General features: G+C 74.0%; 46 protein-coding genes and 2 tRNA genes. 22 read left to right on the top strand and 26 right to left on the bottom strand.

The annotated features are described in order from the left end of the window. The 7 genes from pknB to D476_RS0123745 all read right to left on the bottom strand — a co-directional run. The coding region (gene pknB, locus D476_RS0123775; protein ID WP_017626421.1) for a Stk1 family PASTA domain-containing Ser/Thr kinase at positions 1-1,189 on the bottom strand (1,189 nt) is incomplete at its 3' end. 71 nt (positions 1,190-1,260) lie between these two features. Further along, positions 1,261-2,733, bottom strand: coding sequence for a serine/threonine-protein kinase (locus D476_RS0123770; RefSeq protein WP_017626420.1), 1,473 nt, complete (start codon positions 2,731-2,733; stop codon positions 1,261-1,263). Next, on the bottom strand, positions 2,730-4,169 hold the full coding sequence (locus D476_RS0123765; protein ID WP_017626419.1) for a peptidoglycan D,D-transpeptidase FtsI family protein: 1,440 nt from the start codon (positions 4,167-4,169) through the stop codon (positions 2,730-2,732). Before D476_RS0123765 ends, D476_RS0123770 begins: the two co-directional genes overlap by 4 nt. Further along, positions 4,166-5,593 carry an FtsW/RodA/SpoVE family cell cycle protein gene (locus D476_RS0123760; protein ID WP_017626418.1) on the bottom strand — a complete coding sequence of 476 codons (1,428 nt, stop codon included), beginning with the start codon at positions 5,591-5,593 and terminating at the stop codon, positions 4,166-4,168. The genes D476_RS0123765 and D476_RS0123760 overlap by 4 nt, the downstream gene beginning before the upstream one ends. Next, entirely contained in the window at positions 5,590-6,981 is a 1,392-nt protein-coding gene (locus D476_RS34295) for a Stp1/IreP family PP2C-type Ser/Thr phosphatase (protein ID WP_051061827.1), read from the bottom strand. Before D476_RS34295 ends, D476_RS0123760 begins: the two co-directional genes overlap by 4 nt. Then, positions 6,978-7,475, bottom strand: coding sequence for an FHA domain-containing protein FhaB/FipA (locus tag D476_RS0123750; RefSeq protein WP_017626416.1), 498 nt, complete (start codon positions 7,473-7,475; stop codon positions 6,978-6,980). Before D476_RS0123750 ends, D476_RS34295 begins: the two co-directional genes overlap by 4 nt. Positions 7,476-7,754: 279 nt before the next feature. Next, positions 7,755-8,516: an FhaA domain-containing protein gene (locus D476_RS0123745; protein WP_192826419.1), complete on the bottom strand. Its 762-nt coding sequence runs from the start codon at positions 8,514-8,516 to the stop codon at positions 7,755-7,757. 257 nt (positions 8,517-8,773) lie between these two features. Here D476_RS0123745 and D476_RS0123740 point away from each other — a divergent pair. Continuing rightward, positions 8,774-8,856, top strand: a tRNA-Leu gene (locus tag D476_RS0123740). 138 nt (positions 8,857-8,994) lie between these two features. On the opposite strand, the gene D476_RS0123735 is transcribed toward D476_RS0123740, so the two are convergent. Further along, positions 8,995-9,468, bottom strand: coding sequence for an SSI family serine proteinase inhibitor (locus tag D476_RS0123735; protein ID WP_017626414.1), 474 nt, complete (start codon positions 9,466-9,468; stop codon positions 8,995-8,997). Between the two features lie 96 nt (positions 9,469-9,564). Between D476_RS0123735 and D476_RS0123730 the strand changes: the two genes are divergently transcribed. The 7 genes from D476_RS0123730 (at position 9,565) to pheA (ending at position 15,314) form a co-directional block, all read left to right on the top strand. After that, complete coding sequence (locus D476_RS0123730; RefSeq protein ID WP_017626413.1) at positions 9,565-9,897, top strand: rhodanese-like domain-containing protein; 333 nt, start codon at positions 9,565-9,567, stop codon at positions 9,895-9,897. 40 nt (positions 9,898-9,937) lie between these two features. Next, a complete protein-coding gene (locus D476_RS0123725) occupies positions 9,938-11,878 on the top strand; it encodes a PAS domain S-box protein (protein WP_017626412.1) in 1,941 nt (646 codons plus the stop codon). A gap of 164 nt (positions 11,879-12,042) precedes the next feature. Beyond that, positions 12,043-12,516, top strand: a complete 474-nt coding sequence (locus tag D476_RS0123720) for an ATP-binding protein (RefSeq protein WP_239648810.1) — start codon at positions 12,043-12,045, stop codon at positions 12,514-12,516. Between the two features lie 60 nt (positions 12,517-12,576). Next, positions 12,577-12,927, top strand: coding sequence for an STAS domain-containing protein (locus D476_RS0123715; RefSeq protein ID WP_192826418.1), 351 nt, complete (start codon positions 12,577-12,579; stop codon positions 12,925-12,927). Positions 12,928-13,021: 94 nt separating this feature from the next. Next, positions 13,022-13,834 carry a glycosyltransferase family 2 protein gene (locus tag D476_RS0123710; protein ID WP_017626409.1) on the top strand — a complete coding sequence of 271 codons (813 nt, stop codon included), beginning with the start codon at positions 13,022-13,024 and terminating at the stop codon, positions 13,832-13,834. 39 nt (positions 13,835-13,873) lie between these two features. Next, positions 13,874-14,362 (top strand): DUF4446 family protein, encoded by a 489-nt coding sequence (locus D476_RS0123705; RefSeq protein WP_239648809.1) that lies wholly within the window; start codon positions 13,874-13,876, stop codon positions 14,360-14,362. 10 nt (positions 14,363-14,372) lie between these two features. After that, complete coding sequence (gene pheA / locus D476_RS0123700) at positions 14,373-15,314, top strand: prephenate dehydratase (RefSeq protein WP_017626407.1); 942 nt, start codon at positions 14,373-14,375, stop codon at positions 15,312-15,314. A 127-nt stretch (positions 15,315-15,441) separates the two neighbouring features. On the opposite strand, the gene D476_RS0123695 is transcribed toward pheA, so the two are convergent. Further along, positions 15,442-15,633: a hypothetical protein gene (locus tag D476_RS0123695; protein WP_017626406.1), complete on the bottom strand. Its 192-nt coding sequence runs from the start codon at positions 15,631-15,633 to the stop codon at positions 15,442-15,444. 72 nt (positions 15,634-15,705) lie between these two features. Then, positions 15,706-16,371, bottom strand: a complete 666-nt coding sequence (locus tag D476_RS0123690; protein ID WP_017626405.1) for a GNAT family N-acetyltransferase — start codon at positions 16,369-16,371, stop codon at positions 15,706-15,708. A gap of 58 nt (positions 16,372-16,429) precedes the next feature. Between D476_RS0123690 and serS the strand changes: the two genes are divergently transcribed. Further along, positions 16,430-17,695, top strand: a complete 1,266-nt coding sequence (gene serS / locus D476_RS0123685) for a serine--tRNA ligase (RefSeq protein WP_017626404.1) — start codon at positions 16,430-16,432, stop codon at positions 17,693-17,695. 188 nt (positions 17,696-17,883) lie between these two features. Here serS and D476_RS0123680 read toward each other — a convergent pair whose 3' ends face one another. Both D476_RS0123680 and D476_RS0123675 read right to left on the bottom strand, forming a co-directional pair. Beyond that, positions 17,884-18,411 carry a bacterial proteasome activator family protein gene (locus D476_RS0123680; protein WP_026123801.1) on the bottom strand — a complete coding sequence of 176 codons (528 nt, stop codon included), beginning with the start codon at positions 18,409-18,411 and terminating at the stop codon, positions 17,884-17,886. 55 nt (positions 18,412-18,466) lie between these two features. Next, positions 18,467-19,468 carry an NAD(P)H-quinone oxidoreductase gene (locus D476_RS0123675; RefSeq protein WP_017626402.1) on the bottom strand — a complete coding sequence of 334 codons (1,002 nt, stop codon included), beginning with the start codon at positions 19,466-19,468 and terminating at the stop codon, positions 18,467-18,469. A gap of 2,292 nt (positions 19,469-21,760) precedes the next feature. On the opposite strand from D476_RS0123675, the gene D476_RS36620 reads away from it, so the two are divergent. Further along, a complete protein-coding gene (locus D476_RS36620; RefSeq protein WP_449289415.1) occupies positions 21,761-23,836 on the top strand; it encodes an AAA family ATPase in 2,076 nt (691 codons plus the stop codon). 320 nt (positions 23,837-24,156) lie between these two features. Here D476_RS36620 and D476_RS39820 read toward each other — a convergent pair whose 3' ends face one another. After that, positions 24,157-24,279 (bottom strand): hypothetical protein, encoded by a 123-nt coding sequence (locus tag D476_RS39820; protein ID WP_275041567.1) that lies wholly within the window; start codon positions 24,277-24,279, stop codon positions 24,157-24,159. Between the two features lie 281 nt (positions 24,280-24,560). Between D476_RS39820 and D476_RS0123665 the strand changes: the two genes are divergently transcribed. The 5 genes from D476_RS0123665 (at position 24,561) to D476_RS0123645 (ending at position 28,564) form a co-directional block, all read left to right on the top strand. Next, entirely contained in the window at positions 24,561-26,438 is a 1,878-nt protein-coding gene (locus tag D476_RS0123665; protein WP_026123799.1) for a sensor histidine kinase, read from the top strand. A gap of 93 nt (positions 26,439-26,531) precedes the next feature. Further along, the gene (locus D476_RS0123660; protein ID WP_017626400.1) at positions 26,532-26,966 is read left to right on the top strand and encodes a roadblock/LC7 domain-containing protein; all 435 of its coding nucleotides are present in this window, start codon (positions 26,532-26,534) and stop codon (positions 26,964-26,966) included. After that, a complete protein-coding gene (locus D476_RS0123655) occupies positions 26,956-27,324 on the top strand; it encodes a DUF742 domain-containing protein (RefSeq protein ID WP_017626399.1) in 369 nt (122 codons plus the stop codon). Before D476_RS0123660 ends, D476_RS0123655 begins: the two co-directional genes overlap by 11 nt. Next, the gene (locus D476_RS0123650) at positions 27,302-27,877 is read left to right on the top strand and encodes a GTP-binding protein (protein ID WP_017626398.1); all 576 of its coding nucleotides are present in this window, start codon (positions 27,302-27,304) and stop codon (positions 27,875-27,877) included. Before D476_RS0123655 ends, D476_RS0123650 begins: the two co-directional genes overlap by 23 nt. Positions 27,878-27,982: 105 nt before the next feature. Further along, positions 27,983-28,564: a GAF domain-containing protein gene (locus D476_RS0123645; protein WP_017626397.1), complete on the top strand. Its 582-nt coding sequence runs from the start codon at positions 27,983-27,985 to the stop codon at positions 28,562-28,564. 144 nt (positions 28,565-28,708) lie between these two features. On the opposite strand, the gene D476_RS0123640 is transcribed toward D476_RS0123645, so the two are convergent. The 4 genes from D476_RS0123640 to D476_RS0123625 form a co-directional block, all read right to left on the bottom strand. Next, a complete protein-coding gene (locus D476_RS0123640; RefSeq protein ID WP_083939613.1) occupies positions 28,709-29,908 on the bottom strand; it encodes an acyl-CoA dehydrogenase family protein in 1,200 nt (399 codons plus the stop codon). A 404-nt stretch (positions 29,909-30,312) separates the two neighbouring features. Then, positions 30,313-30,401 (bottom strand) — tRNA-Ser (locus D476_RS0123635). A 59-nt stretch (positions 30,402-30,460) separates the two neighbouring features. Further along, positions 30,461-31,762 carry a GTP-binding protein gene (locus D476_RS0123630; protein WP_017626394.1) on the bottom strand — a complete coding sequence of 434 codons (1,302 nt, stop codon included), beginning with the start codon at positions 31,760-31,762 and terminating at the stop codon, positions 30,461-30,463. 91 nt (positions 31,763-31,853) lie between these two features. After that, positions 31,854-33,809 carry a cation:proton antiporter domain-containing protein gene (locus tag D476_RS0123625; protein WP_449289414.1) on the bottom strand — a complete coding sequence of 652 codons (1,956 nt, stop codon included), beginning with the start codon at positions 33,807-33,809 and terminating at the stop codon, positions 31,854-31,856. A 523-nt stretch (positions 33,810-34,332) separates the two neighbouring features. Here D476_RS0123625 and D476_RS0123620 point away from each other — a divergent pair. Further along, a complete protein-coding gene (locus D476_RS0123620) occupies positions 34,333-34,803 on the top strand; it encodes a DUF4442 domain-containing protein (RefSeq protein ID WP_017626392.1) in 471 nt (156 codons plus the stop codon). A gap of 318 nt (positions 34,804-35,121) precedes the next feature. Beyond that, positions 35,122-36,282, top strand: a complete 1,161-nt coding sequence (dnaN, locus tag D476_RS0123615; protein WP_026123797.1) for a DNA polymerase III subunit beta — start codon at positions 35,122-35,124, stop codon at positions 36,280-36,282. A 70-nt stretch (positions 36,283-36,352) separates the two neighbouring features. Here dnaN and D476_RS0123610 read toward each other — a convergent pair whose 3' ends face one another. From D476_RS0123610 to D476_RS0123595, 4 genes are all read right to left on the bottom strand, one after another. Then, positions 36,353-36,778 (bottom strand): PPOX class F420-dependent oxidoreductase, encoded by a 426-nt coding sequence (locus D476_RS0123610; protein WP_017626390.1) that lies wholly within the window; start codon positions 36,776-36,778, stop codon positions 36,353-36,355. 663 nt (positions 36,779-37,441) lie between these two features. Next, positions 37,442-37,570, bottom strand: a complete 129-nt coding sequence (locus tag D476_RS39815) for a hypothetical protein (protein ID WP_275041566.1) — start codon at positions 37,568-37,570, stop codon at positions 37,442-37,444. A gap of 270 nt (positions 37,571-37,840) precedes the next feature. Further along, positions 37,841-38,644 (bottom strand): DUF2786 domain-containing protein, encoded by an 804-nt coding sequence (locus D476_RS0123600; protein WP_040726893.1) that lies wholly within the window; start codon positions 38,642-38,644, stop codon positions 37,841-37,843. 172 nt (positions 38,645-38,816) lie between these two features. After that, entirely contained in the window at positions 38,817-39,224 is a 408-nt protein-coding gene (locus D476_RS0123595; protein ID WP_017626387.1) for a hypothetical protein, read from the bottom strand. A gap of 463 nt (positions 39,225-39,687) precedes the next feature. On the opposite strand from D476_RS0123595, the gene D476_RS0123590 reads away from it, so the two are divergent. Then, the gene (locus D476_RS0123590; protein WP_026123796.1) at positions 39,688-40,494 is read left to right on the top strand and encodes a PhzF family phenazine biosynthesis protein; all 807 of its coding nucleotides are present in this window, start codon (positions 39,688-39,690) and stop codon (positions 40,492-40,494) included. Here the strand turns inward: D476_RS0123590 and D476_RS0123585 are convergent. Further along, positions 40,471-41,325, bottom strand: a complete 855-nt coding sequence (locus D476_RS0123585; protein ID WP_017626385.1) for an NUDIX domain-containing protein — start codon at positions 41,323-41,325, stop codon at positions 40,471-40,473. The two genes, D476_RS0123590 and D476_RS0123585, sit on opposite strands and share 24 nt — an antisense overlap. Positions 41,326-41,457: 132 nt before the next feature. Here D476_RS0123585 and D476_RS0123580 point away from each other — a divergent pair, with 132 nt between their 5' ends. Next, positions 41,458-42,792 (top strand): hypothetical protein, encoded by a 1,335-nt coding sequence (locus tag D476_RS0123580; protein WP_051061826.1) that lies wholly within the window; start codon positions 41,458-41,460, stop codon positions 42,790-42,792. Between the two features lie 83 nt (positions 42,793-42,875). Here the strand turns inward: D476_RS0123580 and D476_RS0123575 are convergent, their stop codons facing one another. The 4 genes from D476_RS0123575 to D476_RS0123560 all read right to left on the bottom strand — a co-directional run bounded on the left by D476_RS0123575 (position 42,876) and on the right by D476_RS0123560 (position 45,889). Further along, positions 42,876-43,538 (bottom strand): GntR family transcriptional regulator, encoded by a 663-nt coding sequence (locus tag D476_RS0123575; RefSeq protein ID WP_026123795.1) that lies wholly within the window; start codon positions 43,536-43,538, stop codon positions 42,876-42,878. Between the two features lie 78 nt (positions 43,539-43,616). Then, the gene (locus D476_RS0123570) at positions 43,617-44,360 is read right to left on the bottom strand and encodes a maleate cis-trans isomerase family protein (RefSeq protein WP_017626382.1); all 744 of its coding nucleotides are present in this window, start codon (positions 44,358-44,360) and stop codon (positions 43,617-43,619) included. Further along, positions 44,357-45,325: a maleate cis-trans isomerase family protein gene (locus D476_RS0123565; RefSeq protein WP_017626381.1), complete on the bottom strand. Its 969-nt coding sequence runs from the start codon at positions 45,323-45,325 to the stop codon at positions 44,357-44,359. The genes D476_RS0123570 and D476_RS0123565 overlap by 4 nt, the downstream gene beginning before the upstream one ends. Positions 45,326-45,406: 81 nt before the next feature. Next, positions 45,407-45,889 carry a DUF3830 family protein gene (locus D476_RS0123560; protein ID WP_026123794.1) on the bottom strand — a complete coding sequence of 161 codons (483 nt, stop codon included), beginning with the start codon at positions 45,887-45,889 and terminating at the stop codon, positions 45,407-45,409. A gap of 373 nt (positions 45,890-46,262) precedes the next feature. On the opposite strand from D476_RS0123560, the gene D476_RS0123555 reads away from it, so the two are divergent. From D476_RS0123555 to D476_RS0123545, 3 genes are all read left to right on the top strand, one after another. After that, positions 46,263-47,264 (top strand): D-2-hydroxyacid dehydrogenase, encoded by a 1,002-nt coding sequence (locus D476_RS0123555; RefSeq protein WP_017626379.1) that lies wholly within the window; start codon positions 46,263-46,265, stop codon positions 47,262-47,264. Positions 47,265-47,334: 70 nt separating this feature from the next. After that, complete coding sequence (locus tag D476_RS0123550; RefSeq protein ID WP_017626378.1) at positions 47,335-48,762, top strand: amidase; 1,428 nt, start codon at positions 47,335-47,337, stop codon at positions 48,760-48,762. 247 nt (positions 48,763-49,009) lie between these two features. Continuing rightward, positions 49,010-49,687, top strand: coding sequence for a response regulator (locus tag D476_RS0123545; protein ID WP_017626377.1), 678 nt, complete (start codon positions 49,010-49,012; stop codon positions 49,685-49,687). Positions 49,688-49,930: the final 243 nt, after the last annotated feature.

Raw genomic sequence — 49,930 nt, 5'->3', positions numbered from 1 at the left:
TGGGCTCGGCCTCCTGCGCGATGTCGCCGGTGACCCCCTCGTCGCGGAGCGCCTGTTCGGCGTCGTCGAACGACTGGCCCGCCACGTCGGGCACGCTGATCGGCTCGGGCGCATCGCCGCCGCCCCCGCCGTCGTCGCCCTGGCTCATGAAGACCAGGAAGCCGACCAGCGCCCCCGCCGCCAGCAGCGCGAGCACCAGCAGCACCCACAGGGCCGCCTTGCCGCCCTTGCCGTCGCGGTCGTCGTAGTCGTCGTCGTAGCGGTCGTAGCCGCCGCGGTCCTCCTCCACCGGCGGCAGCGCCGTGGTGGACCCGGCCGCGCCCATGGCCATGGTGCTGGGCGCGGGCTGCATGCCCTGCAGACCCCGCTCCAGGTCCTGGCGCATCTCCTCGGCGCTCTGGTAGCGCTCGTCCCGGTCCTTGGCCATGGAGCGCAGCACCACGGCGTCCAGCCACTCCGGGATCTCCGGGTCGACGTCGGCCGGCGGCACCGGGTCCTCGCGCACGTGCTGGTAGGCGATGGAGACCGGGGAGTCGCCGGTGAACGGCGGGCCGCCGGTGAGCAGCTCGTAGAGCACGCACCCGGTGGAGTAGATGTCGCTGCGGGCGTCCACCCGCTCGCCGCGGGCCTGCTCCGGCGACAGGTACTGGGCCGTGCCGATGACCTGGGAGGCCTGGGTCATGGTGGCCTGGTTGTCGTTCATCGCCCGGGCGATGCCGAAGTCCATCACCTTGACCTCGGCCTGCTTGGTGAGCATCACGTTGGCGGGCTTGATGTCCCGGTGCACGATGCCGTTGCGGTGGCTGTACTCCAGCGCCCGCAGGATGCCCCCGGTGATCTCGGCGCACCGCTCCGGAAGCAGTTTGCGGCCGTCGTCGAGGATCTCCTTCAGGGTGCGCCCGTCGACGTACTCCATCACGATGAACGGCAGCGGGACGCCGTCCACCATGTCCTCACCGGTGTCGTAGACCGCGATGATCGACGGGTGGTTCAGCGACGCGGCCGACTGCGCCTCGCGGCGGAACCGCTCCTGGAACGTGTGGTCGCGCGCCAAGTCGGCGCGGAGCGTCTTCACCGCCACCAGCCGGTCCAGGCGCAGGTCGCGTGCGCGATGGACCTCCGCCATGCCGCCGCGCCCGATCAGGGCGTCGAGCTCGTAGCGTCCGCCGAAGAGCCGTGGCTGTGACATGTGCTGAACAGTTCCTTATGTCGTCGCGGTGGCCGGGCGCCCCGTCGGTACATTCTCGGCTGGTCGTCGGGTCAGGGGGTCTCGCCGGTGTCCCCGCCGTCGCCGGTATCGCCGCCCCCGCCGGGCTCCTCGTCCCCGCCGCCGGTATCGGCGCCGTCGTCGGGCGGGGGAGTGTCACCCCCGTCGCCGGGCTCGGAGCCGTCTCCGGGGTCGTCGGTGGCCGGAGGCGGCGTGGTCCCCGCGTCGTCGGTGGGCTGCGGCCCCTGGGAGGGCTGAGTCTGGCCGCCGGTCTCGGGCGGAGGGTAGGCGCCGGTGCCGTCCCCGTCGGTACCGGTCGCGTCGCCGGGTGTGTCCTGTTGTTCCTGCTGTGTCTGCTCCTGCGAGGCGCTGGGCGTCGCCGACGGCGAGGCGTCGCGGGTGTTGCCGACGTTGCGCCCCTCCTGGCCGTCCCCGTTCCACAGGGCGCCGGCGAAGGCCACCCCGACCACCACCGCCACCGCGGCGACCACGGCCGCGATCACCAGCGGGAGCCTGCTGCGCGGTCCGCCGGATCCGCGGGCCACCCTATCCGAGGCGGTGCCCCGGTCCGCGGACCAGGACCCCGAGGTGGTGCGCCGGGCGGCCGGGTCGGCCACCACGGTGCGGGTGGGGTCGGTCAGGTCCATCGCGGTGGTGGCCCCCAGGTCCGGCGCCCCGTGGCGGAGCGCCTGGGCGGCGCGGGCCACCTCGCCCGCCGACTCCGGCCGCTCGGCCGGGTCCTTGGCCAGCAGCGCCTCCACCAGGTCGGTCAGCGGGCCGGGCAGGTGCTCGGGCAGCGGCGGCGGCGGTTCGCGGGTGTGCGCCAGCGCCAGCGCCAGCGGGCTGTCCGCGGTGAACGGCGGCTGCCCGGCCAGGCACTCGTAGGCGACCACGCCGAGCGCGTAGATGTCCGAGGCGTGCGTGGCCGGGCGGCCGGAGGCCTGCTCGGGGGAGATGTACTGGGCGGTGCCCATGACCATGCCGGTCTGGGTGAGCGTCACCGACTGGTCGCCGCGGGCGATGCCGAAGTCGGTGAGCTTGACCGTGCCGTCGTCGGTGACCAGAAGGTTGCCGGGCTTGATGTCGCGGTGCACCACGCCGCGGGCGTGCGCGGCGGCCAGCGCGGCCGCCGACTGGGACAGGATGTCCAGGGTGACCCCGGGCTCCAGCCCCTCGTTGCGCTTGAGGATGGAGGAGAGCGGCTCCCCGGGCACCAGTTCCATGATCAGGTACGCCCGGTCGTCCTGCTCGCCGTAGTCGTAGACCTGGGCGATGCCCGGGTGCGACAGGCCGGCGGTGATCCGCCCCTCGGTGCGGAAGCGCTCCCGGGAGGTGGGCTCGGCCATCTGCGCCGGGTGCAGGAGCTTGACCGCGACGGGGCGGTTCAGCAGCGTGTCGGTGGCACGCCAGACCGTGCCCATGCCGCCGGAGCCGATCTGCTCATCGAGCTGGTAGCGGCCGCTGAGGACGGCCCCCGACAGGCCCGTGGGGTCGTCGGAGGCGCCGCCGGGGTCGTTGTCGCTCACTCGTCGATCACAGCTTCCATGATGCCCTTGGCGATGGGGGCCGCGGCTTCTCCACCGCTGGAGCCGCCGTGCTCGACGACGACGGCGACCGCCACCTGGGGGTCGTCTGCGGGCGCGAAGGAGATGAACCAGTTGTGCGTGGGGCCGCTGCCGGTCTCGGCGGTACCGGTCTTGCCGGCCACCTGCATTCCGGCGATGGCGCCCTTGGGACCGGAGGCGTCCGGCCCTTCGGTCACCAGGATCATCATGTCCTTGAGCTGGTCGGCGGTCTGTCCGCTGACCGCGGTGGAGAACTTCTCGGGGGTGTGGCCCTCGATGGTGGACAGGTCGGAGTCCTTGACCGATTCCACCAGGTAGGGCTGCATGATGTCGCCGTCATTGGCGATCCCGGAGGCGACCATCGCCATCTGCAGGGGGGTCGCCTCGACGTTGCCCTGACCGATCCCGGAGCGGCCGAGGAGGTTCCGGTCGCCGGAGGGGTTGGGGTACAGGCTCTCCAGGGCCGGGACCGGGGTGGTCAGCTCGCCCTGGTTGAACCCGAACCTCTCGGCCTGCTCGGTCATCTTGTCGTCGCCGAGCTCGAGGGCCCAGTTGGCCATCGAGGTGTTGCAGGACTGCTCGATGGAGTGGGCCAGGGGGTCGGGCTCACCGCCATTGCACGGCCCGCCCCAGGCGTTGGGCAGCGGCGCGCCGAGGTTGATACTGGCCGGTGCGTCCATGGTCGAGTCGGGCTCGGCCCCGTTCTCCAGCGCGGCGGCCGCGGTGACCACCTTGAAGGTCGAGCCCGGCGGGTAGCGCTCCTGCAGGGCGCGGTTGAGCAGCGGCTTCTGCTCGTCCTCGGTGAGTTCGGTCCACGCGTCCTGGGCGTCCTGCGGGTCGGTGACGCTGCTGACGGGGTTGGGGTCGAACGTCGGGTTGGAGTACAGCGCCAGGATCGCGCCGGTCGAGGGGTCGAGCGCGACCGCCGCCCCGTTCTTGCCCAGCGCCTCCAGGCCGTCCATGGCGGCCTGCTGCGCGGCGGGGTCGATGGTCATCTCGACGCTGGCGCCCTGGTGCTCGGCGCCGGTGATGGTGTCCATGAAGTTCCGCACGGCCAGCCGCTCGTCGGAGCCGTCCAGCAGGGAGTTCTCCGTCTTCTCGACCCCTTCGCCGCGGATGGGGAAGGTGCCCACGGCGTGCGCGTAGAGCCCGCCCGAGGGGTACTCGCGCTGGTAGCTCTCGCTGTCGCCGCCGACCGGTTCGGAGAAGGCGACCTCCTCGCCGCCGATGACGATCGGGCCGCGCGGCAGGGTCAGGACCTCGGCGTACTGCCGGGCGTTGTAGGGGTGCTCGCGCAGCGACTCGGCCTGGAACGCCTGGATCCAGGTGACGTTGAGCAGCAGGACGCCGAACAGCGCCATGCTGAAGAACGCGAGCCTGCGGATGGGCGTGTTCATCGTTGGATCACCTGGGTGGCGCCCTCGTCCTGGATGGCCTGGGGGGCGGGCTTGCGGGCGTTGTTGCTCATGCGCATCAGCAGGGCCAGCATGATCCAACTGGACAGCAGCGCTGATCCGCCCTTGGCGACGAAGGGGATGGTCGCACCGGTCATCGGGATGACCCGGGTGACGCCGCCGATGACGACGAAGGTCTGGAAGCCGATCAGGAAGGAGATGCCCGAGGCGAACATCTTGATGAACAGCTCCTTGGAGGCCAGCGCGATGCGCATCCCCCGCTCCACCATCAGCACGAGGGCCAGCAGCATGACCATGATGCCGGTCAGCCCCAGCTCCTCGGCGAACGCGGCGAAGATGAAGTCGTTCTGCACCTCGATGATGTAGCCGACGTCGCCGCCGCCGAAGCCGGAGCCGGTGACGCCGCCTTCGGCAAGGGCGAAGATGCCGCGGACGAGCTGCTGGCTGTCGCCGTTGAGGCGGCACCAGGCGTCGTCCGGGACGCCGTCCACGCAGTACACATCGGGGGCGAACGCGTCCAGCCAGGTCACCATGCGGACCTTGAAGTGGGACACGAACGGGTAGAGCGCGACGCAGGCGCCGAAGAAGGCGGTCAGCCCGATGACGATCCAGGAGGACCGGTGCGTGGCCACGTAGATCATCGCCAGGAAGGTGCCGAACAGCAGCAGCGAGGTGCCCAGGTCGTTCATCAGGATGACCAGGACGATGATGCAGAAGCCCCACATGGCGGCCATCGGCGCCATGTCGCGCATGCGCGGCAGGTCCAGGATCTTGAACCGGCCGACCTTGATCTGCTTGCTGGCCAGCGAGAGCACGTCGCGCTTGCTGACCATGTAGCCGGACAGGAAGATCACCAGGGCGATCTTGGCGAACTCCGAGGGCTGGATGGTCGTGAAACCCAGGTTGAGCCACTGCCGGGCGCCGTTGACCGTCATGCCGATGCCGGGCAGGAGCGGGAGCAGGAGCAGGACCACGGCGCCGAGCCCGATGATGTAGGGGTAGCGCTGGAGGGTCCGGGGCTCTTTCAGGAAGAAGACGATGGCGGCGAAGACCGCCATGCTGGCCGCGGTCAGGATGAGCTGGCTCATCGGACCGGCCCGGTCGATGCCCCCCTGGTCCAGGCGCCACAGCATCCCGATGCCGAGGCCGTTGAGCAGGGTGGCCAGCGGCAGCAGCAGCGGGTCGGACCACGGCGCGAAGAACCGGATGAACACGTGCGCCAGAACGGCCAGCCCGCCGAACACCCCGCCGTAGAGGAAGAGCTGGGGCGGCATCTCGCCGTTGCGGGTCAGACCGATCTCGATCAGGGCGAACATGGTCAGGCCGATGGCCGCCAGCGTCATCGCCAGCTCGGCGTTGCGCCGTTTGACCGGCGGCAGCGCCTGGCTGTTGGTCGCGGTGCTCATCGTGACTCCCCGGAGGGGCCCTGCTCCGCGCCGCCGGTACCGGCGCCCTGGCCGGCGCCGGAGCCCGTGTCGGCCTCCGCGCCGGGGTCCGTTCCGGTACCGGCGTCGGACCCGGCCTCGGCGCCCTGGTCGGAGTCGGCCTCCTCGTCGGCGGCGGTGCGCAGGTCGGCCAGGCGGTCGTCGGCCTCGGCGCGGTCGGTGAACTCGATGGTGCGCTCGACGGCGCCCCGCTCGGTGTCGGGCAGGGTGTCCAGCGCGATGCCGGTGTCCTCGACCTCCTCGGCCAGGCTGTATCCGGCGATGTCGGTGTTGATGCCCTGGTACAGCGCGACGGTGCCGCCCGCTTGGGACTCGCCGATGAAGTAGCGGCCGTTGACGTAGGAGGAACCGAAGTACCACCCGGCGCCCGCGACCAGGGCGGCCACGACCACGAACACGGTGATCATGGGCCACCAGCGCTTGGTGCGCGGGGCGGCCTCGTCCTCGTCGCCGGGGTCCGCGGGGGCGATCCCCGGGGGGCGCGACATCTCGGCTGTGTCGCCCGCCGCCCGGTTGAGCCCCTGGGCGCGGCCCGCGGGGGTGTCCGGGGTCATGGCGGGCTCGCGGCGCTGGTCGGCGGCGCCGACCACGGACGGGGCCTGGGTGGGCCCGTGCGGGTCGGTGGCGCTGTCGATGACGTCGGCGACCACGGCGGTGATGTTGTCCGGTCCGCCGCCCCGGTTGGCCAGGTCGATCAGGCGACGGGCGGCCGCGTCCGGGCTCCGCTCGGCCTGCAGCGTCTCCTTTATCGTGGCGGCGCTGACCACGCCGGACAGCCCGTCGGAGCACAGCAGGTAGCGGTCGCCGGGGCGGGCCTCGCTGATCGCGATGTCCGGGTCGACCTGGGAGCGGCCGTCCAGGGCGCGCAGCAGCAGCGAGCGCTGCGGGTGGGTGGCGACCTCCTCCTCGGTGATCTTGCCCTCGTCGACGAGGGTCTGCACCAGGGTGTGGTCGTGGGTGATCTGCCCGAACTCGCCGTCGCGCAGCAGGTAGGCCCGCGAGTCACCGATGTGGATCATGGCCACCCGGGCGCCCGACCACAGCATCGCGGTCAGCGTGGTGCCCATGTTCTCCAGCCGCGGCTCCTCCCGCACCCGCTGGGCCAGCGTGGTGTTGGCGGCCTCGACGGCGTGCTGCAGCGCGTCCGTCATGTTCTCGGTGGAGGGGACGTCGTCGTCGAGCGGCATCAGAGCCGAGATCGCGATGGCGCTGGCGATCTCGCCTCCGGCGTGCCCGCCCATCCCGTCGGCGACCGCGAGGAGGTAGGGACCGGCGTAGGCGGAGTCCTCGTTGCCTTCACGCAGGCATCCCACGTCGGAGTACGCCGCGTATCGGAGAGCGATTGTCATTTGCGCAGTTCCAGGACCGTTTTGCCGATGCGGATGGGTTGCCCCACCGAGACGGGCTGGGGGCGGGTCAGCCTCTGCTGGCCGAGGTAGGTTCCGTTCGTCGAGCCCAGGTCCTCGACGAACCAGCGGCCGTTCTCGGAGTAGATCCGCGCGTGCCGGCCGGAGGCGTAGTCGTCGTTGATGACGAGCGTGGCGTCGTTGGCGCGGCCGATGAGGATCGGGTGGGGGCCGAGGGGGAGGGAGTTCCCGGCCAGTGGGCCCTTGGTGACCACGAGGGTGCGCGGCTCGTTGCGCCGCCCGCGCGGGGCCTTGGGGGCGGCGGGCCGCCGGGGGGCGCCGCCGTCCTGACCGGAGGGGGAGGGACGGGGGCGCCGTTTGGACTTGGAGGGGGATCCGATGAGGTCGGTGCGGATGACGCCGACGGCGAAGATGACGAACAGCCAAAGCACCGCCAGGTAGGCGACCTTGATCAGCATGAGGGTCAAGTCGGACATCGAACTGCTCTTCAGCCCCTGTCGTGCTCTGGCGGGCGGCGCAGGCGCCGCCGCGTTCTCTCGGCCCGAACCCTAGGAGATCGTGTCGGAAAAACCCAACGGACCCGGAAGCTCCTGGTCGGTTCCCTCTCTTCTGCTCTCCGCGGTGGCGGCCGTCCGGACCGTCCCCGGCGGGCTCCGCCCCCTTACAGACGCAGCGGGGGCGCGTTCGGTTCGCCCTTTTTCCGGGCCGGATCGCGCGGCGCCTCCGGGGCGCCGCGTCCGGCCGCGGCGCCGGGGTCAGTCGCGGCGGAAGGTCATGGTGGTGCGGCCGAGGCTGATGCGGGTCCCGTCGACCAGCCCGACCCGGCGCACCTGCTGTCCGTTGACGAAGGTGCCGTTGGTGGAGCCGAGGTCGACCAGCACGGCCTCGTCGTCCTCCAGGCGGATCTCCGCGTGGTGCCGGGAGACGCCGTTGTCCACCAGCCGCAGGTCGCAGTCGGTCCCCCGGCCCAGGAGGGTAACCGGAGTGGTGAGCTCGAAGGACTGCTGCATCCCCTGCCCGGCGGTGGTGCCCTCGGTGGCGGCGCCGCCGGGGGAGATGAGCAGCCGGGGCTTGCCCGGGGCGGACTCGGCGCCGCGCGGCGGGTCGCCCACGGGGCGGCGGATCTCGCCGCTCTCCACTGTGGAGCCGCGCACCACGCCCGAGCGGATGCGGAAGCGGCCCGTCTGCAGCTCGGCGTCGGAGGTGAAGTGCACGCGCACCGGTCCGACGAAGGAGTAGCCCTGCTCGGTGGCATAGTCCCGGGCCAGCTTGGCGAGCTCCTGGCCGATGCTGTCGGCCATGGCGTCCATCTGCTCGCTGTCGCCCGCGGACAGCTCGACGATGAAGTCGTTGGGGACCAGGGTGCGCCCCTGGGCGACGATGGCCGCCCGCTCGTCCATCTCCCGCTGCACGGCGCTGGCGATCTCGACGGGTTCGAGCTTGGACTTGAAGGCCCGCGCGAAGGTGCCTTCGATCATGCCCTCAAGGCGCCGCTCGAAGCGTTGGAGCACTCCCACGAGGTACCTCCCTTACTCCACTCCGGTCTAGAACGATCGTAACCGGGTAACCGCGTCCACTGTTTCACGTGCGTCGGCCGCACCGCCTTCCGAGGGGTGTGCGTACTCGGGGCGGCGTGTGGGCCCCGCGGAAAACGTGTGCGGAGCGGTCCTTGGGCCGTGCTAGTCTTTTTCCTGTCGCCAAGCGGACGGCGCCGGGAAGGACCGCGGAGGTCCGGGTCGCCGCAGCAAGGGGACACCCCATGTATATGTCACTCGGGCGGGTGGCGGAACGGTAGACGCGCACGGTTCAGGTCCGTGTGTCCGAAAGGACGTGAGGGTTCAAATCCCTCCTCGCCCACAGAAGAGGGCCCCGCTGCCGGAGAGATCCGGCGAGCGGGGCCCTCGTTCGTGTGTCCGGAGCCGGGCCGGTGCGCAGGGCGCCCGCCGCGATGGGGGTGCGGCCGGAAGCGGCCCCGGTACGGGGCGGCCGGACCGGTCAGGGGGTCAGCACGGCCCCCATCTCCTCGTAGCGGGCGATCTCGCAGCCGCCGGACTTGTTGAACTCGGTGGACACGTCGGTCCCGCCCACGTGGCCCTCCACCTCGGCGATCTCGGGGCCGCCCATCTCGTAGGTGCAGGCCTGGTCCTCGGGGACCTCCTCGAAGCCTTCGGCGCCGGCCTCGTCCAGGTCGGCGCAGGCCGCCTCGGGGTCGGGGTGGTCGCCGCCGGCGGGGCCGCAGGTGAGGGTCCAGTCCTTGGGCTCGGTGCCGCCCTCGGCGGGCGGGTCGTCGGCGTAGGTGATCTCGATGGTCAGTTCGGTCGTCGGGGCGGCCGCGGAGTCCTGTCCTCCGGAGCCGGATTCGTCTTCCGGTGTGGTGACCGTGGTCCCTCCGCACGCGGCGGCCGTGGCGATCACGGCCGCGAGCGCGCCTGAGCGGACCAGCGCGGTCGCGAGGGAATGCGTGCGCATACCCTTTGGACGCGGGGCGCCCGCGGGCGGTTCCCACCGCCGTGCGATCCCCCGGCGGCCCCGGCCAACCGACGTCGTGATGAGGGGTAGTCCCTGGTGTTCGAGCAGAGCGTTCCCGTGGTCGAGGTCGGCACGGTTCCCGAGGACGGGTACCTGCTGGACGTGCGGGAGCAGGACGAGTGGCGGGCGGGCCGTGCGCCGCAGGCGGTGCACATTCCGCTGAGCGAGCTCGCCGCGCGCGCGGGGGAGGTGCCCCGGGACCGCCAGGTGTACGTGGTCTGCCGGGTCGGGGGCCGCTCGGCCCAGGCGGTGCAGGCGCTCAACGAGGCCGGGTGGCAGGCGGCCAACGTCGCCGGGGGCATGCAGGCCTGGGCGCTGGCGGGCCGCCCGATGGAGGCCGACGGCGGCGCCGACCCCCAGGTGGTCTGACCCGCGTGATCCGCGGGCCGCGCGGTGGCACTATGGCCGGGTGATCCCCGATGGCCCGGACGTGAGCGCCGACGCGGTCCTGGCGTCCTGTCCGGACGCGATCGTCGCCGTCGACGCGCGGATGCACGTGGCGGCGTGGAACGCGGCGGCCGAGCGGCTGTTCGGCTGGTCGGCCGCCGAGACCCTGGGCCGCCCCGCCCCGATCGTCCCCGGCGAGCTGCTCGCCGAGGAGCGCGCGGTGCTGGAGCGGGCCCGCGCCGGGGAGCCGGTCTCCGTGCTCACCCGGCGGCTGCGCCGCGACGGAACCGCGGTGGACGTGCGGGTGGACACCGGCCCGCTGCACGCCGCCGACGGGAGCCCCGCCGGGTGGCTGCAGGTGTTCCGCCGGGACGCCGACCACGGGGAGCTGCGCTCGCACGCGGCCGAGCGGGCCCGGCTGGTGCGGCGGCTGACCGACGTGGCCGCCGACATCAACGCCGACCTGGACCTGGGGGCGGTGCTGGACCGGATCGCCCGCAGCCTCGCCGAGCTGACCGGCGCCGACGCCGGGGGCTTCGCGCTGATCGAGGGCGACCGGCTGCGCCTGGTCAGCCTGAGCGGGCTGTCGGAGCGCCTGTTGGGGTACACCGCGCCGCTGGAGACGAGCCTGTTCGGGGAGCTGCTGCGCAGCGGCCGCTCGGTGCTGCTCGCCACCGACGACACCCGCAGCCTCGACGACCTCATCTGGGCCGACCTGGACGGCCTGCACACCATCGCGCTGGGGGTCTCCTCCGTGCAGGGGCGGCCCTACGGCGCCCTGTACGCCCTGTACAGCGGGCGCAGGGTGGGCCACGTGGAGCTGGAACTGCTGGAGCTGCTCGCCGCGCACGCCGGGGTGGCCCTGGGCAACGCCATGGCCTACCAGGAGATGGCGCGCCGCCGCGCCAAGGAGCACGCGGTGGTCGAGTCCAGCGCCGACGGCATCGCGGTGCTCGACGGCCAGGGCCGGGTGCGCAAGTGGAACCGGGCCGCCGCCGAGCTCACCGGGGTCCCCGCGGCGCAGGCGGCCGGGTGCCGCCCGCCCTTCCCGCTGCCCGAGGGGGAGGGCGCCTCGGTGCGGCACCGGCTTCCGGGGGGTCGCTGGGTGGAGATCCTGGTGACCGGAATCTCCGGCACCGAGGAGCGCGTGGTCGACTTTCGGGACGTCACCCAGGCCAAGGAGCTGGAGGAGGAGAAGGACCTCTTCATGGCCACCGCCGGGCACGAACTGCGCACCCCGGTCACCGTGGTGCAGGGGTTCGCCGGGACGCTGGTGCGGCGCTGGGAGCAGCTCGACGACGCGGCCCGCAAGGACGCGGTGCGCACCATCGCCGAGCGCTCCTCGGTGCTGGCCAAGCTGGTGGAGAACCTGCTGCTGGGCTCGGCCGCCGGGGGTGACCTGCGGGTCGGGGCCGAGGCGTTCGACCTGCGGCGGCTGCTGGAGGAGGCGGCCGGGGCCTTCTCCTCCTTCTCCCCGCGGCACACCCTGTGCCTGGAGGCGCCCGAGCCGCTGCCCGCCGCGCTGGGCGACCCGGTGGCCACCGACGTCATCCTGGGCCAGCTGCTGGAGAACGCCTTCAAGTACTCGCCCGACGGCGGCCGGGTGCGGCTGCGCGCCGGGGTCGACGGCGGCCGCCTGGTGGTGGACGTCGAGGACGAGGGGGTGGGCATCGCCCCCGGGGACGAGGAGCGGATCTTCGGCCGGTTCGTCCAGGGCGAGGCGGGGGACCGGCGCCGGTTCGGCGGGATCGGGCTGGGGCTGTACATCGTGCGCCGCCTGGCCCGCGCGCAGGGCGGGGACGTGACCGCGTCCGCACGCACCGTTGGGACGCGGATGAGACTGACATTACATTCGGCGCCCCGTCGGGGCGGTGCGGAGGCCGGGGGCGCCGGGGAGGGCGGGGTTTCGGTCCCGGAGGGTGCGCGGCCAGACCCGGACGAAGGCCCGGACCAGGGGCGCTGAGGTGTTTCCCCGCCCCGTGAACGGGGCATTTCGGCCCTGGCGGGCGTCAAAGCCGATGCTTTGCCGATAACCGGCGAAAGACGGACCGAGTTTTTCGGGAGACGGGGCGCGAAATGGACGGCTGCTGTGCCGCCGGTGTGCGGGGCGAGATACGGGAGGACGACATGGCGAGGGCGGTACTCGTGCCGTACGCGCCGTCGAGTGTCACCAGCGCGCGGCAGCGGCTCTGCACCGAGCTCGAAGAGGGCGGCCTGGACGCCCCCCGCGTCAACGACGCCGCGCTGGTGCTGAGCGAGCTGCTGAGCAACGCCCTGCGGCACGCCTCCCCGCTGCCCCCGCCCTTTCCGCCCGAGTCGGTCCAGGTCGGCTGGGACGTGGAGACCGCCGCCTCGGGACGGGTCCGCCTGGAGATCCGCGTCCGCGACGGCGGCGCGCCCACGCTGCCGCGGATCGCGCGCCCCTCGCCCTCCGCGCTCGGCGGCCGGGGGCTGGGCATCGTCGAGCACCTCGCCCGCCGCTGGGGCACCGAGGTGGACGGCTCGGTCACCACCGTGTGGGCGGTCCTGGAGCTGGGCGAGGGGGAGGACGGCGCGGTCCCGGCGTTCGTATCCTCCCGAACGCGCGTGATGTCCGGGTGATGAGGCGAAACACCGGTCACCAGGTGGCCAGCTCCGCGCCGTGCCGCTACAGTCACGACTGTGGAGTTGAAGATATCGAGTCAGTCTCACGCGGATCACGCGGTGGTAACCGTTCGCGGTGAGGTCGACCTGTACACGGCACCGCAATTGCACAGCGCCCTCGTCGACGCGCTCGACGACGGGGCACGACGCCTGGTGGTGGAGATGTCCGGGGTGGAGTTCTGCGACTCCACGGGCATGAACGTGCTGCTGTCGGCCATGAAGCGCTCCCGCGAGCAGGGCGGTGACCTGGTGCTCGCCGCGCCCCGCCCGGCGGTCACCAAGATCCTGGAGGTCACCGGCCTCGACGGGGTCTTCACCGTCGCCGACTCCACCGGCGTGCCGGACCAGGCCCCCACGACCACGCCCTAGCGCACCGCCGCTCCCGGCCGGACCGGCGCGCCGAGCGCCGGTGCGGATCCGGGCGCCGAGAGTCCCGCCAGGCCCGCACCTTCCGGAGGCGCCGATGGGCAGTGCCGAGCACCGGCCGGGTGTCGCGGCCGTGATCCCCGCCAAGGACGAGGCCGAGCGCATCGGTGCCACCGTGCACGCGGTGCGCGGGCTGCCCGGCGTGGACCTGGTCGTCGTCGTGGACGACGGATCCGCCGACGGCACCGCCGAGGCCGCCCTGGCGGCCGGGGCGCGGGTGCTGCGCCACGCCCGCAACCGGGGCAAGGGCGCCGCCATGGAGAGCGGCGCCGAGGGGGTGCGGNCGGGGGGCGCCCCGCCCCGCCACCGCCACCTGCTCTTCCTCGACGCCGACCTGGGCGCCAGCGCGGTCGGCGCCGCCCCGCTGATCGCCCCCGTCGAACGCGGCGACGCCGACATGGCCGTGGCCCTGTTCCCCGCCACCCGCATGCGCCTGGGCGGCCACGGCTTCGTGGTGCGCCTGGCCCGCGACGGCATCCGCCGCGCCACCGGGTGGGAGCCCGAACAGCCGCTGAACGGCCAGCGCTGCCTGACCCGTGCCGCGTTCGAGTCCGCGCTGCCGCTGGCACACGGCTTCGGGGTGGAGACCGGCCTGACCATCGACGTGCTGCACGCCGGCCTGCGCGTGGTGGAGGTGGAGGTGCCGCTGGAGCACCGCGCCACCGGCACCGACCTGCGCGCCCAGGTGCACCGGGCGCGCCAGTTCACCGACGTGGGGCGGGCCCTGGCCGCGCGGGAGCTGGGCCCGGCGCTGGCCCGGAGGGCGCGCCGGGCCGGACGCGACGCCACGCGGGCCATAAGGTCCGTTTCGCGAAAAATCCAGCAAAGTCGCCGTAGAGATTACCGGTAGTCACCTTCCGAGATCCGCGTGTAGCGGTACGCTCGCACCGTGTTGACTTCGATCCTCGCCGCGGTCGGCGTTCTGGCGGGCCTGGGCGGCCTGGCGGTCGGCGGGTACGCGCTCTGGCGCACCCGCAGGGCCGCCGACGACTGCCGCGCCCTGGTGCACCGCCTGCTCCCCGAAGGCAGCGGTGTCGACGTCCGGGCCGTCCGGGACGTCGGCGTGGTCCGCTACGACGCGCTGGAGGAGATGTCCGGCGCCCGCTCGTTCTCCCTGGCCCTGCTCAACGCCGCCGGCGACGGCATCGTCGTCACCTCCATCAACGGGCGCACCGAGTCGCGCACCTACGCCAAGGCGGTGCAGGGCGGCCGCGCCGCCGAAGAGCTCTCCCCCGAGGAGTACCGGGCCATCCGCGCCGCCCGCATGGGGCAGCAGACCGAGTCCGCCGGGTCCTTCCCCGCCCCCGGGGAGGGCGGCGCCGTCCGCCCGCTGGTGCCCGGCGCGCGCGCCGCGGGCGCACCCCCGCCCCCGGGGTAACCTGCGACATATGCCGAACCGCTACGCCTACCTCGGCCCCGAGGGCACCTTCACCGAAGCCGCCCTGCGCACCCTGCGGCCCGAGGCCGCCGACGCCCAGCTGATGCCCTGCGCCGGGGTGGACGCCGTGTTCGGCGCCGTGCGCCGCGGCGAGGCCGACGCCGGGGTGGTGCCGCTGGAGAACTCGGTGGAGGGCGGGGTGCCCACCACCATGGCCGAGCTGATCAACGGCGACCCGCTGCTCATCACCGCCGAGGCCGCGGTCCCGGTGGAGTTCACCCTGTTCGCCCGGGACGGCGCGGCGGTCGGCGACGTCAAGCGGGTCGCCACCCACCCGCACGCGCTGGCCCAGTGCCGCCGCTGGCTCTCCCGCCACCTGCCCGACGCCGAGTTGCACACCGTCTCCTCCACCGCCGCCGCGGCCCAGTCCGTGGCCGAGCCCGGATCGCCCTACGACGCGGCGATCTGCGCCCGCATCGCCGGGGAGCGCTACGGACTGGCCGCGCTGGCCTCGGGCATCGGCGACCGCGCGGAGGCGGCCACCCGGTTCGTCCAGCTCTCCCGGCCCGGCCCGCCGCCCGCCCCCACCGGCGCCGACCGCACCTCGCTGGTGGCGTTCCTGTCCGACGACCGCCCCGGCGCGCTCGCCGAGCTGCTCGACCAGTTCGCGGTGCGCGGGGTCAACCTCACCCGCCTGGAGTCCCGCCCCACCGGCGACGGGCTCGGCCGGTACTGCTTCTGCGTCGACGCCGACGGGCACGTCGCCGACGCCGCGGTCGGCGAGGCCCTGATGGGGCTGCGCCGCATCTGCACCGACGTGCGCTTCCTCGGCAGCTACCCGCGCGCCGACGAGACCGCCGACCTGACCCCGTTCCTGCCCGCGCGCACCACCGAGGCCGACTTCCAGGAGGCCGCCCGGTGGCTGGAGGACATCCGCGCGGGCCGGGTCTGAGAGACGGCGCCCCGGCCCGCGCGGGCATGGGTGCGCGGCCACCGGGGTCCCCGTCCCCCTCCGGCGGCCGGCTGCGCCTTCCCCTGCGCACAGCCGCCCCGGGGACCCCCGGCGCCCGCGCCCGCGATCAGGCCTGAAGCCCGACCGCGCGTTCAATGCGCTCAGTGCGCCCGGTGTTCATCGCGCGCATCAGCTCTGCGCGCACGGCGGCCTCCAGGGCCTCGTCATCGGGGGCCACCGCGTCGAGCTGCTCCAGCGCCGCCAGAAGCTCGGCCGCCGTCATGGCGCCGAGGGGCTTCATCGGCCAGGTCAGGGTCATCGGGTCCCTCCTCCTTGACTGGCGCGGCGGTCCGGGCCCGCCGTCACCTGTAGAGACCCCGCGACCCCGGACCTATGACGCGGTTCCGCGCAATTTTTCCGCGCCGAACATCGCGGCGCACCTTTCGACCCCCTCGGTGCGCACCTCCACCGGGCGGTTGCGCTCCCAGTCGGCCCGGTCCAGCACGAAGCGGTGGTCGGTGCGGGGCTCTCCGCGCACGGCCACGCGCACCGAACCGTCGGGCCGGTAGCCGAGCCTCTCGGTGACCTTCCGGGACGCGGTGTTGCCGTCCAGCACGGAGGTGCGCGCCGAATCCGCCCCCAGCCCGGCGAAGGCGAGGTGCAGTACGGCCGCGCGCATCTCGGTGCCCAGGCCACGGCCCTGGTAGGGCAGGCCCAGCCAGGAGCCGGTGGACACCTCGCGCGTCACCGCGAAATCCGTGGCGGACACTTCCTGGATGCCCACCGGCGCCCCGTCGAGGAAGGCGGTGAGCTGCAGCGCCCAGGCGCCGGGGCGCCACTCGGACTGCGTCTTCCAGAAATGGGTGAGCACGCTGCGGGCGCGCTCATCGGGCGGCGCGTCGGTCCACGGGATGAGGAACGGCATCCGGTCGGGGGCGTGCACCCCGGCCGCCGCCACGGAGCCGAGCGCGTCCAACTCCTTCAGGTCCGGCAGCCGCAGCTCCAGCCGGGGCGTGGCGAGCCGCAGCCCGTAGAGGGGCCAGTGGTCGAGGTTCATCCGGTGATTCTCCCGCCGCGCGCGGGCGGCGCTCCCGCAGGGGCGGTACCCTGCACACGTGATCGACCTCCGCGCTCTTCGAGACGACCCTGACCGCCTCCGCGCCTCGCAGCGGGCCCGCGGGGAAGACGACGCCGTCGTCGACCGCGTGCTGGAGCTGGACTCCGCCCACCGCTCGGCGCTGTCCCGCTTCGAGACCCTGCGGGCCGAGCAGAAGAGTGTCGGCAAGTCCGTCTCCAAGGCCTCCCCCGAGGAGCGCGAGGAGCTGCTGGCCAAGGCCAAGGGGCTGGCCGCGGACGTCAAGGAGGCCGAGGCCGAGGCCGGGCGGCTCTCCGGCGAGTTGGAGCAGGCACTGGCCGGGGTCCCCAACATCGTGGAGGAGGGCGCGCCCGCGGGCGGCGTCGACGACTTCGTGGTGATGGAGGAGGTCGGAACGCCGCGCGCGTTCGACTTCGCCCCGCGCGACCACCTGGAGCTGGGCGAGATGCTCGGCGCCATCGACACCGAGCGGGGCGCCAAGGTCTCCGGCGCCCGCTTCTACTTCCTCACCGGCCCCGGCGCCCGCCTGGAGCTGGGGCTGCTCAACATGGCCCTGCAGCAGGCGATCGCAGCCGGGTTCACCCCCATGGTGCCGCCGGTGCTGGTCAAGCCCGAGACCATGGAGGGCACCGGCTTCCTGGGGGCGCACTCCGACGAGGTGTACCACCTGGCCGAGGACGGCCAGTACCTGGTGGGCACCTCGGAGGTGCCGCTGGCCGGGTACCACGCCGGGGAGATCCTGGAGGCCGACACCTTCCCGCTGCGCTACGCCGGGTGGTCGTCCTGCTTCCGCCGCGAGGCCGGGTCCTACGGCAAGGACACCCGCGGCATCATCCGGGTGCACCAGTTCAACAAGGTCGAGATGTTCGTCTACGCCCGGCCCGAGGACGCCCACGAGGAGCACCTGCGGCTGCTCGCCTGGGAGCGGGAGATGCTCGACAAGCTGGAGCTGCCCTACCGGGTGGTGGACATCGCCGGGGCCGACCTGGGCACGAGCGCGGCCCGCAAGTACGACTGCGAGGCGTGGATCCCCACCCAGGGGCGGTACCGGGAGCTGACCTCCACCTCCAACTGCACCGAGTTCCAGGCGCGGCGGCTCGACATCCGCTACCGGGACGCCGACGGCAAGCCGCGGTTCGCCGCGACGCTCAACGGGACGCTGGCGACCACCCGGTGGATCGTCGCGATCCTGGAGAACCACCAGCGCGCCGACGGGTCGGTCGTGGTGCCCGAGGCGCTGCGCCCCTACGTCGGCCTGGACGTGCTGGAGCCCGTCAAGGGCTGAGGCGGCGGCCGCGGGCGGGCGTCCCGCGCACACGAAGCACGCGAAAGGGGGCCGGTCCCGGGACCGGCCCCCTTCACCGTTCTCAGCGGCGGCGCCTCTCGGCGGTGCCCCTTCGCCCCGCGGCGGTACGCGGGCGCACTCGGCCGCACGCGGACGGCGCCCGCCGGTGCCGCTCCAGCCGGGTACCGCTACAGGTACGGGCCCGATCCCGGGCCGGGGCGGCCCTGCTGCGGCTCCTGGCCCTGCGGCAGCGCCTTGCGCATGTTCTCCAGCTGGGCGCGGGCCGCCATCTGCTGGGCGAACAGCGTGGTCTGGATCCCGTGGAACAGGCCCTCCAGCCAGCCCACGAGCTGGGCCTGGGCGATGCGCAGCTCCGGCTCGCTCGGCGTGTTGCCGTCGGTGAAGGGCAGCGTCAGCCGCTCCAGCTCCTCCACCAGCTCCGGCGCGAGTCCGTCCTCCAGCTCCTTTATCGAGTTGGTGTGGATCTCCCGCAGGCGCGCGCGGCTGGCCTCGTCCAGCGGGGCGGCCTTCACCTCTTCGAGGAGCTGGCGGATCATGCTGCCGATCCGCATGACCTTCGCCGGCTGCTCCACCATCTCGCTGAGCGGCCGCTGCCCCTCGCCCTCCTCGGACTCCCCGCCGTCGGCGCCGTCGTGGCCGCCGGGGCCGACGATGAGCACTTGCGGCTGCTCTTCTTCGCTGAATCCGTTGTTCATGGCAACCCTTACTCGCGGATGGTCGTACGTGGGGCCCCGCCCTCCGGGGCGGTCCTCAGGAGCCGTCCCGCCGGTCGGCGGTGAGCACGATCTTGCCGACGTGGGCGCCGGACTCCATGGCCCGGTGCGCCTCGGCCGCCTGGGTGAGCGGCAGCGTCCGGTCCACGACCGGGCGGACCTCGCCCCGTTCCACCAGCGGCCACACGTGTTCGGCCACGCCCGCGACGATACCCGCCTTCTCCTCCACGGGGCGGGAGCGCAGCGTGGTCGCGTGCACCGACTGGCGCTTCACCAGCATCCGGCCCAGGTCGAGCTCGGCCTTGCGGCCGCCCATCAGGCCGATGACCACCAGCCGCCCGCCCACGTTGAGCGAGCGCAGGTTCGGGTCGAGGTAGGAGGCGCCCATGATGTCCAGCACGACGTCGGCCCCGGCGCCGCCGGTCTCCTCCTTGACGCGGGACGGGAAGTCCTCGGAGCGGTAGTCGATGGCGGCGTCGGCGCCCAGCTCCCGGCAGCGCTTCGCCTTCTCCCCGCCCCCGGCGGTGACGAGCACGCGGGCGCCGCGGGCGCGGGCGAGCTGGATCGCGAAGGTGCCGATGCCGCTGGCGCCGCCGTGGACCAGCAGGGTCTGCCCGGCCGCGAGGCCGCCCACCATGAAGACGTTGGACCAGACGGTGGCCGCGGCCTCGGGGAGCGCGGCGGCCTCGACCAGGCCGAGCCCGGCCGGGACGGGCAGGAGCTGGCCGACGGGGACCGCGACGCGCTCGGCGTAGCCGCCCCCGGCGAGCAGCGCGCACACCGGGTCGCCGACGGACCACCCGGACCCCTCGGTGCCGGGGCCCAGGGCGGCGATGTGCCCGGAGCACTCCAGGCCCGGGTAGACGGGGGCGCCGGGGGGCGGCGGGTAGCTGCCCTGGCGCTGGTTGACGTCGGCCCGGTTGACCGCGGTCGCCGCGACGTCGACGAGGACCTCCCCGGGACCCGGGACGGGGTCGGGGACCTCGTTCCAGGCGAGGACGTCCGGTGAGCCCGGCTCAAGGATCTCGATCGCGTGCATGCCATGAAAGCTACCCAGAGCGGGGGCGCGGACGACACCGGGGGAGTGCGTGATCTTCCGACCACTTCGGGTGCGCGCCGCGCCGGGAGCCGGAGGGGGCGGGGACGCGTCCGAAGGAGAGGAGGAGAGGAGGCGCCCGGGGGCGTCGCCCCCGGGGGCGGCGTCGCGACAGGGGTGCCGAAGCGACGGGAGAGGAGGGCGAGGCGGGCCTTCACGGAGGGTCCGCGAGGGGTGCACGGGGCGAGGGGTGAACGGTGTGCGTGCCGGTGGGCGAGGTGCGCGACGGCAGGGGGCGGAAGACGGACGGGGAGGTGAGGCAAGGTCCACCACGGGGCCGTACACGGCCGGGAGGAAGATGACCGACGGAGCGAACCGTGATGGCCGGAACCCCTGTCGTACAGGGGAAGATGAGTGCGGCTCGGCCCGCGCGTCACGCCTTCGGCGCTGGGTTTTATCTTTGTTGACTGAGGTGAGAAAACCGACGACGCTGGGTGCCCGGACCCCCCGCCTCCCCTGACCCCTCCGGGTCTCGGCCCCGGCTTGCACGTTCACGCCCTGATTCGCTTCTTGAGGAGAACCTCCGTGGCACAGAGAGATCACGACGGTCCGGAGCCCCACACTCCGCGTCCGCCGGAGGACGGGCGTGACCATGGGGCGGCCGCCGTGCCGGGGGACGATGTCGACGCCGGCGGCGGGAGCGCCCCGCCCCCGCCTTACGCCCTGGACGGCAGAGTGCCTCCGCCTCCGCCTTACGCCGTCCCCACCGGCCCGGAGAACCAGGAGGCGTCGCAGGGCTACCCCCTGTACCACGAGCCCGACCCCGAGCCGGAGCCGACCGACGCCGGGGGAGCGGACGCAGGGGACGCCCACGCCGAGGAGGGGGCGCGGCGCGGACCGGCGCTGCCGTGGGAGGCCCTGCCCGAGTACCAGGCCAGGCGGGGCGAGGCCGCCGAGGGCGGGGGCGAGGCTGCGCAGCAGCCTTCCGAGACGCAGGTCGTCCACCCCCCGGGCGGACAGGCGCCGGGGCAGTATCCCGCCCCTCACCAGGGCGCCGCCCAGGGTGGGGCTCCCGGGGCTCCGTACAACGGTGGTGCTCCGGGGCCGCAGCAGGCGTTTCCGGCGCCCTATACCCAGCCCGTACCGCAGAACGCGCCCTATCAGGCACCCGCCGACCAGCAGCCTGGGTCCCAGTGGCAGTACGTCCAGAACGACCAGCCTCAGGGGCCGGTCGCTCCCGGCCCCAACGGGGCGCAGCCGCCCCAGCCGCCGTACGGGGCGCCGCCTTCCGTCGTCGTCCTCCCCACCATCCAGGGGCCTCAGGGCCCGCCCGGCCCGCAGGGGCCCCAGGGGCCGCCGGGTCCCCCTACGGGTGAGGCCCCGCAGAGCCCGCAGGAGCCGCAGCCTCCCCAAGCCCCGCAGGCTCCCCAGGCTCCGCACCCTCCGCAGGAGCCGCCTGCTCCGTACGCGAGCCCCGCGCCGCCCGCGGACGGAGCCCCGTACAACGGTCCGTACCAGGGCCCCCCGAACCCGGGGCCTCCCGTGGTCCTGCCCACGTTGCAGGGGCCCCAGGGGCCGCCCGGTCCGCAGGGGCCCCAGGGCCCGCCCGGCCCGCCCACCGGCGGGGCACCGCGTGGCGGTGCACAGCAGGGCGCACCGGAACAGCAGGGCCGTCCGCCCAGGCCTGCTCCCCCCGGCCCGAACGGCCCGCAGGGGCCGAACGGTCCGCAAGGGCCACACGGGCAGCAAGGGGCGCAGCAGCGCCCTGCGCAGCCGGGCCCGCAGCCCGGCCCCGGCGGTCCACAGCCCGGTCCTGGCGGTCCGCAGCGACACCCGGGTCCGTACGGTCCGCCGGGTCCGCAGGGGGCTCGGCCCCCGCAGGGCGGGCCGGTGCAGCCGGGTCCGCCGAGGCGGCCGCCGATGCCCCCTGGCCCTCAGCCCGGTCCGGGTGGGCCGCAGGCCCAGCAGCCCCCGGCGCCGCACCAGGCGCAGGCCGTCCCGGCGGCTCCGCCTGCGGAGACGGCGCCGCCTGCCGACGACGTCCACCCCGCGCCCGCGCCTGACCCCGATGGCACCGCTGCACCTGCGCCCGCGCCCGATGGCGCCGCGGGCGCCGAAGGCGTGCCCGCGGTCGAGCGGCGCGCCGGGGACGACGTCCCCGAGCCGGAGCAGCTTCCTCCGCTGGCCGCGGCCGCCCCTCCCGTGGCCGTGGGCCAGGAGGGCCCTGCCCCGGAGGCCGTGGACTCCGAGGGCGTGGAGCAGTGGGACGCACCGGAGGCAGGCGCCGAAGCCCCCGTGCAGCAGGACGGTGTCGCCGATTTCGCCGATCCCGCAGGGGCGGACGCGACGGACGGCGCGGAGGCCGAGGGCGGGGAGGCGCCGCTGCCCGATGCCGCGCCGCTGCCGGAGGACGACTGGAGCGAGTTCCCGTCGGCCGCCCAGCCTGAGTCGGGGGCCTTCGTGCCCCAGGACCCGGCTTCGGCGGAGGGGGGTTCCGGGGTCGAGCCGGTCGTGCCGGTGTCCGAGACCGGTGCACAGCCCGTCTACCAGGTGCCGGGACCGCAGGCCCCGCCGGAGGAGTCGGAAGGGCCCGTTCAGGGGCAGGCGGCGGAGGAGTTCTCCGACGTTCCTGCCGCCGGTCCGGTGTTCGCCGACGACGGAGAGCAGGGGGCGTCGGCTGCCGGTCCTGACCAGGGGTATTTCGGTGAGGCGCCGCAACCTTCTCACGAGTGGGAAGGGGACGGGCCGACGGTCTTCGCGCCCGATGGCGGCGAGGAGTACGCCGTCCAGGCCGAGCCGCAGACGGTGGCTTTCGGCACCGGCCCCCAGGCACCGATCCAGGAGGTCGGCCCGGAGAGAGCGGATCAGCCCGGCCAGTGGGACGGCCAGCCGCCTGCGGGGGCCTTCGGCACGGGTCCGCAGCCTGTGATGCAGGAGGGGGCGGCTCTTGCCTCTTCTGATGAGGGTTATGCGGTGGCCGATGCCTATGAGGGGCGGTCTTCGCAGTGGGATGGGCAGCAGGCTGACCCGTACGCCGCTGGTGATCAGGGGCAGCCGCCTGTGGGCGCCTTTGGCACGGGTCCGCAGGGTGCTCTGCAGGGCGGTGGGGCGTATGCCCCTGGTGCCGAGGGGACGCTCGACCAGGGCCACCCGCAGCAGCGCGCGAGCGGCCAGGGGCAGCCTCCCCAGTGGGGTGGGCAGCAGGCCGCCCCCTACGCCCCTGCCGACCAGGGCCAGCCTCCGGTGGGCGCCTACGGCACAGGGCCCCAGCCCGCGCAGGACCCCGCGCAGCAAGGGCAGTGGGGCGCCCCCTCCCAAGGGCAGTGGGGCGCGCCGGTGCAGCCGCCGCCGCAACCGCAGCAGCCGTACGGCCCCGCGACCGGTGCCCAGCAGCCCTACCAGCAGCCGCGGCAGGGCTACTCCGCCTACCCCGAGGTCGTCGGGCAGCAGCAGGCCACGAGTGCCGAGGAGCTCGACGCCGAGTCGCTGGTGCGCGGTGGGCCCCGCAAGCGCAAGCCCGGCGGCGGGTGGCGCCGCGCCGTGCACGCCGCCTCGTTCGGTCTGGTCAACCCCGGCGAGTCGGCGGACGAGAAGCGCCGCAACGAGCTGGTGGCGCGTTCACGTACGCACGTGGCCGGGGGACACCACCGGGTGGCCGTTCTCAGCCTCAAGGGCGGCGTCGGCAAGACCACCACGACGGTGGCCCTGGGGTCGATGCTGGCCTCCCTGCGCGGGGACCGCATCCTCGCGGTCGACGCCAACCCGGACCGGGGCACGCTGTCGGACAAGGTGCGCCTGGAGACGGCGGCGACCATCCGGGACCTGCTCAACGAACGGCACACCATCACCCGGTACGCCGACATCCGCGGGTTCACCTCGCAGGCGCTGAGCCGGCTGGAGATCCTGGCGTCCGACCGGGACCCGGCCGTCTCCGAGGCGTTCAGCGAGAACGACTACCGCGAGGTCTCGCGGCTGCTGGAGCACTACTACTCCATCTGCATCACCGACTGCGGCACCGGCCTGCTGCACTCGGCGATGCGGGGCGTGCTGGGCCTGGCCGACCAGGTGGTCCTGGTCAGCTCCCCGTCGGTGGACGGGGCGCGGAGCGCCAGCGCCACCCTGGACTGGCTGGAGGCGCACGAGTACGGGTACCTGGTGCGCGGCGCGGTGGTCGTGCTGTCGATGGTGCGTACGAGCGGTAAGAGCAGCGTCGACCTCGACCGCCTGGAACAGCACTTCGCCAGCCGGTGCCGTTCCGTGGTCCGGGTCCCGTGGGACCCCCACCTGGAGGAGGGCGCCGAGGTCGACCTGGACCGCCTGGCCCCGGGGANCCCCGCCACTGTCGGCGAGGCCTTCGCCTGGCCGCGCTGACCCCGTCGCCGAGTACCGCCTGGGCCACCCGAGAGGAGGCCCGGGCGGTGCGCTGTCGGGTGGCGGGCGTGCGGATGGTCGCCGTGTTTCGGAACGACGGGGTCGGCAGGTGCCCCGCTCACCGCCCCCGGCCCGCCGCCCGGCCGGGGACCGCGAGTGGCGCACCAACTCTTCCCGTCGCCGCCGATCGCGGCGACCACGCACACGCCCGAGGGCCGACAACGCCGCTGGGGGGCTCGTGGCCGCGAAGGGTCCCATCGCTCCAGCGGACGCCATCCCAGCGCACGCGGCCCGCGTCCACCTGTCGTCTCGGGTGTCCGCTACTCGGCGGCGTTGTCGTGGGCCTCCCGTCCCTGGTCTGGGGGTGTCGCTTCGGTGGCCGTGGGCTCGGGGCCCGGCGGGGTCTCCTTCGGTCGCCGGGCGGAGTGGTATGGGTCACTCATGAGTGGATTCTTTTGCCTGGTATGTCGCTTGGTGTCTGGTTTCGGACTGACGGGTGGAATGGTCGCGGGGGTGCTCTGAAAAGGGGGCCCAGAACCCGTGTCGCCGTGTCCTTCCGGTATCGGTCCCGGTCACGGGAGGCGCGCAGCCGCAGGGGTTTTCGCATCTCGGCCAACGGCGTGTGAATTGCGCTTGGACGCAATGAATATTGTCCACAGCACGACCGGAGAGGTCGTATCGTGATCTCTGTTGCCGATTCGCCCCCATGCGACCGAGGACTGCGATGTCTGAAACTCCCCCGACCGTCGCGGGCGTCCCCGGGGAACCACCGGTGCTGGGCGACGACCCCGACGCCGGCCTGAGCGGGGTCCGCTCGGTCCACGTGTGGATCTCCCTGCTCCCCGCCCTGCTGGTCGCCGCCGTCGCGGCCGTCGCCGTCGCGGCCCTGCTCACCGCGTCCCCCACGGACATGACCTCGGCCGTGGTGCTCATCGCCGCCGGTGCCTGCGCCGCCCTCGTCATGGCCGGGGCGGTCCTGCTGGCCGAGCGCGCCACCACCAGGGTGGAGCGCGCCGCGGACGCCCTCCGCCGCCGCAGCGAGCGCACCCGCGGCGCCCTGCTGCACCTGTCCGCGCGCATCGAGCGCGGCGAGGACGTGCGGCCGGTCGCCGAGCCCAGCCTGCCCGCCGGGGGCGACGCCTTCACCCTCCTGGCCCACGAGCAGCGCGCGGCCCTGACCGCCGCCTGGAACGCCGCCGTCCGCGCCCACCGGGCCCACCTCGCCCGGCAGGGCGGCGCGGAGGCGGCCGGGCAGGCGGGTCCGGAGCGGCCCGCGGCCCCGTCCCCCGCCGTCCGCACCGAGGCGGCGCCGGACGCGCAGGGCCACCGCGCCCCGTCCCCCTACAGCGTGCCCACCCCGAACCTGGGCACCGGGCAGCAGGTCGAGGTCTTCGTCAACGTCGCCCGCCGGATGCAGTCCCTGGTGCACCGCCAGATCGGCCTCCTCGACGAGCTGGAGGCCCAGGTCGAGGACCCGGACCTGCTCAAGGGCCTGTTCACCATCGACCACCTCGCCACCCGCATGCGCCGCCAGTCCGAGAGCCTGGCCGTGCTCGGCGGCACCTCCTCCCGGCGGCGCTGGAGCCGCCCGGTCAACCTCTACGAGGTGCTGCGCTCGGCGGTGGCCGAGGTCGAGGACTATTCCCGGGTCAAGGTGGTCCCGCCCTCCGGCGGCACCCTGGCCGGCGGCGCCGTCGTCGACGTCATCCACCTCATCGCCGAACTGGTGGAGAACGCCACCAAGTTCTCCCCGCCGCGCACCCGGGTGCTGCTGCGCACCGAGGAGGTCGGCGCGGGCATCGCGGTCGAGGTGGAGGACCGCGGTCTGGGCGTTCCCCCCGAGGAGCGGCGGCGGATGAACGAGCTGCTCGCCGAGCCCGACCGGGTCGACATCGGCGAGCTGCTGCGGGACGGCCGCATCGGGCTGTTCGTCGTGGCCACCCTGGCCCGCAAGCACGGCGCCCGGGTGCAGCTCCAGTCCAGCGTCTACGGCGGGACCCTGGCCGTGGTCGTGCTCCCGTCCGCCCTGCTGGGAGCGGCCGAGGAGCGGCCGCGGCGCAGGCCCGTCCAGGAGGCGGCGGCGACCGGCGGGCAGCGCGTCCCCGGGGCGTCGGCCGACCGGTCCACACCTCACGGGGAGGTCCCCTCCGTGCCGAACCCTGCCGACTCCGTGCCGCCGGGCCCGTCCCCGAACCCGTCCCCGGGGCCGGACCCCGCGCCGGTCCCCGCCGCCCCGGGGCCGATGCCCTCGGCGCAGCCGTCGGCGATCTCGTCGGCCTTCGAGCGCGCGGGTGTCGCCCGGCCCACTCCGCCCCCGTCCGGGAACCCCGGGGAGCACGCCCCCCAGGCGCCCGCGGCCCCGGCGCCCGCGCCGGGCGGCCAACCCCCCGTCGGCCCCGCGGTTCCGCAGGACAACGCCGCGCGGCCCCCGCTCCCCGAACGCCAGGTCCAGGAGAACCTCGCCCCCGAACTGCGCCGCTCCTCCGACGCCGCCCCGAGCGCCCCCGGCGAGGACGCCCCGACGCTCGGACTCATGGCCGCCTACCAGGGGGGGATCCGCCGCGCAGAGCAGGAGGGCGGTGACGGCACCCCCGCCCCCTGAGGCGTGTTCCCGGTCCGCGGCCGTCCTGCGGGCCCCCGCACGCCCGTCCGATCTTTCGAGTGCCCCGTCCCTCTTGAAAGTGAGTCCCACACGATGGTGAGCCCTGCGCCCCCGGGTCCGGATTCGGACCTCGCCTGGCTGCTGAGCGGCCTGGTCCAGCGCGTCCCGCACACCCGCAGCTCCGTCCTGCTGTCCTCGGACGGCCTCACCAAGGCCGCGCACGGCCTGGACCGCGAAGGCGCCGACCAGCTCTCGGCCATCGCCTCCGGCCTGTTCTCCCTGGCCCGCGGGACCGGGGTGCGGTTCGGCGACGGCGACGCGGTCCGCCAGGTCGTCGTCGAGCTGGACACCTCGCTGCTGTTCGTCGCCTCCGCCGGGTACGGCTCGGTGCTGGCGGTGCTGGCCGGCCGGGAGGCCGACGCCGGTGTCCTCGGCTACGAGATGTCCCAGCTCATCAAGAGCGTGCGGCCCTTCCTGGCCACCCCGGCCCGGTCGGCCCCCGACGGCGCGGGCGGACATGGCCGCTGACGACGAGCCCCTCATCGACGAGGACGCGGGGCGCCTGGTGCGCCCCTACACGGTGAGCAACGGCCGCACCGCCCCCACCCGCAGGCTGGACCTGATGTCGCTGGTGGCCTCCACCGGCCGGGTGGGCCAGTCCGACCTGACCCCCGAGTACGCCCGCACCCTGCGGCTGTGCAAGGGCCCGACGTCGGTGGCCGAGGTGGCCGCGCACCTGCGGCTGCCCGCCGCGGTCACCAAGGTCCTGCTGTCCGACCTGGTCGACGCCGGGGCGGTGGCCGCCCAGGCGCCGCGCCCGGCCGCCGACCCCTCCGACAGACGCCTACTGGAGATCCTGCTCGATGGCCTACAGCGACGGCTCTGACCCGTTCCCGACCGCCGTCAAGGTCCTGGTCGCGGGCGGCTTCGGGGTCGGAAAGACCACCTTCATCGGCTCCGCCAGCGAGATCGAGCCGCTCAGCACCGAGGAGCTCATCACCGCGGCCAGCGCGGGCCACGACGACCTGCACGGGGTCGAGGACAAGACGACCACCACCGTGGCGTTCGACTTCGGCCGCATCACCATGGACCCCTCACACGTGCTGTACCTGTTCGGCACCCCCGGCCAGGACCGGTTCTGGTTCATGTGGGAGGAGCTGTCCAACGGTGCGCTGGGCGCGGTCGTGCTGGCCGACCCGCGGCGCCTGCAGGACTGCTTCTCGGCGGTCGACTTCTTCGAGCACCGCCGCATCCCGTTCCTGGTGGCGGTCAACGAGTTCGACGGCGCCTACCGCTACACCGCAGAGGAGGTGCGCTCGGCGCTCAAACTGGGCGCGGGGACCCCGGTGCTGACGTGCGACGCCCGCGTGGCCCGCTCGGCCACCGAGACGCTCATCGCCCTCGTCCGGCACCTGATCGCCGTCCCCGCCTCGCCCTAGCAACCGCGGCCCGGCACGCCCCAGCACGGCCCGACACCGCCCAGTACGGCCCGGCACCGGCCGGGACCGGTCAGCACCGCGAAACCCTGCCGAACGGAGTCCCCCGTGACCGACGTACCCGAAGGACACATCATCGTCCCCGAGGACCAGGAGGCCGCCGAACGGGTGGCGCGCCTGGACGAGCTGGGCCTGGGCGCCGGGCCCGACACCGAGTTCGACGCCTTCGCCCGCGACCTGGCCCAGGCGGCCGGAGCCCAGTTCGCCATGGTCAACTTCATCAAGGAGGACCACCAGTACTTCGCCGGCCTGTACGTCTCCGACAGCGCCCAGGGCGGGTCGGTGCTCAGCACCGAGTCCAGCGCCGCCGACACCCCCGACCGGGTGATGGAGCGCGACCACGGCTACTGCCCGCACGTGGTGGCCCGCCGCCTGCCGCTGGTGCTGGACGACGTGTGCGACTACCCGCGCTTCGCCGGGAACCCGGTGGTCGACGAGATCGGCATCCGGTCCTACATGGGCGCGCCGCTGATCGACCGCGACGGCACCACGCTCGGCACGATCTGCGTGGTCGACCGGGAGGCGCGGCCGTGGGGGCGCCCCGGCCTGGAGCTGATCAAGGAGCGCGCCGCCGAGCTGATGGACATGGTCCACCGGCGCGAGGAGGTCCGGCAGGGCGCCGCCGAGTAGGCGCGGACGCCGGGAGCCGCCGCGGCGGTCGTCTACCGGCCACTGGATACACGCGAGGAGCGCGGTGCGGGGCACCGCGCTCCTCTGTCGTCGGCCGGTCCCGTCCGCCCTCGCCGTGCCGACCGCGGCGGGGGCGCCCGGTGCTCAGGGGGCGGCGTACTCCGGGGCGAAGGGTGCGGCCAGCTTCTCCGACCACTGCCCCTTGGCGGTGCCGAGGCCGAACTCGGCCAGCCGCAGGAGCTGGATGTCCGAGGTCCCGGCCGGGGCGAAGATGTGCTGGGCGTCGCGCAGGTACCGCTCCAGCGGGCGGTCGGTGAAGAGCCCGCAGGCGGCGTGCACCTCCATGGCGTCGCGGGCGGTGTCCAGGGACGACTCGACATTGACGAGCTTGGCGTTCATCAGCTCGGCGTCGCAGGGCATCCCGTGGTCGAGCAGGTGGACCGCGTGGTAGAGCGCGATGCGCGCGGTCATCAGCCGGGACCGCATCCGCCCCAGCTTGATCTTGATGTTGGGCAGTTCGGCCAGCGGCCTGCCGTAGCGCTCCCGCTCGGAGGCATAGGCCAGGGTCTCGTCGACGATGGCCCGGTGGATGCCGAGGGAGACGGCGGCGAGGTTGGCGCGGCCGTAGAGGACGCTGGAGGAGTAGGCGACCGGCAGGCCGTCCCCCTCCTCGCCGAGCCGGTTGGCGGCGGGGACCCGGCAGTCCTCGAAGACCAGCTCGCCGAAGCTGAAGCCGTGCAGCCCCATGGAGGGGACGTGCTCGCCGAGGGAGAAGCCGGGCCGGTCGGCCTCGACCAGGAACGCGGACAGGCCCTTGGAGCCGGGGCCGGTGCGCACCACGACCCCGTGCAGGTCGCCGACGTGGCTGTTGCCGACGAACACCTTGCGGCCGTTGAGGATGTAGTCGTCGCCGTCGCGGACGGCGGTGGTGCCCATGCCCAGCACGTGGCCGCCGGACTCGGGCTCGGTGACGGCGATGGTGGGCAGGCAGCCGCCCGCGGCGATCGCCGGCAGCCAGGCCCGCTTCTGGTCCTCGTCGCCGAAGTTCACGATCTTGGCGACGCCGAGCTGGGAGGCCTGGACCATGGCGCCCATCGCGCCGCTCACGCGCGAGAGCTCCTCGATGATCACGGTTTTGGCCAGGTGCCCCAGCCCCATTCCGCCGTGGCCGGTATCGATGGTCACGCCGATCCAGCCTTGTTCGGCGATCTTTCGCGACAGTTCATATTGGACGGTTCGGGAGGCCTCCATCTCCGGGACAAGGGGGGCCACTTCGGCTTCCGCGAATGCTCTGACCTCTTTTCGCAGACGCTCATGCCGTTCCGTGGTGAACGGTTCGACCAAGGGGGTCTCCTCATGCGTGGATCGATGGTGCGTCGGGGGTGCGCACAGCGGGAGGGCCTGAGCCCCAGGGGATCCAGGGTCTTCAGGCCCTACCGGGAGATCATCCTGATTTCCCCGGATGGGAAACACAAGGCCTTGGCGTCCTTCGCCCATCTGGCAGTGCCCGTGAGAGGTCTCACGTTTCGGTCGGAGCCATTTACGGTACACCGGTGAATTGTCGGCCCAAAAAATGCTGTGGACCTGCGGAAATCCGCTGGGATGTCCAGGGGGCCGATGCTTTCGGTGGAAGAGGGGTGGAAGGGGGGCGAGTGGGGGAACGCCGTTCGGTTTCCAGGGGGGCGGAAGCCGGGCGCGGCGCCGCCCGGAGTAAGAAAGGCCCGCCCCTGCGGGGCGGGCCCGATGCGCGGAGGGTGTGGGATTCGAACCCACGAAGCCCGGTCAAGGGCTTGGCGCTTTTCAAGAGCACTGCACTAGGCCGCTATGCGAACCCTCCGTGAGCGCGGTCGCCGACCCCCGGGGTGCTCCACCTCGTGGGCGGCCCGCTCTCCGCGCTCATGCTAGCTCACGCTCCGCGCCTTCGTGGCCGCGGGCGCCGGGGAGTCCGTGGGCGTGCGCGTGGTCCCCGTGGACGTGCAGGTCCCATTCGGGGAACGGGTCTTCAAAGGCCTCCGCGGAAAGCGCGCGCTCGCCCGGGCCTAGAAGGCACTCTCCCAGTGCCGCCCGGAGCGCGCTCCCCTTGAGGCCCTGTCCGATGAAGACCAGCTCCTGGGCCGCGCCTCGGGCGGCGCTCTCCTGCGCGCCTGCACGCCCGTCCCGGAGGCCGACCCCGAGGCCGTCCCCGAGCCCGCCTTCCGGCGCCGGTTCGGCGCCGAGGGGCTCGGTGTGGAGAACGGGCCCGGCCTGTGACCACAACCCGCCCACGCCGGGCCGGGAGGCGAGGGTGAAGAACCCCTTGGAGCGCAGCACGGTGCCGAACTCCCCGGTGTCCAGGCGCTCGGCGGCCAGGGCCCACAGGCGGCCCGGGTGGAACGGGCGGTCGGCCCGGAAGACGATGCTGGATATGCCGTACTCCTCGGTCTCGGGCACATGGTCGCCGTTCAGCTCGGCGACCCACCCGGGGGCCTGGGAGGCCCGTTCCAGGTCGAACAGCCCGGTGCCGAGGACCTCGCCGAGGGCGACCCGCCCCCGCTCGGCGCGGACCAGGCGGGCGAGGGGGTTGAGGCGGCGCACCGCGGCCTCCACCCGGTCCGCCTGCTCCTCCGAGACGAGGTCGAGCTTGTTGAGCACCAGCACGTCGGCGAACTCCACCTGGTCCACGAGCAGGTCGCTGACGGTGCGCTCGTCGTCCTCGTAGGCGTCCAGGCCGCGTTCGGCGAGGTCGTCGCCGCGCTCCAGCTCACGGAGGAAGGCGCCCGCGTCGACCAGCGAGACCATGGTGTCCAGTCGGGCGATGTCCTGCAGCACCGAGCCGTCTTCGGCGGGGAAGGCGAAGGTGGCGGCGACGGGCATCGGCTCGGAGATGCCGCTGGACTCGATGAGCAGGTAGTCGAAGCGCCCCTCGCGGGCCAGGCGGGCGACCTCTACCAGCAGGTCGTCGCGGAGCGTGCAGCAGATGCAGCCGTTGCTCATCTCCACCAGGCGCTCCTCGGTACGGGACAGCGCCCCGCCTTCGCGCACCAGGCCGCCGTCGATGGCGACCTCGCTCATGTCGTTGACGATGACGGCGACGCGCATGCCGGAGCGGTTCGCCAGCACATGGTTGAGCAGGGTGGTCTTCCCGGCTCCGAGGAAGCCGGAGAGCACGGTCACCGGAAGCGGGGCGCGCGCCGGGGGCGGGCCGGACGGTGTGTCCATGGGGGTCCTTCCGCAAAGAGATTGAAAATGATGATCATATTCAATCGTGCGGGCGCCGCCGTGCGTCCGCCGCCCCGGCCCGGCGGCGGGGTCAGTCCGCGGCCTCCAGCGTCCTTCCGTCCTCGAAGCACCAGGCCCAGCCCTCGCCCGGTTCGGCGGAGGCGGCGATCGGGTGGTCGCGGGAGGCGGCGTGCGCGGAGGCGTGGCGGGCGGGGGAGGAGTCGCAGCAGCCCACGTTCCCGCAGGACAGGCAGGTGCGCAGGTGCACCCAGTCCCTCCGGCCCTCGCGCAGGCAGTCGGTGCACCCCGACGAGCGGGGCAGGACCGGCCGCACGCCCTCGGCGTGCGGGCAGGCGCTCGACGGGTCGGGGCGGAAGTCCACCGGGGTGTCGGTGCGCGGGTGGTCCCCCGGTGCGGCCGACGGCAGGCCGAGGCGCTCCACCACCGCCGCGCACACCCGGTCGGCCGCCGACGCGGGGCCGTCCAGCACCCGGTCCACGCCGGCACGGACCAGCTCGCGGGGGTCCGGGCCGTCGACCGGGCAGACCGCGATCGGCACGTCCGGCGCCGCGCGGGCGATCACCGAGGCGATGGCGGCCGTCTCCTCCCCGGTGTTCTCGCAGATCAGCACCAGCCGTGCGGAGCGCAGCCCGGCCTGCTCCAGCACGTTGCGCTTGACCGGGTCGCCGCGCACCACCCGGTACCCGGCCGCCTCGGCCTCGGCCGCCAGGTCCGGCCCCAGCGTGGTCACCGACACCGGGACCCCGTGGGCCCGCAGCGTCGCGGCGACCTCCCGGGCGACTGGGCCCCACCCCGAGATCAGCACCGGGTCCTTCGCGGAGCAGGCCGCGGGGTCCTTCTTCCCGGCGGCGGGCGCGGGGGCCGCCGATCGGCGCGGGCCCAGCACCCGGCCCAGCCGGTCGCCGAGCGAGGCCAGCGCCGGGGTCGCCACCATCAGCAGCACCGTCACCGAGATCAGCACCTGCTCGCCCCGGTCCCCCAGGGCGCCGAAGTCCAGACCGCCGTCGTGCCCGGCCCGCTGCAGCACGAAGGAGAACTCGCCGATCTGGGCGAGCATCAGCCCGCCCGCCACCGCGGTGGGCGCCCCCAGGCGCAGCGCCGCCAGCGCGGCGGCGCCGGTGACCGCCTTGACCGCGACCACGCCCAGGGCGATCAGGCCGATCAGCCACCACAGCTCCGCCAGCGCGCCCAGGTCCAGCAGCATCCCGATGGAGACGAAGAACAGCGCGCTGAAGACGATCTGCAGCGGCAGCACCTCGCCCAGGGCGTGCTGGCCGTGCCGGGACTCGCTGACCACCAGCCCGGCCAGGAACGCCCCCAGCGCCACGCTCACCCCGGCGAGCGAGGTGACGAAGGCGGTGCCGATCCCCAGCGCCACCACGGTGAGCAGGAAGACCTCCGGCGAGCAGGCGCGGGCGACCGCCTCCAGCAGCGGCGGCATCACCTTGCGGGCGACCNCCACCAGCCCCCCCGCCAGCACGGCGGCCGCGGTGCCCAGCGCCCGGGCGATCTCCCCCGGGCCGCCGCCCTCGCCGGTCAGCAGGGGCAGGAACAGCACCATCAGCACCACGGCCAGGTCCTGGAAGATCAGCACCGCCACCCCGGCCTGGCCGACCGGGCGGGTGGTGTCCCCGCGCGAGGCCAGCAGCTTCAGCACGATCGCCGTGGAGGAGAGCGAGACGAGCAGCCCGGTGAACAGGGCGGCCCGCCAGTCGGCGCCGAAGAGCGCCGTGGTCCCGGCGGTGACCGCGACCGCCAGGGTGACCTGCAGGCCGCCGCCGACGAGTACGTGGCGCTTGATGGCCGCGAGCCGCTCCAGGGAGAATTCGATGCCGATCGTGAACAGCAGGAGGATGACCCCGATGTCGGCGGCGTCCTCGACGACCTGCGTGCTCTGTACGAGGCCGAGCTGGTGCGGTCCGATCAGCACCCCGGCCAGCAGGAACCCCACGATGGGCACGATGCGCAGCCGCGTGGAGATGTAGCCGATGACCGCCGCCGCGCACACCAGTACGGCCAGCGGCATCAGGTAGTCGGGCACGCTTTCGCCCGCGGCCAGGTGCATGGTGGTGATCCCCCCTGTGAGCGCCCCGGGCCGGTGCCGCCCGGGCCGCATCGGCGTGCGGCACCGACATTATGGGGGCCGTGGGCCGAGGCGGGGCGCAGGCGGGGTGCCGGGTCGCGGCGGGGACGGGCGACGGGGGCTGGATCGTTGATGGGGAGCGTGGGCCCCGGTCAATGGTCGTCGGCCACCGGCAGCCGCTTGGCCGGGGCGCCGACCGGCCGGTCGTGCCGGATCGCGGCGTAGGGCGCACAGCCCCTCCGGCACACCCCGGCCCAAGGGCCCCGGCGGTGCACCCGGCACGGCGCCCGAACACGCCCCTCGCCGCGTTCGGATCAGCCGCGGGCACGCCCAGGCTGACTCCCCCCCCTGCTCGCAGGGAATACGGCGGCATCGCGGTGACCGTGCCCGGACGCCGCTCGCTACGGTCATAATCCACGCGGTACCCCCTGGCCCCGGGCATTACTCGTGAGTAACATTTGGACCTATGACATCGAACGACGCCGAGACGGCGGAGACGCTCAAGGCCGGCTTCCTGGCCACCGTCCCCTTCGCGCGCACCCTGGGGCTGCGCTTCGAGGAACTGGAGCCGGGCCGCTCCGTCATGCGGCTGCCCGACGAGCCCGCGCACCACAACCACATCGGCGGCCCGCACGCCGGTGCGATGTTCACCCTGGCCGAGTCGGCCTCCGGGTCCATCATCCTGAGTACCTTCTCCGACCAGCTCGACCGGGCCGTGCCGCTGCCCACCACCGTCACCCAGACCTTCGAGAAGGTCGCGATGGGCGACATGGTGGCCGAGGCGAGGCTGGGGCGTCCCCGCGAGGAGATCGTCGCCGAACTGGACGCCGGGAAGCGCCCGGAGTTCCCGGTGGAGGTGGAGCTGCGCACCGAGGACGGCACGGTGACCGGGCACGTGACCGTGGTGTGGACCCTGAAGCCCAAGCGCAGGGACTGAGGCCTGGGGACGGCGGTCGGGGCCCGGCGGCGCCCCGACCGGGTCGCCTCCCGCGCCGTGCCCTCGTCGGCCCGGGGCCACCGTGGCGGGCACGTCGTCCGGAGCGGGCCCATCCCTCCTGCGGCGCTCTGACAGGGGCCCCGCTTGAGCGGACGTCTTGAGCGGACGCCGCCCGTGCGGGCACCTCCTCTCCGGCGACCGGCCCCGGCGACCGGCCCCGGCGGCCGCGGCCTCCGGGGAACTGTCGCCCTCGCCGAGTACGGTGACGGCAGTCCCGGCCCGCAGGGGCCGGGCGGCGAGTTCCAGGAGGTTTTCCGGGTGAGGATCCGAGCCGACCGAGACGTGTTCGCCGAGGCCGTCGCCTGGACCGCCCGGGCACTTCCGCTGCGCCCGGCCATGCCGGTTCTGGCGGGCATGCGCATGGAGGCCGCCGACGGCGGGCTGCGGCTGTCCGGGTTCGACTACGAGGTCTCGGCCCGCGCGCGCGTGGACGCCGAGGTCGAGGAGGCCGGGGCGGTGCTGGTCTCCGGCCGCCTGCTGGCCGAGATCGCGCGCAGCCTTCCCGCCCATCCCGTGCAGGTCGAGGCCGACGGCGGCCGAGTGCTGCTCACCTGCGGTCCGGCCCGCTTCACCCTGGTCACCCTGCCCCTGGAGGACCACCCGCTGCTCCCGGACCTGCCGCCCGCGGCCGGGTCGCTGCCCGGCGAGGCGTTCGCGGGCGCGGTGCGCCAGGTGGTCCCGGCCGCCAGCCGGGACGACACGCTGCCCATGCTCACCGGGGTGCACCTGGACTTCGGCGCCGAGTCCCTGGCGCTGGCCGCCACCGACCGGTACCGGATCGCCGTGCGCCGGATGTGGTGGAGCCCCGAACATCCGGGAGCCGCCGGGTCGGCGCTGGTGCCCGCGCGCACCCTGAGCGACCTGGCCCGCACCTTGGACCCGTCGGCCAACGTGGAGGTGTTCCTGTCGGGGGCGTCCGGCGGCGCCGGGGCATCGGGCGGCGGGGGCATGATCGGCTTCGCGAGCGGCGGCCGGAGCAGCACCACCCGCCTGATCGACAGCGACTTCATCCCCTACGAGAAGCGCTTCCCGGCCGAGGCCGCGGCCCGGGCCGAGGTGTCGCCCGCGGCGTTCACCGAGGCGGTCAAGCGGGTGGCGCTGGTGGCCGACCGCAGCACCCCGGTGCGGATCTCCTTCACCCCGGGCTCCGGCGGCGCCGCGGGCGAGGCGGTCCTGGAGGCCGGTTCGGGCGAGGACGCCCAGGCCGCCGAGGTGATCGCGGTGGACTACGACGGCGAGCCGATGCGCATCGCGTTCGCCCCCGGCTACCTGCTGGACGGCCTGGCCGGGGTGTCCACCGAGCGGGCGCGCCTGGACATGACGCAGCCCACCAAACCCGCGGTGGTCTCCGACGCCCCCGAGGCCGAAGGCGACGAGCCGGAGTTCCGCTACCTGGTGATGCCGCTGCGCCTGTCCTGAGGGCGCCGGGCCGCCCTGCGGGGGCGGCGCTGCGGCTCGGCGCCGCGGGGGGAGGCCGCACCGGGCGGGGTCAGTCGGGGCATCCCTCGTTGCTGGCGATCTCCTCGCGGTCGAAGGGGACGAGTTCGTAGTGGAGCGTGCGGTAGCGCAGCAGCCGGTGGGTGGCGGGCACCGCCCAGCGCTGCAGCATCGGGTGGCGACGGCCCAGGAGGAGGGCCGCGTGCCGGGACTCGGCGTCGTCGAGCAGGCGGACCCGTCCGCGGACGGGCAGTCCGCGGGGCTCTCCGCGGAAGCTGCAGGGGCGCAGGTCGGCGACGGGGTTGTTGCGCAGCCGCTTGGCCTTGCCGGAGTCCTCCCAGGTGCGGAAGATGATCCGCGCGCCGTCGATGACGATGCTCACCGGGGTGTCCACGCCGGTGACACCGTCGGACCGGTAGGTGGTGAGCAGCGCCGTCTTGTGGCCGCGGAACGGTTTGAGGAGCGTGGCCGTGTTCATCGAGGGTGACTCTCCTTGGGTCCGTTCGTGTACAGACCACCTTCCCAACGCAGTGACCTGAATCACCTTCGCCACGCCTGGGATCGCCCCGCCGGGGCCGGGGCGCCGTCGGCCCGCACGCGGAAGGGGGAGGCTGGGGAGGGGGCGCCATCGCCCCGAGTCGGAGGCGGACGCGGCCACCGGGAGTGGCCCGAACCGGACACGAAGGGCGGTTTATCCACAACGATGTGTGGTTAGGGGTCTCCATCTCGACCCTGATCGGGGGATGAGCGCGACCTTGTCCACAGAAATCCCCACCCCTGTGGAAAACCCGGCGTGGGGACCGCGGTGTGCGGCGGCCCCGTCGGTCCCGGCGGCGACGAAGGCTCGCGCCCCTTCCGGCAGCGCTGTCGGCCGCTCGGCGTGCGGTGGTCGGTGGGCTCGGCGACAACGGGGAGAACCGGGCGGGCAGCGGCTCGGCTAGGGCGTGTTGATCGGATCATGGATGTCGCGAGCGGCCTCATGTCCATCGCAAGGCCGCTGTGTTCCCGAAAAGCAGGAGGAGTCGGCCTGGGCGTGCCGTCGACCGATGAGAACGCGGCGAGGGACGCGCCCGGGCGCCGCGCAGCAGATCATGATCCAATCAACACGCCCGGGATCGTTGATGGGAAATGTGTGTCCCGATCAGTGGTCGAAGATCACCGGCCGCTTGAGCGGGGCCCCGATCAGCCGGGCGCGCCGGATCGTGGCCTCAAGCGCGCGGCCCCTCCGGCACACCCCCGGCCCCAATGGCCCCTTCAGCGTCCAGACCACCCGCCCCGATGCTCTGGCGCACCCGGCCCGCTCACACCGACCGCGGGCGCCCCTCGCCGTGCTCGCAGCAGGTTCAGAAACTTCCCATCAAAGATCTAGGCGCCCCGCGAACCCCGACGGGCGTCCTGCGTGGCGGAATCGCCACTGTGAAGGCGTTCAGGTGGCGATTCCGCCACGCAGGATCGCCGGGCGCCGCGCCTCGCGTCCCGTCGACCCGCCGCCCGGACGCGGTCCGGAGCGGAGTTCCGGGCGCGGCTCAGGGGGCCGCCGTCACTCGCCTTCCGGCAGCGACGAGGTGGACCCGCCCCCGACCGCGGTCTCCATCCCCAGCTGGGCGCTGCGGCCCCGCAGGTATCCGGCGCGGTACCCGGCCTTGTGGTGGGTGCGCTCCGGCCGGGGCTGCTTGAGGTCGGGGAAGCGCTTCTGGAAGTCCTCCTTGACCCGGTCCACGTCGGAGCGCAGGACCAGTTCGGCGCCGATCGGCTCGCCGTCCGCCGAACCGGACCCCGAGCCGCCCCCGGCCTCCGACTCCTCCTGCAGCCGCGCGCGGAACTCGCGGATGCGCTCGGCCACCGCGTGCCCGTAGGCGCGGACGAACGAGCGGTAGAACCGGCTGCGCTCGGTGGCCAGCGCCGACCGGTCCAGGTTGCGCAGCTCGCGCAGGTCGGCGATGTGGTTGCGGGCGGTGAACCGGGCCGAGGCCTCCATCTGCAGGGTGATGGAGGGCAGCAGCACCCGCAGCGAGTCCAGGGCGGACTCGGTGCCCACGACGATCAGGGTCCGCTCGGTGTTGGCGGAGGTGTTGCCCCGCACGGCCGACTGGCAGCCGAACGCGGCGGCGATCTTGGCCAGCGCCTTGACCCGGGCCTTGCCGTGCCCCCCGGAGCCGGAGACGGGGAAGTCGAGGCGGGAGACCGACTCGGCGTCCTCGCCGCGCTGGGCGCGGGCCTCGGCCTCGGCGATGGCGTGCCGGGTCATCAGCTCGGCGGCCTTGGCGGTGAAGGCCTGGCTCTCGGCGTCGGTCACCGACGGGTCCTCTGCCTTGCGCAGCAGGCTGCGGACCCGCTCGACCATCTTGCGTCGGGCGTCCTCGGTGTCGGTGGTCAAGAGGCTCCTCTCAGCGGCCTCCATCGAGGTTACCGGCGGTGGGGGCGCGTGGGGTGCGGCCGTCCACAGGGTGTGGGAAACGGCGGGCGGACACGCGCGGGGGCCGGGGCGCCCGTGCGCCCCGGCCCCGAACCGGCGGCTACCGGTTCCCGCCCCCGGCGACGGTGCCGATCAGGCCGAGGATGACCCACAGCAGGGCGACGGTGCCCAGACCTGCGAAGACCCCGCCGATCAGGCCGCCACCGGTCAGCAGGGTGACCAGCGCGACACCGATGCCGCCCGCCAGGGCGGGCGCCCCGGCGAACTTCCACGGGTACTGCCCGGCCCACCGGCGCGCCCGGCGGTCGCCCTTGCTCCCGATCAGGGCCACGGCCCCGCCGACGAGGGCGAAGAAGAAGATCCCGGTGGTCAGGCCCGACCCGATCGACATGTTGAGCAGGAACGAGACGGCCCCGGTGGCCGCTCCGGCTCCGAGGGCCCATCCCCAGGGCCAGATCATCGTCGCCGAGGCGACGGGAGTGAATGCGTTGCCGCGCTCCAGCGTCATGACAGCTCCTCGCTCGGCGGTGGACCGCCGTACCGCTACGTCTGCACTCCAGCATGCCCGGGAACGGCCCTGCGGCCATCAGGGCCCACCCCTGACTTACCCCTGAGCCGCCGTCTCCGCACGTATCCACCGCGCCCGGCCACGGCCGTCTTCAGGTGGGCAACGAACGGCCCCCCTCCGGAGTGCCCGCCGCGGAGGGGATCGCGGGCGTCGCGGCCCCTCGGCGCGGGCGGCCGGTGGCCGCGGCCGACCCGGTGGGCGCCGTGGCGACGGTCCGGGCCGACGGTTCCCGCCCTGGGGCGTACCGGGCCGCCCTCGAAGCCCTGACCCGCGCCCCGCTCTTCGGCGGGCGGCCAGGGGGCGTCGAAGGCGGTCTCGGTCGGCAGAAGCTCCACCGCTCCAGCGGACGCCACCGCCCCCCGCCCTGGGCCCCGGTCGGCGCGTCGCTGTTAGCTTGCCGTCCATGACCCGTTTCCGCGTCGTGGACGCCTTCACCGACCGCCCGTTCTCGGGCAACCCGGCCGCCGTGCTCGTGCTGGACGGCCCCTACGACGACCGGTGGGCCCAGCGGGTGGCCGCCGAGTTCAACCTCTCCGAGACGGCCTTCCTCATCCCCGACGGCGGCCCCGCGGCCGACTACGGGCTGCGCTGGTTCACCCCCGTCGTGGAGGAGGCGCTGTGCGGCCACGCCACCCTCGCCGCCGCGCACGCCCTGGTCGAGGACGGGGCCGTGGGCCCCATCCGCTTCTCCACCCGGTGGAACGGCGTCCTCACCGTCGAGCGGCGCGACGGGCGGCTGTGGATGGACTTCCCCGCCAACCCGCCGCAGGAGGCCCCGGTCCCCGACGGCCTCGCCGAGGCCCTCGGCGCCGGCATCGTGCGCGCCGGGACCGCGGGGACGGGCGACCTCCTCGTCGAGCTGGACGACGAGTCGGCCGTGCGCGCCCTGGATCCGGTCCCCGCGCGGCTCGGCGGCTACGCCGAGCGCGGCGTCATCGCCACCGCCCGCGCGGACGAGGGCCGCCCGTACGCCTTCGTGTCCCGCTTCTTCGCCCCCGGCGTCGGGGTCGACGAGGACCCGGTCACCGGCAGCGCCCACACCGTGCTCGCCCCCTACTGGGCCGAGCGGCTCGGGGGCGCCGCCTTCGAGGCGCTCCAGTGCTCCGCACGCACCGGGCGGCTCTCGGTCGAGCTGCCGCCGGAGGCCCCGGGGCGGGTGCGCATCGGCGGGTCGGCCGTCACCGTCTCAGAGGGCCACTTCATGGTCTGACCCGGGGACCGGGTCCGCCGCGCCCGTGCCCGCACGCTCCAGCAGCCACGCCGGAGGCACGGTGCCGGGCCCCCGGTCGGCGGTGACGGTGAGGACCGATCCCCGGTGGTCCGGGCCGGCGTCCGCGACCACCTCGACCCCGGGCACCGGGGCCACCGGCACCGGGGTCACCAGCCGGACCCGCGGGAACCAGGTGTGCAGCGGCGGCAGCCCCAGGCCGGGAGGCAGGTCACCGGCGGGGACGCCGCCGCGGGCCAGCCCGGCCAGCGCGTCCCGCAGGGCCGAGGTCCGCTCCGGGGAGGCGGCCTCCCCCGCCCGCTCCAGCACCGGGCCCGCCTCTACGACGAGGTCGAGCCGGGCCCCCAGCGCCGACCGCAGCAGCGGCCAGGCGTCGGCGAACGCGGGCACCAGCGGCAGGCCCGGCACCTCGTCCAGCGGCACCCAGCGCACCGCCTCGCTCTCGGCGTTGCCGGGCGCGAACTCGGCGGCCTCGGGGGCGGCGGCGAGCACCGAGTCGTAGTGCCAGACCCGGTCCCCGGCCCGGTACACCCCGGTCACCTCGAACGCGCCCGGATCACCGGCGACCTCCTCGCCGAACTCGCGCAGCGCCGCGGCCACCGGCCCCTCCCAGCTGTCCACAGCGCCGCCGGGCAGGCCCCAGGTGTCGCCCTGGTGGGTCCAGGCGGCCCGGTGCTGGAGCAGGACACACCGGCCGCCGTGTGGGCCGGGGGCGTGCAGCAGCAGCCCCGCCGCCCCGTACCGCCCCCACCTGTGTGTACCGTCCGCCAGCGTGACCCAGCCGTTGCCGTCGCCCTTGGCCCCTGAGGTCATCCGCGCTCCCCCTTCGCCGTCAACGCCGTCCCCCTGTTCCTACCGCACACGGCCGGTCCCGCGCGGCCGACTCCGGACAGCGCCACCTCCGTTGGCCGGTCTGTCACCCGGCCCGGATAAGATTCACCGGCCATGAGAACCCGGGCCCCCTTCGCCGCGCGACTGCCCTTGGACACCCTCGACCTCCTGAGGCGCTACTGGGCACCGTTGCTGTGCGTCTGGCTGGCCGGGGACATCTCCTACCGCCTGCTGCTGCGCGGCATGGCCAAGGCGGCGGCCTTCGAACCGCTGCTGGGCTACCTGGCGCTGGGCGTGCTCCTGCTGGTCCAGCTCGCCACCTACATCGTCATGTTCCACCTGCTGCGCCCCGCGCTGCCCACGGTGGACGCCGAGTACCGGCGGGTGCGGTCGGGGGCCCTGCGCGACACGGCCCGGCGCGGCGGCGTCGCCCTCGCCGAGCGCACCCTCGTGGACGCCATCGCGATGGCGATCCTGCCGTTCCTGATCTTCTACAGCGCCTGGGACCTCTACGCCGAGGAGTACCGCAAGCTCACCGTGGCCGCGGTGAACGAGGAGGGCCTGGACACGCTGCTCGACCTCGGCACGCTCGACCACTCCGCGCCCATGCTGGCCATCGCGGCCGCCGCGTTCGGGCTCCGGGCGCTGTGCGAGCACTTCTACAAGAAGAACGACGGCAAGATCCTGGGCCTGGGCACCGCGCTGTTCGAGGCCACCTGGATGTTCATGGGCACCTTCACGCTGGTGTCGGCGTTCACGGAGTTCTGGAAGTGGGCCAAGAGCCGCGCCGCCTGGGTCGTGGTGCAGGACGAGATCGACGGCGTGATCAACTGGGCGTCGGCGCAGGTCGGTGTCGACCTGCAGGACACCGTGCTGCGGATCACCCGCTCGGTCGACACCACGTGGTCGATCTTCAAGGACGGCTTCCTCCAGCCGCTGGTGTGGCTGACCATCACCGCGGTCGTCTTCGGCGCCCAGATGGACCGCTACAGCGGGCTGTTCAACGGCAGTGGCCGCACCGCCCGGCTGGAACGCGCGCTGACCGGCGCCAAGGGGCCGGTCGCCGCGGTCCGGAGCTGGATGCGCAAGGACGCCGGGGACAAGTACATCCCCTTCATCAACGCCTTCAAGTTCATCCTCAGCGTCAGCCCGGTCTTCTACCTGTCCTTCTCGCTGTACTACGTCCTCGTCATGCTGGGCACCGAATGGATGGAGCGCGGCTTCTACCTGGTCTTCGGGCCGGACGAATGGCTCCTGTGGTGGCCGTGGCTGGAGCCCGTGTCGGTGGCCACCCGCCTGGTCCAGGACCTGCTGCGGATCTGCCTGCTCGCCGCCACCTTCGAGCTGATCCTGTTCAAGGTCGGCGGGCAGAGCACCGGCCGTCGGGCCCGCCGGGCCGCCCCGGAGCCGGACGGCGCCGGGGCCGGTGCGCCGTCGGCGGTGCGCTGACGGCGCACCGGCCCCGGCAGGGGGCCGACACGGCCGGGGCGCGCGCACCGGAGGGGGCGGGCCGGGGCCGCCCCCCGACCGCGTCAGGAACCCCCGTTGACCCGCTCGACGGTGTCCATCATGTGCGCCGAGATCAGCTCCAGCAGCAGCTCCTCGTCGCCGTCGGAGATGGCGTCCAGCAGCTTGCGGTGCTCTTCGACCAGCTCGTCCGGCTCCGGGTAGCTGCGCTGCATCACCGTCAGGCACATGCGGGTCTCCACCAGCAGCGTCTGCGCCATCCGCTCCAGCCGGGAGTTGCCCGAGCAGCTCACGAGCGCCTGGTGGAAGGCCTGGTCGGCGTCGCTCATCGCGCCCCGGTCGCCGGTGGCGGCGGCCTCCTCCAGCGCCGCCAGCGCCGCCGTGAGCCGGGCCAGCGCCTCGCCCCGGTTGCCGCGCATGATCAGGGCGCACGAGGTCCGCTCGACCGCCAGCCGGGCCACGTAGACGTCGTGGACGTCGTCGGCGGTCAGCTCGCGCACGAACAGGCCCCGGTGCCGCTCACTGCGCAGCAGCCCCTCCTGCACCAGGCGCTGCATGGCCTCGCGGAGCGGGCCGCGGCTGACGCCCAGCCGGGAGGCCAGGTCGGTCTCGCCCAGCTGGTCGCCGGGGGACAGGGAGCCGTACATGATCGCCTCCCGGAGCTGGTCGGCGATCAGCTCCGAGGTCGATCTCCTCGGTACGGGATGGAGTCGTCCTGGGGAGGTCATGACATGTGTTCACCTCACTCTGGGCGTGCGGCCGCCCGCCCGGGCGGCCGCACGCGCACGTCTTCCGTGCGTCGCACCTTATGTCCGCTGCGCGGCCGCTTCGGCCGATCCCGTCCGGAACAGGGTGCCCAGCCCCTCGCGCGGGGCGGTGTCCCCGGCCAGGCGCAGCCCTTCCCACACGCTCACCTGGTTGGCGGTGAGCACGGTCTTGCCCAGCCGCTCCTCCAGGGCGTCCAGCACACCGGCGGTGTGCAGCGCCGTGTCGGGCACCAGCACCGCCTCGGCGTCCGGGTGGTCGCCCGCCGCGGCGAACTCCAGCACCTCGTCCGGGGGCAGGGTGCCCACCTCGGCCGCGGTGACGATGCCCCGGCCCGCCCAGGCCGCCACCTCGATCCCGGCGCGGCCGAGGAACTCGGCGAAGCGCCCGGCGACGTCGCCGGGGTAGGTCGCCGCGACGGCGACCCGGCTCAGCCCCAGGGCGCGCACCGCGTTCACGAACGCGAACGACGTGCTGGACGAGGGGCACCCGGCCTCCCGGCCCACGGCCTCGGCCTGCTCGGTCGCGCCCTCCCAGCCGAAGACGAAGCTTCCGCTGGTGCACGCCCACACCGCCGCGTCGACGCCCAGGGCGCGCAGCTCGCGCGCCCCCTCGCCGAGCACGTCGTCCCCGCCGACGTCGAGCAGCGCGTCCACCCGGTGCGCGTCCTCGCGCATGAGCGTGTGCACCACCCGAAGCTCCGTCCCCGGGCCGAGGAGCTCGGCGAAGACCGGGTAGTCGTCCTCGGCGCTGTGCCCTGGGTACAGGAATCCCGCGATGGTCATGCCCGTGCCGACCGCCTCTCCGTGTCGTCTCCCTCGTCGCCGCCCCGGCCCCCGTGCGCCCGCGCCCCGGCCGGGGCCGTCGCCTCCACGAGGTGCTGCCCGGCGCCCACCGGGTGCCGGCCGACCGCCTTCAGGGCGGCCCACATGGTGACCTGGTTGGCCGCCAGCACCGGCTTGCCGAGCATGCGTTCCAGCGGCGCGATGATGTCGTAGGTGAGCACGTTGGTGCAGCTGATGAAGACCGCCTCGGCCTCGGGCCGGTCGGCGCCGCGCACCGCCTCGACCACCTCGGCGTAGGAGACCTTCCAGATGTGGTCCAGCAGGCCCAGGCCCACCGCGTTGACCACGTCGGTGCCGTGCTCGCCGAGGTAGGTCACCAGGCGCTCGGTGACGCTGTCCACGTAGGGGGTGACCACGGCGATCCGGCGGGTGCCGACCGCCTCCAGCGCCTCGATGAGCGCGCCGGAGGTGGTGACCGCCGCGGGGGCGCCGGCGTCCAGGATGGCCTGCTGCAGCCGCCGCTGGCCCTCGGCCCCGTGCACGAAGCTGCCCGAGGCGCACGCGTACCCCACGACCAGGGGCTCGGGCGCCAGCAGGTCGCGGGTGGCGCGCGCCGCGCCGTCGCCGTCGCTGAGGGCCGAGGCCTGGTCGACGGTCACCGGCACGGGCACGAACGGCAGCCGGGTGACGTACAGGGAGACGTCGTCGGGCGCCCAGCGCCACAGCTCGCGGTCGAGCGCGAAGTCATAGGGCGCGATCACGCCCACGCCCGACTGCGACGGGGTCTCGGCCACCGCCGAGATCTCCACCAGTCCGGTCGCCGTCTCCTGGTCGGGGAGCAGGCCGCGCTCGCCCAGCAGCGACAGCGACGCGTCCCGCTCGGCCTCGGGGCCGCGGGTCCGGGGCGCCGACACCCCGGGCCCTCCTCCGCAGGCCGGGCCGGTGGTTCCGTGTTCGGTCCGCATTGGTCACTCACCTCCTTCTTCGCGTTCTGATCCTGGGGTCGTGGGTTCTCATTCGTGGTGCGGTCCGCGGGCGGTACCGGATCAGCGCTCCAGGCGCCGGTAGACCAGCCGCTCACCGGCGCCGCCCGAGCGCCACACGTCGTTGCAGGCCTCGGCCATCCGGTCCAGGCCCTCGACGATGCCCGCGAACACGTTGCCGGGGACCCAGCCGACGTCCCCGTTGAGCAGCAGGTTGTTGCGTCCGTAGAAGATCGCCAGGTCGATCACGCCGGGGAGGCCGTCGATGCCCTTCTCCTCCTTGAAGCGGCGGTCGAGCATCCCGCCGTTGAAGGAGAAGTAGACGACGTCGCCGGGGATGGGCGTGACGGTGGGGTTCTCCTGGCCGGGCTCCTCCTCGGCGAAGCGCGGCACCATCGTGTACACCTCGTTGCGGGCGTACTTGGCGTGGTAGGCCTCGCCGCCCTGGGGCAGGGCGTTCCAGACGGCCTCGCAGGTCCGGGGGGCGTCCTTGTCGTAGAGCTCGGCGACGCACTCCACGCCGCGCTTCTCCAGAGTGATGGACATGTACCGGGGCATCGTGGCATCGGCCTTTCGTCGCGGTGGGTGCGGCGCGGTGCTGGTGGCCGCCCGTGACGCGGCCCGCAGCCCTGGTGCGTGTGCGGGCGCCCGTGTCTCACGGGGTGTCCTCGCCCGCACAGAGGTACATCATCCGCTGATTGTCGACAATCATACGATCGCGGTCCCTGAAGGATCAACGGCCACCCCGGTACGGTGGGTCACCTTCCGGTCACCTGGTGCGCGGGGCGGTCGATTGTTGACAATCGTAGGGGCGGTCCCTAGCGTTTCAAAGGCTTCGCGGCACCCGTGATCGCCCACCGGCGCGGACGGGTAGGGGAGCAGCGACACGAGCACGATTGTTGATTCCGGAGCCGCCCCCGTGACGACCGCCGACCCCTCCGCGCCCGCCCTCGTCGTCCTGCACGGCGGGGAACTGCCCCCCGGCCGCGAGCGCATCGACCGCCACCCCGGCCTCTCCGAGGTCCGCTACGCCACCGCCGAGCAGCTCCCCGAAGCCCTGCCCGGGGCGCGGGTCCTGCTGGTGTGGGACCTGTTCACCGAGGCCCTGACGGCCGCCTGGGACGCCGCAGACTCCCTGGAGTGGGTGCACGCCGCCACCACCGGCGTGGACAACCTGATGTTCCCCGGACTGGTGGACAGCGACGTGGTGGTGACCAACTCCCGCGGCGTCTTCGAGGGGCCCATCGCCGAGACCGTGCTCGGCCTCGTCCTGTCCTTCGCCAAGGACCTGCACGGCAGCCGCGACCTGCAGCGCTCCCACACCTGGAAGTGGCGCGAGAGCGAGCGCGTCCAGGGCCGCACCGCGATGGTCGTGGGAACCGGCCCCATCGGCCGCGCCATCGCCCGCCTGCTGACCGCCGCCGGGCTGGAGGTCACGGGCGCCGGGCGCACCCCCCGCACCGGCGACCCCGACTTCGGCACCGTCGTCTCCGCCGACCCCGCCGCGCCCGGCGGAATCGGCGACGCCCTCGCCGACGTGGACTACGCCGTCGTCGCCGCGCCGCTCACCGACGCCACCCGCGGCCTGTTCGACGCCCGGCTGCTGGCCCGGATGAAGCCCACCGCGCGGCTGATCAACGTGGCGCGCGGCCCCATCGTCGTCGAGGAGGACCTGGTGCGCGCGCTGCGCGAGGGGACCATCGCGGGGGCGGCCCTCGACGTCTTCGAGACCGAGCCGCTGCCGAACTCCTCGCCGCTGTGGGACCTGCCCCAGTCGGTCGTCCTGCCGCACATGTCGGGAGACGTCGTGGGGTGGAAGGACGAGCTGGTGCGGGTCTTCCTGGACAACCTCGACCGCCGCCTGCGCGGCGAGGAGCCGCGCAACCTCGTGGACAAGGCGCGGGGCTACCCGCGCGGGTAGGGCGTGTCGCGGGACACGCCCTGGGGACGGACGGTCCGGAGACGGACGGGCTGGAAACGGAGGGGTCACCATGACGACCAGGCACGAGGGGGAGGCGGTGGACAGGGACGCCCCCGCCGATCTGACGGCGGCCGACCTGCTGGAGGGGTACGCCCGCGGCGGCCCCACCCCGGTGGAGGCGCTGGAGTCGGTGCTGGCGCGCATCGACCGCGAGGACGCGGCGCTCAACGCCTTCTGCGCGGTCTTCGCCGACGAGGCCCGCGAGCAGGCGCGCGCGTCGGCCGAGCGGTGGGCGCGCGGGGCCCCGGCCGGGCCGCTGGACGGGGTCCCGGTCGCGGTCAAGGACGTGCACCTGATGCGCGGGCACCCCACCCGGCGCGGTTCCCACGTCGCCGGGGCGCACGCCCCCTTCGACGACGAATCCCCCGTGGTGGCCCGGCTGCGCGAGTCCGGTGCGGTCTTCACCGGCAAGACCACCACCCCCGAGATCGCCTGGAAGGGCGTCACCGACTCCCCGCTCACCGGCGTCACCCGCAACCCGTGGGACCTGTCGCGCACCCCCGGCGGGTCGAGCGGCGGGGCGGCGGCCGCGGTCGCCGCCGGGATGGGGCCGATGGCGACCGGGACCGACGGCGGCGGGTCGGTGCGCATCCCGGCCTCCTTCACCGGGGTCTACGCCCTCAAGCCCACCTGGGGCCGGGTGCCGCACTACCCGGCCAGCGCCTTCGGCAGCCTCGCGCACACCGGGCCCATCACCCGCACCGTCACCGACGCGGCGCTGATGATGGACGTGATCAGCCGCCCGGACGCGCGGGACTGGGGGGCCATGCCGCCCCCGGCCGAGTCGTTCGCCGAGGCGGTGGCCGCCGCCGACGTGCGGGGCCTGCGCGTGGCCTACAGCCCCGCGCTGTGGGGCATCGCCGTGGATCCGGAGGTGGCCCGGCTGTGCGAGCGGGCGGCCGGGGTGTTCGAGGAGCTCGGCGCGCACGTGGAGCGGGAGGACCCGCCGGTCCCCGACTGCCGCGAGGAGTTCCACGTGCTCTGGTACAGCGGCGCGGCCAAGGCCATGGAGGGCGTGGCCGAGGAGGACCTGGGGCGCGTCGACCCGGGCCTGCTGGAGATCGTCGGGGAGGGCCACCGCTACAGCGCCGTGGACTACCTGCGCGCCACCGCCGTGCGGATGTCCATGGGCGAGGCCATGGGGCTGTTCCACGAGCGCTACGACCTGCTGCTGACCCCGGCCATGCCGATCGCCGCGTTCGAGGCGGGGCTGGAGGTGCCCCCGGGCTCCGCCGACCCGCGCTGGACGTCCTGGGCCGGGTTCAGCTACCCGTTCAACATGACCTCCCAGCCCGCGGCGAGCGTCCCGTGCGGGCTGACCGAGGGCGGGCTCCCGGTGGGGCTGCAGATCGTGGGGCCCAGGCACGCCGACGGGCGGGTGCTCGCCGCGTCCCGGGCCTATGAGGAGGCGAGCCCCTGGCCGTCGCTGGTGGGCTGAGGGCCNNNGGGACCGCGGTCCCCGCGAAGCGGCGCACCGGCCGCCCGGTCCGGGACGATCCGGACCGGCCCCGCCGACCCGACAGGGCCGCCCTGATCTGCGGCAGACGCGGGATTCGGGACCTTGGGCCGCCCCTATTGATGGCCTTCGGCGGACGCGCGGGACGAAGGGGGTAATACCGTCGTTCCCGTCGAATCCGCAGCGACGCGCGCCCGGCACGGTCCGGGCGCTCCGGGGAGGGGAGCCCATGGCGCCGGGAGCCGCGACGAAAACGATCAAGGTCTTCCTGGTCGACGACCACGAGGTGGTCCGCAGGGGCGTGGCGGCGCTCCTGGACGGCGAGGAGGACATGAAGGTGGTCGGCGAGGCCGGGACCGCCGAGCAGGCGCTCGCGCGCATCCCCGCGGCGTCTCCGGACGTGGCCGTGCTGGACGTGCGCCTGCCCGGCGGGTCGGGGGTGAGCGTGTGCCGGGAGATCCGGTCGGACCGCCCCGAGATCGCCTGCCTGATGCTGACCTCCTTCGCCGACGACGAGGCCCTCTTCGAGGCGGTGATGGCGGGCGCCGCCGGGTACGTGCTCAAGCAGATCCACGGCGCCGACCTGGTCGGCGCGGTGCGCACGGTGGCGGCGGGCGGCTCGCTCCTGGACCCGGGGAGCACGGGGCGGGTGATGGAGCGCCTGCGCAGCAACCCGCCGCGCCCCGACCCGCTGTCGGAGCTGAGCCCCCAGGAGCGCCAGATCCTGGACCTGATCGGCGAGGGCCTGACGAACCGCCAGATCGGTGAGCGGCTGTACCTGGCGGAGAAGACCGTGAAGAACTATGTGTCGAGCCTGCTGTCCAAGCTCGACCTCAAACGCCGCACCCAGGCGGCGGTCCTGGTCGCCGAACTCCGGACGCGGGGGCGCTCCCACTTCGAGCCATAGCGCGGTCCATGAGGCGCCTCGTAGGCGGATCGTAGACGGGCTCCCACGAGTCGGCGGTCCTCACGGCGGCGCCGTCGGGCATGCGGACGCACGCCGTGGCCCGGCGGCGACGGCGGAGCAGGCCCCCGCTCGGTGGCCCCGGACGGGGCCGGTGACCACTCACCGACTCCGGCCGTCCGGCGGGTTGGCGGGGTGCGGGGTGGAGGGCGGCGACGACGAAGGTCGGCGGCTCTCCCCGCAGCG

The sequence above is a fragment of the Nocardiopsis chromatogenes YIM 90109 genome, assembly GCF_000341185.1.
Taxonomy (GTDB): Bacteria; Actinomycetota; Actinomycetes; order Streptosporangiales; family Streptosporangiaceae; genus Nocardiopsis_A; species Nocardiopsis_A chromatogenes.
Note: the sequence above shows the minus strand (reverse complement) of the source record. Positions and strands in the feature narration are given on the sequence as shown.

Coding starts and splice junctions, on each gene's coding strand:
- D476_RS0123765 (WP_017626419.1), bottom strand. CDS start 4,169: ATGAACACGCCCATCCGCAGGCTCGCGTTCTTCAGCATGGCGCTGTTC.
- D476_RS0123760 (WP_017626418.1), bottom strand. CDS start 5,593: ATGAGCACCGCGACCAACAGCCAGGCGCTGCCGCCGGTCAAACGGCGC.
- D476_RS34295 (WP_051061827.1), bottom strand. CDS start 6,981: ATGACAATCGCTCTCCGATACGCGGCGTACTCCGACGTGGGATGCCTG.
- D476_RS0123750 (WP_017626416.1), bottom strand. CDS start 7,475: ATGTCCGACTTGACCCTCATGCTGATCAAGGTCGCCTACCTGGCGGTG.
- D476_RS0123735 (WP_017626414.1), bottom strand. CDS start 9,468: ATGCGCACGCATTCCCTCGCGACCGCGCTGGTCCGCTCAGGCGCGCTC.
- D476_RS0123720 (WP_239648810.1), top strand. CDS start 12,043: ATGGCGAGGGCGGTACTCGTGCCGTACGCGCCGTCGAGTGTCACCAGC.
- pheA (WP_017626407.1), top strand. CDS start 14,373: ATGCCGAACCGCTACGCCTACCTCGGCCCCGAGGGCACCTTCACCGAA.
- D476_RS0123695 (WP_017626406.1), bottom strand. CDS start 15,633: ATGACCCTGACCTGGCCGATGAAGCCCCTCGGCGCCATGACGGCGGCC.
- D476_RS0123690 (WP_017626405.1), bottom strand. CDS start 16,371: ATGAACCTCGACCACTGGCCCCTCTACGGGCTGCGGCTCGCCACGCCC.
- D476_RS0123680 (WP_026123801.1), bottom strand. CDS start 18,411: ATGAACAACGGATTCAGCGAAGAAGAGCAGCCGCAAGTGCTCATCGTC.
- D476_RS0123675 (WP_017626402.1), bottom strand. CDS start 19,468: ATGCACGCGATCGAGATCCTTGAGCCGGGCTCACCGGACGTCCTCGCC.
- D476_RS39820 (WP_275041567.1), bottom strand. CDS start 24,279: ATGAGTGACCCATACCACTCCGCCCGGCGACCGAAGGAGACCCCGCCG.
- D476_RS0123665 (WP_026123799.1), top strand. CDS start 24,561: ATGTCTGAAACTCCCCCGACCGTCGCGGGCGTCCCCGGGGAACCACCG.
- D476_RS0123660 (WP_017626400.1), top strand. CDS start 26,532: ATGGTGAGCCCTGCGCCCCCGGGTCCGGATTCGGACCTCGCCTGGCTG.
- D476_RS0123655 (WP_017626399.1), top strand. CDS start 26,956: ATGGCCGCTGACGACGAGCCCCTCATCGACGAGGACGCGGGGCGCCTG.
- D476_RS0123650 (WP_017626398.1), top strand. CDS start 27,302: ATGGCCTACAGCGACGGCTCTGACCCGTTCCCGACCGCCGTCAAGGTC.
- D476_RS0123630 (WP_017626394.1), bottom strand. CDS start 31,762: ATGGACACACCGTCCGGCCCGCCCCCGGCGCGCGCCCCGCTTCCGGTG.
- D476_RS0123620 (WP_017626392.1), top strand. CDS start 34,333: ATGACATCGAACGACGCCGAGACGGCGGAGACGCTCAAGGCCGGCTTC.
- D476_RS0123610 (WP_017626390.1), bottom strand. CDS start 36,778: ATGAACACGGCCACGCTCCTCAAACCGTTCCGCGGCCACAAGACGGCG.
- D476_RS0123600 (WP_040726893.1), bottom strand. CDS start 38,644: ATGGTCGAGCGGGTCCGCAGCCTGCTGCGCAAGGCAGAGGACCCGTCG.
- D476_RS0123595 (WP_017626387.1), bottom strand. CDS start 39,224: ATGACGCTGGAGCGCGGCAACGCATTCACTCCCGTCGCCTCGGCGACG.
- D476_RS0123590 (WP_026123796.1), top strand. CDS start 39,688: ATGACCCGTTTCCGCGTCGTGGACGCCTTCACCGACCGCCCGTTCTCG.
- D476_RS0123585 (WP_017626385.1), bottom strand. CDS start 41,325: ATGACCTCAGGGGCCAAGGGCGACGGCAACGGCTGGGTCACGCTGGCG.
- D476_RS0123580 (WP_051061826.1), top strand. CDS start 41,458: ATGAGAACCCGGGCCCCCTTCGCCGCGCGACTGCCCTTGGACACCCTC.
- D476_RS0123575 (WP_026123795.1), bottom strand. CDS start 43,538: ATGACCTCCCCAGGACGACTCCATCCCGTACCGAGGAGATCGACCTCG.
- D476_RS0123570 (WP_017626382.1), bottom strand. CDS start 44,360: ATGACCATCGCGGGATTCCTGTACCCAGGGCACAGCGCCGAGGACGAC.
- D476_RS0123565 (WP_017626381.1), bottom strand. CDS start 45,325: ATGCGGACCGAACACGGAACCACCGGCCCGGCCTGCGGAGGAGGGCCC.
- D476_RS0123560 (WP_026123794.1), bottom strand. CDS start 45,889: ATGTCCATCACTCTGGAGAAGCGCGGCGTGGAGTGCGTCGCCGAGCTC.
- D476_RS0123550 (WP_017626378.1), top strand. CDS start 47,335: ATGACGACCAGGCACGAGGGGGAGGCGGTGGACAGGGACGCCCCCGCC.
- D476_RS0123545 (WP_017626377.1), top strand. CDS start 49,010: ATGGCGCCGGGAGCCGCGACGAAAACGATCAAGGTCTTCCTGGTCGAC.